Below are 55,629 nucleotides of genomic sequence, written 5' to 3' on the forward strand. Positions count from 1 at the left end.
AAAGGGCGGCCTCCCCGGTCGGGGGAGGCCGCCCTTTCGCACGCCTGGGGACTTACTTGCCCTTGGCGGCTTCCTTGAGCTTCGAGCCCGCGGAGACCTTGACGCTGTAGCCGGCCGGGATCTGGATCGGGTCCCCGGTCTGCGGGTTGCGCGCGGTACGAGCGGCACGGTGGCTGCGCTCGAAGGTCAGGAAGCCGGGAATGGTGACCTTCTCGTCGCCCTTGGCGACGATCTCGCCGACGACCTCGGCGAACGCGGCCAGAACGGCGTCGGCGTCCTTGCGGGTCACCTCGGCGCGCTCGGACAGCGCGGCCACCAGCTCACTGCGGTTCATCTAGTTCTCCTTGCATGGAATCCCCCAACGTCGACCGCCGGGGAAGGCGCATTGAAGTCGCTGTTAGCGCTTCTGCGGTGCGGCCCTCACCGCCCAGGTACGCATCCTGCCCCCATTTCTGGGGGAAACGCCAATCCGGCACCCGGGAGAGTCACACAAAAAGCGTCTCTCATACGGCCCGATGACGCTCCGTCGTCACGAGGTCGCGGTAAGGCCCTGTGCCTTGGCCGCCTCGCGGACGGCGCCCGCGACGGCACCCGCGACCTTGTCGTTGAAGACGCTGGGAATGATGTAGTTCGGGTTGAGTTCGTCCTCGGTGACCACGTCCGCGAGGGCCGTCGCCGCGGCGAGCATCATGTCGGTGTTCACCGTCCGGCTCTGCGCGTCCAGCAGGCCGCGGAAGACGCCGGGGAAGACCAGGACGTTGTTGATCTGATTGGGGAAGTCGCTGCGGCCCGTGGCGACCACCGCGGCGGTCTCCCGGGCCAGGCCCGGGTCGACCTCGGGGTCGGGGTTGGCCAGCGCGAAGACGATCGCGTCCTCGGCCATCGCCGCCACGTCCTCGCCGCCGAGGACGTTGGGGGCCGACACGCCGATGAAGACGTCGGCGCCGCGCACGGCCTCCTTCAGCGTGCCCGTGATCTCCTCGGGGTTGGTGTTGTCGGCGATCCAGCGCAGCGCGGACTCCTTGCCCGCGCCGACCAGGTCCTCACGGCCGCTGTGCACCACGCCGTGGATGTCGGCGACGACCGCGTGCTTCACCCCGGCGGCCAGCAGCAGCTTCAGGATGGCGGTGCCCGCGGCACCCGCGCCGGACATCACGACCCGCACGTCGCCGATCTGCTTGCCGACCACGCGCAGCGCGTTCGTCAGCGCGGCGAGCACCACGATGGCGGTGCCGTGCTGGTCGTCGTGGAAGACCGGGATGTCCAGGGCCTCGCGCAGCCGGGCCTCGATCTCGAAGCAGCGCGGCGCGGAGATGTCCTCCAGGTTGATGCCGGCGAAGCCGGGGGCGATCGCCTTGACGATCTCCACGATGGCGTCCGTGTCCTGGGTGTCCAGGCACAGCGGCCACGCGTCGATGCCGGCGAAGCGCTTGAAGAGGGCCGCCTTGCCCTCCATGACCGGCAGCGCGGCCTTGGGGCCGATGTTGCCCAGGCCCAGCACCGCGGAGCCGTCGGTGACCACGGCGACGCTGTTGCGCTTGATGGTCAGACGGCGGGCGTCCTCGGGGTTGGCCGCGATCGCCATGCAGACCCGGGCCACGCCGGGCGTGTAGATCATGGACAGGTCGTCGCGGTTGCGGATCGGGTGCTTGGACGCCATCTCGATCTTGCCGCCGAGGTGCATCAGGAACGTACGGTCGGACACCTTGCCGATCGCCACGCCCTCGATCTCGCGCAGTTTCGCCACGATCTCGTCCGCGTGCGCGGTCGACGTGGCGGCGATCGTCACGTCGATGCGCAGTTTCTCGTGGCCCGAGGCGGTGACGTCCAGGCCGTGGACAGCGCCGCCGGAGGCTTCGACGGCGGTGGTGAGCTGGCTGACCGCGGATCCGCTCGCGGGCACCTCCAGCCGCACCGTGATTGAGTACGAGACGCTCGGCGCCGTTGCCATGGCCGCTGTTCCTCCGCTGTCGCTTGCTGTGCGCCCTCGATGCTGCCACCTACCCGTGGGTATGGGTAAACCGGGGCCCTTGCAGCAGAACGCTGCGGCAACGGCGGCTTCCTTGGGAAGCTTGCGTGCTTAGTGTTCGCCGTCCTGCCGCGACGCCGTCACATCGGATGCCGCGTACGGAATGACAATCGCGGATCGTTTGTTAGATTGGACAAGGCACCGGCTCGATCCAAGCCCCCGGGCCCAACCTTAGGCGCTTCGAGCGCCCACTTGCCGCGAGGCGAGCATGGCGGGTCGGTGTCACAGAAGTACGGCGGGGCGCCCTTCCCACGGGAAGGGCGCCCCGCCGCTTTGCGTCCGGGTACGGGCAGGGCCGGTGAGTGCCCGTCAGTCCCGCAGCAGGTCCGGCACGCCGTTCGCGTCGGGCAGGTCCCGCCCGCCCGACAGCACCGTCAGGCGCTGCGTGGCGCGGGTCAGCGCCACGTACAGCACGCGCAGCCCGGCGGGCGACTCGTCCGCGATCTCCGCCGGCGACACGACCAGCGTCGCGTCGTACTCCAGCCCCTTGGCCTCCAGGCTGCCGAGCGCCACGACGCGCTCGCCGAGCCCCGCCAGCCAGCGCCGGGCCTCCTCGCGGCGGCCCATGGCCACGACCACACCGACCGTGCCCTCGACCTCGCCCAGCAGCCGCTCGGCCTCCGCGCGGACCGCCTCGCCCACCCCGCCGCCCGCCGCGACGGCGAACTGCGGCACCACACCCGTGGAGCGCACCGCGCGCGGCGACTCGCTGCCCGGCATGGCGAGCGCGAGCACCTTGGCCGCGAGGTCGGCGATCTCGGCGGGGTTGCGGTAGTTCACCGTCAGTGTGAAACGGCGCCGCGGGCGGGTGCCCAGGGCCTCGTCACGGGCGAGCGCCGCCTCGTCGGGGTCGGTCCACGAACTCTGCGCGGGGTCGCCCACCACCGTCCAGGTCGCGGCGCGGCCCCGGCGGCCCACCATGCGCCACTGCATCGGCGTCAGGTCCTGCGCCTCGTCCACGATGACGTGCGCGTACTCCGTGCGCTCCGCGTCCAGCCGCTCCTGGCGGGAGCGGCGGCCGCCGGCCATCCGGTCGGCGAAGGTGGTGACCTCCTCCAAGCCGGTGAGCTGGTCCAGCGGGTCCGCCTCGCGGGTGCGCACCTTGGGCGGCGGGCCGAGCAGCGACTCCAGCTCGTCCAGCAGCGCCACGTCGTGCACCGACAGCGCGCCGTTGCCCCCGCCGTCCAGCCGGCGCAGCGACCGGGCCACCCGGCGCACCTCCGGCGGGGTCAGCACCCGCCGCGCCCAGCGCCCGAGCCGTTTCTCGTCGGCGAGCGCGGCCAGCACCCCGCGCGGGGTCAGCACGGGCCACCAGGCCGCCAGGAAGTCCAGGAACTCCGGTTCGGTCGCCACGTCCTCGTCGAAGGCCTCACGGGCGTCCGCGGCCATCTCCGGGTCGTCGTAGCGGCGGTCGGCCTGCCGCCACAGCGCGTCCAGCAGCAGGCGGCGGGCCCGGGGCCGCAGCAGGTTGACCGGCGTCGTGCCGCCCAGCACCGCGTGCCGGATGCCCGACAGCTGCTCGGCGTCCAGCTCCAGACGGCGCCCGAACGCCACGACCCGCAGCCGGTCCGGGCACTGCCCGTCCTCCAGCGCGCCCCGGGCAGCCCTGCGCAGCACCCTCAGCATCCGCAGCGAGCCCTTGATCCGGGCGACCGCCGGATCGTCGTACGTCGTCGCCTCCGCGCCGTCCACGAGCGAGCCGACGGCCCGGATGGCGACCTGCCCCTCCTCGCCCAGCGAGGGCAGCACGCCCTCGGTGTACGCCACCAGCAGCGGCGTCGGGCTGACCACGAGGATGCCGCCCGCGTAGCGCCGCCGGTCCTGGTAGAGCAGGTACGCCGCGCGGTGCAGGGCGACCGCCGTCTTGCCCGTGCCGGGACCGCCGGTCACCTCGGTGACGGAGGCGGCGGGGGCCCGGATGACGACGTCCTGCTCGGCCTGGATGCTGGCGACGATGTCGCGCATCGTGTGGCTGCGGGCCTGGCCCAGCGCCGCCATCAGCGCACCGTCGCCGACGACCGGCAGTCCGGTGCCGAGCTCCGGGCGCAGCAGGTCGTCCTCGACGCCGAGCACCTTGCGGCCCTTCGAACGGATGACGCGGCGGCGCACCACCCGGCCGGGGGCGACCGGGGTCGCCCGGTAGAACGGCGCCGCGGCGGGCGCCCGCCAGTCGATGACCAGCGGGGCGTAGTCGGCGTCGAGCACGCCGAGCCGGCCGATGTGCAAGGTCTCGGCGATCTCGGCCGTGTTGTCCGGCCGCACGGCGTCGTCGGCCGGCTCGACGGAGGTGTAGGCGCCGTCGGGCCCCTTCTTGCCGTCCTTGCCGAGCAGCAGGTCGATCCTGCCGAAGAGGAAGTCCTCGAACTCCGCGTTCAGCCGGTTCAGGTGCAGACCCGCGCGGAAGACCTGCGCGTCGCGCTCCGCGAGCGCCCCCGGCGTACCGACCTGGCCGCGCTTCACCGCGTCGTCCATCAGGAACTCCGCCTCGTGGATCTTCTCCTCGAGGCGGTCGTACACCCGGTCCAGATGCGTCTGCTCGACCGCGATCTCCGTGTCCCGGACCGCTGCCACGCAGGACCCCCATTCTTCTCTTTCCGTACGTCATGCGCCGCCCCGCGAACGGAGCAGCCTGCCACCGTACGCCAACCAGGGGTTTTCCGCCCAGTCAGATGCGGGCCGCGGCGGCGCCGGCGCGCCTGCGGTGGCGGGCCACACGTTCGCGGTTGCCGCAGGTGTCGCTGCTGCACCAGCGGCGACGGCGGCCGCGCGAGGTGTCCAGATAGACAAGGGTGCACCCGTCGCCCTCGCAACGCCGCAGGCGGGCGGCCGCGTCGGGGTCGGTCAGCAGGTCCAGGGCGTCGCGCGCGACCGCGCCCAGCAGCCCCGCGCAGTCCGGCTTCGCCGCGAGCGCCCGGGTCAGCGTCCCGTCCGCGGCGCGCACCGCGCGCGGTGCGGGCGGCGGTGCCAGTGCGGCGTCGTTCAGCGCCGCCACGTCCCCGTCGTCCGCCGTCCGTCCGGCCAGCCGCGCCTCCACCAGGCGTGCCACCACGGCGCCCAGTTCCAGGAACCGGCGCGGCCACCCGCCGTCCGCCGGCACCTCGGTGCCCCGCGGCACCAGCCCGGCGCCCCGCAGCCACTCCACCAGCCGCTCCGGGGTCCCCGGATCGGGGCCGGGCACCGCGGCCGCCACGAGGTCCAGGCTCGTCCGTCCCGCATCGAAGCGCGGCTGCGTCCGCGCCGCGGTCGCTCCCATCCGCGTGCCACCTCCTTCGGTGGTCCTCCCCCGAGCCCCCGACGCGAAACGGAACCCGCCCGCACGGGCGTCACCCGGCACCGGCGGGCGGGGACATCAACCGCGCGTCGGGCACGGGCAGCCACGAGCCCGGAAGGCGGGCGAGCCACCCACCACCGACGGACAACCGCCGCGCGGCGCCGCGCAGCGCGTCCAGACCCGGGCCACCGAACCAGGGAAACAGGGGCCGACGCCCGCACGGGCGTCACCCGGCACCGGCGGGCGGAGCCATCAACCGCGCGTCGGACGCGGGCAGCCACGAGCCCGCAGGGCGGGAGAGCCAGCCGCCACCGACGGACAGCCGCCGCGCGGCGGCGTGCAGCGCGTCCAGGCCGGGGTGGCGAAGTCCGCGCCGCCAGACCAGGGAGACGGGGGCGAGCGGCACGGGGGCGGTGAGCGGCCGCAGGACGAAGCCGGGCAGGTCGATGAACTCGGTGCTGGCCAGCACCGGCCAGCGGTGCTTGGTGACCAGCCGCGCGAACTCGTCCTTGCCGTCGATCTCCGGGAACGGCGCCACGAGGCCGATGTCGCGCCCCTCGAAGAGCCGTTCGGCCAGATCGGTCCACTCGGCGGTGTGGGGGTTGCCCGCGGCGGCGTACAGCGCCTCGCCCGCGAGTGCGGCGAGCGGCACCTCGGGCAGGGCGGCGAGCCGGTGGTCGCCGGGGAGGAGCACGGCCATGCGCTCGTAGCGGACCGGGAGGTGGTCCAGGCCGGAGAGTACGGCCGGGGCCAGGCCCGCGACCCGGCCGAAGGAGACGTCCAGGCGTCCGGCGAGGATCTCCGCGGCGGCGCCGGTGAGGCCGCTGTGGAAGCGGGCGGTGAGCTCCAGCTCGGGGGCGGCGGCGCGGGCCCGGTCGAGGACGCGCAGCGCGGTGCCGACCGGGGCGCCGATGTCGACCAGCAGCGGCCGGCTGGCGGGAGCGAAGGCGGCGGCGAGTTGGTCCTGGGCGGCGAGCACGCGCCGGGCGTGCGGCAGCAGCCGTTCGCCGTCGGCGGTCAGCAGCACACTGCGGGTCGTGCGCGCGAACAGCTCCGTGCCGAGCGCCGCCTCCAGGCGCCGGATGTCCCGGCTGAGCGCCTGCTGGGCGACATGGAGGCGGGCGGCGGCCCGGGTGAAGTGCAGTTCGTCCGCGACGGCGGCGAAGGCCCGCAGCAGGCGGGGGTCGAGGTCGTGCGGCATCCGCTCATTCAACACGCGGTACCGGCCGCTCCGGCGGCACTGACAACAAAAGTGCGTGAAAGGGCGCTGATCAGGTGTTGGACCGCCGCGGGGGCGCCCGGCGAGGGTGGTGGGGTGATCAGCCGCCTCGCGCCCTACCGCCGGATCCTCGCGCCGCCCGGAGCCCTCGCCTTCACCGCGGGCAGCCTCGTGGCCCGCCTTCCCGCGGGCATGTCCGGGGTCGGCGCGGTCGTCATGATCTCGGCGGCCTACGGCTCCTACGCGCTGGCCGGGGCGGTCACCGCCACCGGCCTGGCCGCGACGGCGCTCGTGGGCCCCTGGACGGCCCGTATGACCGACCGGCACGGGCAGGGCCGCGTCGCCGTACCGGCGGCGGCGGTCGCCGCGCTGGGGTCGCTGGCCCTGGTGCTGTGCGTCCGCCTGCACGCGGCGCCCTGGACGCTCTTCGCCGCCTACGCGGCGACCGCGACGACCCCGAACACCGGCGGCATGTCGCGGGCCCGCTGGGCGCACCTGTTCCGGGACGACGAACGGGCCCGCCATGTCGCCCGGTCCTTCGAGCAGGCGGCGGACGAGGTCTGCTTCATGCTCGGCCCGGTGCTGGCGGCGTTCCTGTGCACCGCGCTGTTCCCGGAGGCGGGCACGCTGGCCGGAGCGGTGCTGCTGTTCTGCGGGATCGTGCTGTTCGCGGCGCAGCGCGGGACGGAGCCGCCCCCGGTGCCCCGTACGCCGGCAGGGGCCGCGGGGCGGGCGGCGGTGCCGCCGGTGCTGTGCACGTTCCTGGCGACGGGGGCCGTCTTCGGCGCGATGGAGGTCACCACCGTCGCCTTCGCCTCCGCGCAGGGGCATCGGGGGGCCGCCGGGGCCGTCCTGGGGCTGCAGGCGGCCGGCTCCTGCGCGGCGGGGCTGCTGTACGGGCTGCGGCCGCCGCGGGACCGTTTCCGGGCGAGCGTCGCCGCGATGGCCGCGCTGATGCTCCTCCCGCTGGTCGCGGCGCGGCTCGGCGGCCTGTGGCTGCTCGCCCCGGCGCTGCTGGTCGCGGGCATGGCGACCGCGCCCACCATGATCAACGGGATGGCGCACATCCAGCGGACGGTGCCGCCGGGGCGGCTGAACGAGGGGATGGCGCTCGCCGTCACGGCCCTGCTGGGCGGCATCGCGGCCGGCTCCTTCGCCGCGGGCGCGGTGACGGACAGCCGGGGCCCGGCTGCCGCTTACGCCGTGCCGGTGGTGGCCTCGGCGGCCGCCGCGCTGATCGCGGCGGTGACCCTGCGGGCGGCCCCCGCGCGGTGACCTGGTTCGGGAACGACGAAAGGCGCCGCCCGCCCGCGCAGTGCGCGGGCCGGCGACGCCTCCCGAGGGATGTGGAGATGGCGGGAATCGAACCCGCGTCCTGTGGTGCGGAACCAGGGCTTCTCCGAGCGCAGTCCGCTGTGCTTTTCTCGGCCCCGGCAGTCACGCGGACAAGCCGCCGACGGGCCCAGCCACTGTTTGATTTCCCACTGAGTCCCGTGGCCGGGCCCAGTGGTTTAGTTCCCTAGCTGATGCCAGGATCCGGGTCGGGAACAGCCCCGGGCTGACACTCCGCGGAGTCTTCGCTAGCTGCTAATTAGGCAGCGAGAGCGAAGGCGGAGGAATCGCGCTTAGAATTGGCGATTATTGTTTTCGGCATATGGTTTACGAGATCATTGCCGCTTTCTCGGCTCGCTTCCCCTGCTTCGACATCCCCAGTCGAAACCGATCATCCCCATGTTGATTTTTCAAGCTGCACACCGGACGTCACCGCCCGGTGGTGCTGCCGCCATCGTACGTGAACAACACGCACCGGGGCCAGCGCATTTCCGGCGGGCCGGACCGCGCGGCCGGACGGGCTGTCAGGCCGCCGCGCCGGCCCGGCCGGACGGCGGGGTCAGCCCTCGCGCTGGCGGCGGCGCGCCGAGGAGATCGCCCGGTCGGTCTCGCGGCGGTCCTGCTTCTCGCGCAGGGTCTGCCGCTTGTCGTACTCCTTCTTGCCGCGGGCGAGCGCGATCTCGACCTTGGCCCGGCCGTCCTTGAAGTACAAGGCGAGCGGCACGATGGTGTGCCCGGTCTCCTGGGACTTCTGGACGAGCTTGTCGATCTCCGCCCGGTGCAGCAGCATCTTGCGCTTGCGCCGCGCCGAGTGGTTCGTCCACGTCCCCTGCGTGTATTCGGGGATGTGCACGTTGTGCAGCCACGCCTCGCCGTCGTCGAGCTGGCCGAAGCCGTCGACCAGGGAGGCACGCCCCTGGCGCAGCGACTTCACCTCGGTGCCGGTCAGCACCAGGCCGGCCTCGTACGTGTCGAGGATGTGGTAGTCATGCCGCGCCTTCTTGTTCTGCGCGATCAGTTTGCGACCCGTTTCCTTTGCCATAGCGCCGCCATTCTCGCACTCCGGGGCCGTCCGGGGTACCGGATTCCGCGCCGGGCCGCCACGGTGTGCGAGGTCAGCGCGCCGAGGTGCCGAGGCCGTCCAGGATCTCCAGGGCCTTGGCACCGGCGTCGGTGCCTCCGGAGATCCTCAGGTCCGGCTCCACACCGCGCCCGTCGACGCTGCGGCCCGCGGGCAGCCGGTAGTGGCCGACGGTGAGCTCGGCGACGGAGCCGTCCGACAGGCGGCTGGGCATCTGGATGGAGCCCTTGCCGAAGGTGCGAGAGCCGATGACGACGGCCCGGCCCCGGTCCTGCAGCGCACCGGCCAGCAGTTCGGCGGCGCTCATGGTGCCGCCGTCGACGAGCACGACCAGCGGCGTGTCGGTGTCGCCGCCGTCGTCGGCGTAGAGCGCCTGCTGCCGCCCGTGGACGTCGTACGTGGCGACCAGTCCGCCGTCGAGGAAGGCCGAGGCGACACCGACGGCCTCGGTGACCAGGCCGCCGGAGTTGCCGCGCAGGTCCAGGAGTATGCCCTCGTTCGCAGTGCGGGCGGCCAGCGCCCGGCGGACCTGGGCTGCCGCGCCGCGGGTGAAGGCGTCGACCTTGACGGCGGTGATGCGGTGGGGCAGGTGCCGTACCCGTACGGACTCCGTCGGCAGCAGCGCCCGCCGGGGCGCGGCCTCCCAGGAGCGGGCGCCGCGTTGCAGCCCGAGGGCGACGGTGGTCCCGGCGTCACCCGCGCCGCGCAGCCGGGAGACGACCTCGGTGACGGGGCGGCCGGTGACATCGGTGCCGTCGATGGTGCGCAGCCGGTCGCCGGCGCGGATGCCGGCCCGGGCGGCGGGGCTGCCGGACTGGACGCGGTCGATCTCGATGCGGCCGCTCTCGATGCGGCGCACCCAGAGCCCGACCCCCACGTACCGGCCGTCGAGGGACTGCTGGAAGCCCTCGTACTCCTGCGCGGTGTAGAACGAGGACCAGCGGTCGCCGCTGCGGCTGACCAGTGCCTGCGCGGCCTGCGGGCCGACCTTGCCGTCGGCGATGGCCTCGGCGATCTCGTCGGTGTCGGCCACCGCGCCGGCCGGGACGGGGACGGCACCCCGCGCCTGCCGGTCGCCGGCGCGGACGTCACCGAAGGACCCGGTGGCCGCACCGGTGGCCAGGACCGCGCCGAACACCAAGGTCAGGGCAGCCGCGCTGCCGATGCGGCGCGGCTTCCCGGACAGACAGTGGCTCAGCACGTCGGGCAGTCTAGGCGAGAAGCGGGCGCTGTACGGAAAGTTGGCCGTACGGCGCCCTTTGCGCGAATCAGACCTTGAGGTACTTGCGCAGCGCGATCAGGGCGGCCACCGCGGGCATCAGCATGCCCACGACCAGCACCAGCGGCAGCACCTGCGCGACCTCGCCCCAGCCGAGGAAGTTGATCAGCGGGACCTTGGTCTGCAGCGACAGGCCGTGGTCGATCAGGAAGTAGCGGCCCACGAGCAGCATCAGGCACGCCAGACCGCCGCCGACGAGGCCGGCGAAGGCGGCCTCCATGATGAACGGCATCTGGATGTAGAAGCTGGACGCGCCGACCAGGCGCATGATCCCGGTCTCGCGGCGCCGGCTGAACGCCGACACGCGCACCGTGTTGACGATCAGCATCATCGCCACCGCGAGCATGAACGCGAGCACCACCAGGGCGGCGAGCGTCATGCCGTTGAGGAGCCCGAAGAGGTTGTCCAGCAGGGCCTTCTGGTCCTGCACCTCCTGGACGCCGGGGCGGCCCTGGAACGCGCTGGCGACCACCTGGAACTTGGTCGGGTCCTTGAGCTTGACCCGGAACGACTCCTGCATCTGATCAGGCGTCAGGGAGTCGGCCAGCGGCGAGTCGGAGAACTGCTCCTTGTAGTGCTTGTACGCGTCCTCCGCGCTCTCGTGGAAGTACTTCTCCACGAGCGGCAGCGCCTTGAGCTGCTTCTCGATGTCCTGCTTCTGCTCCTCGGTGACGGCGCCCTTGGTGCAGTTGGGGTCGGTCTTGGCGTCGTTCTTGTTGCAGAGGAAGATCGACACCTGGACCTTGTCGTACCAGTAGCCCTTCATCGAGTCGACCTGCTCGCGGGCGAGCCACGAGCCGCCGGCGAGCGCGAGGGAGAGGGCGACGGAGACGATGACCGCGAAGGTCATGGTCAGGTTCCGGCGGAGGCCGACGCCGATCTCCGAGAGCACGAACTGGGCGCGCATGATGTCCTTTCAGCGGGCTTGCGATGTCCAGGGCCGGAGTTAGTGCTGATAGCCGTAGACGCCGCGCGACTGGTCGCGCACCAGCCGCCCCTTCTCGAGCTCGATGACGCGCTTGCGCATCTGGTCGACGATGTTCTGGTCGTGGGTGGCCATGACCACCGTGGTCCCGGTGCGGTTGATGCGGTCCAGAAGACGCATGATGCCGACCGAGGTCTGCGGGTCGAGGTTTCCGGTCGGCTCGTCCGCGATGAGGAGCATCGGGCGGTTGACGAACGCGCGGGCGATCGCGACACGCTGCTGCTCACCACCGGACAGCTCGCCCGGCATGCGGTCCTCCTTGCCGCCGAGGCCGACCAGGTCGAGCACCTCGGGGACCGTCTTGCGGATGGTGCCGCGCGGCTTGCCGATCACCTCGAGAGCGAACGCCACGTTCTCCGCGACCGTCTTGTTCGGCAGCAGGCGGAAGTCCTGGAAGACCGTGCCGAGCTGGCGGCGCATGTGGGGCACCTTCCAGTTCGACAGCCGGGCCAGGTCCTTGCCGAGGACGTGCACCGTGCCGGTGTCCGTGCGCTCCTCGCGCAGGAGCAGGCGCAGGAAGGTGGACTTCCCGGAGCCCGAGGAGCCCACCAGGAAGACGAACTCGCCCTTCTCGATTTCCAGCGAAACGTCCCGAAGTGCAGGACGGTTCTGCTTGGGGTAGGTCTTGGAGACGTTGTCGAATCGGATCACGGTCGCACTCCGGATACAGGGGATCGGAGGCGACCTTACGCGAACGCCGAGGGGCCGCGCAGTTCGCGGTCCGGGTTGGTGCGTTTATTCACCAGCCAAAGCAGACAAAGCGGGCATTGGCCACGCGGGTCACTCTTCGGAGTCGCAGGAATTGCGCGGGACGCGCCTGACGCAGCGGAAACTGGCACAGTGGGGGAAGGACCGGGAACGGACCGTCCCCGACGCGCGTTGTTCATGGAGCGGCCGTGGGGCCGCAATGGGAGGAGGCGACCGCATGACAGTCGACCGACTGGTGTGCGCCAACTGCGCCGGCCCCGTCAGTGAAGGCCGCTGTGCGGTCTGCCGCGCCCACCGTGCACGCCTGCAGCAGGAGAACCCCTTCGCCGCGATCACGCCGGCGACCCTGATCGCCCTGCTGGTGGCGCTGCTCGCCGTGGCGTGGGTGGTCCACGAGGCCACCGCATAGCGGCACCGTTCACAGCGGGAGGGGCCCGGGACGTCGACGACGTCCCGGGCCCCTCGCCGTACGTGAGCACCTGACGACATACGGTTCTCTCCGGCGGGGGCGTCCCCATCCCGCTGCCGTCACCCTGGGTGACGATGGCGCGGGCCGCCGGCCGCACAGAACTGCCGCCCGAACGACGGCAGTTGTGCCGACCCGCGTCCGTCAGACGGTCGCGGGGCGCTCCTGCTGCTTGCGCCAGCGGATGCCCGCCTCCAGGAAGCCGTCGATGTCGCCGTCCAGGACGCCCTGGGGGTTGCCGACCTCGAAGTCCGTCCGCAGGTCCTTGACCATCTGGTACGGGTGCAGCACGTAGGAACGCATCTGGTTGCCCCACGAGTTGCCGCCGTCGCCCTTGAGGGCGTCCATCTTGGCCTGCTCCTCCTGGCGGCGCCGCTCCAGCAGCTTGGCCTGGAGCACGTTCATCGCGCTGGCCTTGTTCTGGATCTGGGAGCGCTCGTTCTGGCAGGAGACGACGATGCCGGTCGGGAGGTGGGTGATCCGCACCGCGGAGTCGGTCGTGTTGACGCCCTGGCCGCCGGGGCCGGAGGCGCGGTAGACGTCGATCCGCAGCTCGGTCTCGTCGATCTCGACGTGGTCGCTCTGCTCGACGACCGGCAGCACCTCGACGCCCGCGAAGGAGGTCTGGCGGCGGCCCTGGTTGTCGAAGGGCGAGATGCGCACCAGGCGGTGCGTGCCCTGCTCGACGGAGAGCGTGCCGTAGGCGTACGGCGCCTTCACCACGAAGGTCGTGGACTTGATGCCGGCCTCTTCCGCGAACGAGGTCTCGTAGATCTCGGTCGCGTAGCCGTGCCGCTCGGACCAGCGCAGATACATGCGCTGCAGCTGCTCCGCGAAGTCGGCGGCGTCGACACCGCCCGCCTCGGCGCGGATGTTGACCAGCGCCTCACGCGCGTCGTACTCGCCGGACAGGAGGGTGCGGACCTCCATCTCGTCCAGCGCCTTGCGGACCGACTCCAGTTCGCTCTCGGCCTCGGCGCGGGTGTCCGCGTCGTCCTCGGCCTCGGCGAGCTCGAAGAGCACCGCGAGGTCGTCGATACGGCCGCGCAGCGCCTCGACCTTGCGGACCTCGGCCTGCAGGTGCGACAGCTTGCTGGTGATCTTCTGGGCCGCCTCCGGGTCGTCCCACAGCGACGGCGCCGCCGCCTGCTCCTCGAGCACGGCGATGTCGGCCCTCAGTTTGTCGAGGTCCAGAACGGCCTCGATCGACCCCATGGTGGAGGAGAGGGACTTGAGCTCTTCGGATACATCCAGGACTGCCACGTCCCCCAGCGTACCGGGTGGGCGGCGGAGCATCGGCGGACCCGCGTCCGCACCCCCGTTCCCGCACACGGCGGGCACGGTGGGACGCGGACGCGGTGCCGGCCCTTCGGATCAGAGCAGCGGCGGCGCGGGATCCGCGGCGGCGGACTCCGCCGCCCGCTGCAGGGCGCTGGCCAGGAGGGCGAGGTCGGTGGGGCCGTTGCCGAGCTCGCGGACCGGGCGGCGGGTCGGCGGGTCGCCCATGCGGTCCCACTCCAGGGGGACGACGGTGGGGCGCAGGGTCGCCGTCCGCGGGATGCGTCCGCTGACCCGGCCGGCCTGGAAGGCGGTCACGGCCCCGTCGGGGCGGCGCAGATAGCCGCGCCCGGGCAGCGTGTCCTCCAGGGCGGCCGGTTCCTCGACGGCCACCAGCAGGGCCGCGGACTCCGGCTCCTCCGTGCGCAGCGCGATGCGCAGCCGGGCGGCGTCGTCCGCCTCGGTCCCGGCGGTGCGCTCCGGACGGCCGGTGGCGGCCACCAGGTGCACGCCGAGGCGCTCGCCGTCGCGGGCCACGCTCTCCAGGGCCCGGACGACGGAACCGGCGGCGGGCCGGCCGGGGCTGCCCAGGGCGGGCGCGACGAGGGCGTCGAAGTCGTCGACCACGACGACGAGGCGGGGCAGCGGCTCCGCCGTGCGCGTCTGGACCCGGACCGCGCCCTGGGGCTGCGTCTCCCCCGCGGCGCCGGGCGTACGGCCGGGCTCCGCCTGGCGCGGCACCACGGGCACGCGGTGGCGGTCGTGCCACTGCCGGAAGTCCAGCCCGTCCAGCAGCTCCTCGCGCCGCTTCAGCTCCGCGGAGAGGGCCTGTGCGAACTCGCGCATCCGCACCGGGTCGGACGCGCACAGGTAGGTGGACACGTGCGGCAGGTCGGTGCAGACGCGCAGGCCCTCGCCGCGCTCGGTGCCCGCGCCGTCGACCAGGACCAGGGCCAGCCGGTCCGGGCGCTCCGCGGCGGCCAGGGCGGCGGCGACGGAGCGCAGCAGCTCGGTCTTGCCCGAGCCGGGCGCGCCGCCGACCAGCAGGTGGGGGCCCTCGGCCACCAGGTCCACCAGGACGCGGCCGCCGGGGCCGGCGCCGAGGACGGCCGCGGCGGCGCCGCCGGACGGCGCGGGCGCGGCCCAGCGGGCGGCGATCTTGGCCGGGGTGGCGAGGGCGAGGTCCAGCTCGTCCAGGAGGCGGGCGGTGCGCGGCAGCGCGGAGCGAGTGACGCGGGGCGCCGCGGCGTCGCCCTCGCGCAGCGGCGCCAGGGCCCGGGCGAAGCGCTCGGCCCACGCGGTGGAGACGGCCTCGACCGTCATCCGCTCCGGTCCGTGCGGCTCGATGCGCAAGGTGGTGGCCACGTCGCCCTCCAGGACGGCGACGGCGCCGCACTGGGCGGCCAGCCGTTCCCGGCTCTCGGCCAGGCACAGCACATGGAGGCCGACGGACGGGCCGGTGGCGGCGATGCGGTCGACGGCCTCGCCCAGATAGGCCGAGCCGGGGTCGCCGTCCACCACGAGCAGGGTGTGCGGTCCCTCACGGTCGGCGGCGGCCTCGGCGACCGCCTCGGGCGTCGCCGTTGCCCAGCCCGTACCGAGCGGGCCCTCCTCGATGCGCCGGACCAGCTCGGCGACGCGGGCCTCGGCCTGCTCGCGGTCGGTCGCGGTGAGCAGGCGGCAGTCCTGGCCGTGGGCGGGCCGCAGATGCGGCAGCCAGTGCAGCCAGGCCCATTCCTCGGCGCGCTGTTCGGCGGGGCGGGAGCGGTCGGCGGCCAGGAGGGCGATTTCCAGCGCGCCGGGCGCGTGCAGGGCGCACAGCTGGGCGATCACGGCCCGGGCGAGCCCGGTGAGCCGGGGGCGCGGGCCGGCCAGGCCCAGCACCTGGGTGTGCGGGTCGCGCAGGTCGATGGTGAAGGGAACGGCGGGCAGCGTGCGGTAGCCGTCCTCGGCGGGCAGATCGGCGGTGCCGAGGCGGACCGTCAGCGTGTCCGGATGGCCGGGGGCGCGCTCCCACAGCCGCGGGCCCGGCCCGAGGGCGGTCAGCAGCACCGCCGCGGGGTCCGGCCAGCGCTCGCGCAGCCCGGCCGCGTCGGTGACGGCGTGGCCGGGGCCCGCGCTTCCGTCCGGTCCCGTGTCGTCAGGGAGGCCACGCCCTGTGGCCAGGCGCCGCGCCCAGCTCCCTATGGCATCGGCCATCCGGCTGCCGGCCTCGGCGGCACGCCCGGCGGACCGGCGGCCCTGTGCGGGCAGGACCGCCCGTGCCTGCTCGGACAGTCCGCGCTGCGGGGTGTCGCGGCGGCCTCCCGCTCCGGTGACGGGTGCCGGCGGCGCCTCGGGGGACGCCGTCCCCGCGGCGCCGGAAGCGTCTGCCGGCCCGTTGTCGGTTGCGGGGGTGGACGGGCCGGTGGCGCCGGGCCCGTCGGAGCGGTCCGCGGGACCCGCGGGCCGGGCGGGGCGCCAGGTGGCCACGGCGTCGCCGTCCGGCCAGGAGGCCGGCGGGAGGGTGACGTGCAGATGGCCCTCGGTGTCCGGGACGGCGGGGACGGACGCCGGAGGGGGCGGGACCGTGGACCCGGGCGGGGTGGGTTCCAGCTGGAGCAGGGACTCCCCGATGCGCAGCAGCGCCCCGGGGTCGAACGGGACGCCGCGGGGCCCGACGGGCCGGCCGTCCAGCGTGGTGCCGTTGGTGGAGCCGAGGTCGTGGACGGTGACCCGGCCCGCGGCGTCCACGGTGATGGCGCAGTGCAGCCGGGAGACGTCGGGGTCGTCCAGCGGGACGTCCGCGTCGGCGGACCGCCCGACCCGGATCTGGCCGCCCTGCAGCAGATGGACCCCGCCGGCGTCGGGACCGCCTATGACGTGCAGCCGGGCGGCGGCGGAGGGGCGTTCCTCGTGGTGGCCGTCGGCGGGCGCGTGCAGGGAGAGCACGGCGCCGTCGAGCAGGGGTGGCACGCCGAGCACGGCGGTGGCCGGGTCCAGCCGTTCGGCGCCCGCGTACAGCGGTGGCAGGGACCGCAGGGACCCCAGCGACGCAGTCGAGCGCGCGGGCTGCCCGGAGCTGCCCGTGCCGGAGGTCAGGGCACCCGCCACGGCTCCCAGGAGAGTGCCCGCGGGCGCGGTGACGAGCACGTCGGAGGAGCGCGCCCCTCGGCCGCCGCGCGGCCCGAGAACGGTCAGCCGGATCTGCATCTCCGTCCACGGTCCCTTCTGCCCGGTCCGCCGGCGCGACGGGGCCTTGCCCCGCCCGCCGTGCCCGGGCACATCGACACGTACAAGAGCGAACCGACCGGCTCCCGTTGCTCAGCGATCCGCGATCCGCGAGGGCATCCTCCCACTCGTCACTGACAGCCTGCCGCCGGTGCCCACCTTCACGATCTTGAATGATCAGCATTGGGCGGAAAAAGCAACCAAACGACCGTAGTCCGCGTCCTAATCCCACGCCCGCCGCGTGCGTGAACGAGCTCCGCTCCCATGTCGCGGCACTACAGTGGGCGCACACAGGCCACGGACCAGGCCAAGATCCAGGGAGTGCGAGACGTGCGGCCGGTAGGCAGCAAATACGAACTGGTGGAGCCGCTGGGACGCGGTGCCACGGGCACCGTGTGGCGCTCCCAGGTGCGGGACACCGGCGAGACCGTCGCGATCAAGGTGCTCAAGGAAGAGCTCGCGAGCGACCCCGACGTCGTCATGCGCTTCCTGCGGGAGCGCTCGGTGCTGCTGCGGCTGCGCCACCCGCACATCGTCCGGGTGCGCGACCTGGTCGTCGAGGGCGACCTGCTGGCCCTGGTGATGGACCTCATCGACGGCCCTGACCTGTACCGGCACCTGCGCGAGAACGGCCCGTTCTCCCCCGTGGGCGGCGCCCTGCTGACGGCCGCCGTCGCCGACGCGCTCGCCGCCAGCCACGCCGACGGCGTCGTGCACCGCGACCTGAAGCCCGCCAACGTGCTGCTCGCCACCGTCACCGGTCCCGACGGCAGTCCCCAGATGCACCCGATGCTGACCGACTTCGGCATCGCGCGGCTGGCCGATTCGCCCGGCCTCACCCGGACCCACGAATTCGTGGGGACCCCCGCCTACATAGCGCCGGAATCCGCCCAGGGCCGCCCGCAGACCTCCGCGGTGGACATCTACGGCGCCGGCATCCTGCTGTACGAGCTCGTCACCGGCCGCCCGCCGTTCCACGGCGAGAGCGCCCTCGAAGTGCTGCAGCGGCACCTGAGCGCGGAGCCGCGCCGCCCCACGACCGTCCCCGAGCCGCTGTGGACGGTCATCGAGCGCTGCCTGCGCAAGGAGCCCGCCGAGCGCCCCAGTGCCGAGAACCTGGCCCGCGCCCTGCGCGTGGTGGCCGCCGGCATCGGCGTCCACGCCTCCCCCGCGCAGGCCGAGGCCGCCATCGGCGTGGCCGCGCTGCTCGCGCCCGACCCGGCGCCCGCGACGGTCCCGGACACCCCGCTCGTGCCGCCGGGCACCGCCGACCCCACCCAGGTGCTGCCGAACCGCTCGCCGATGGGCGGGTACGACCCGACGGCCGCCACCAGTGTGCTGCCCTCCTCCGCGGGACCCGAGGGCGGCGCCGACCGGACCCAGGTCATCCCCGGCGGTTCCCACCCCGCGGCCGGCGGCGACGGCACGCGCGTGATGCCCCCGGTGCCGGGCGGCCCGCCGAACGAGCCGCCGCAGGGCCCGCACCCGTGGGAGTCGCAGCTCAACCGGGCCCGGGCGCGCGCCGAGCAGACCGAGATCCAGTACCTGGACCCGGAGCAGGACCCGCTGCGCCGCCGCCCGCGCCGCCAGCAGGGCCCGCAGCAGCCTCCGCAGTCCTACCAGCAGCAGCCCGGCGGCCAGGGGTACGCGCCCCAGCAGCACCAGCAGCCCCAGCACCAGCAGCCCCCGCGTCCGCCGCAGCACCGCCAGCCGCAGCCGCAGCAGTACGCCCCGCCGCAGCCCCAGCCGCAGCAGTACGCGCCCCGGCCGCAGCACCAGCAGCCGGTGCCGCCGCGCTACGAGCAGCCGCAGCCCCGGCGCTACGAGCCGCAGCGGGCGCCCGCGCCCGAGCCGCCCCCGGCCCGCGAGCCGCGCCGGGGCAGCGCCAACCCGATGCGCATCCCGGGCCTGGGCTGCCTCAAGGGCTGCTTCACGGTGATCGTCGTCCTGGTGGCCGTCTTCCTGCTGGCCTGGTACTTCGGGCCGTTGCAGGGCTGGTTCGACACCGGCAAGGGGCTGTGGGACACCGTCTCCACGTGGGTGAGCGACATCTGGAACGGGATCACGTCGCTGGGCGACTCCACCGGCGGCACACCCTCCGCCCCGTAGGGATCCGGGGGCGCGGCACCTCGTCGCGTCCCCGCCACCCCGAGCCCGCGCGTTCACAGGATGACGGCGGGACATTTCTGAGAGCGTTTTCAAGCGCCACGTCTTGACGCCTCGTCAGCCCGGGCGGACAGTGAACTGCCCGGGCAACCCCCCTTCACGCGCTCCCCCGCCTCTCCCCACAGGAGGACTTGTCATGCGCGCGTCCAAATTGCTCGTCCGGGCCAGCGCGGCCGCACTCCTCGCGCTCGCCGCGGCCCTCCCCGGCCCGGCCTCGGCCAGCGTCCCCCCGCCCGGCACCGGCTGGTCCCTGACCTGGAGCGACGACTTCACCGGCGGCGCCGGGTCGGCCCCCTCCAGCACGGACTGGATCACCGACACCGGCACCTCCTACCCCGGCGGCCCCGCCAACTGGGGCACCGGCGAGGTGCAGTCGTACACCGCGAGCGGCACCAACCTCCAGCAGGACGGCAACGGCAACCTGCGCATCACCCCGGTCCGTGACGGCTCCGGCCGCTGGACCTCCGCCCGGATCGAGACCCGCCGCACCGACTTCCAGGCGGCCGCCGGCGGCCGGGCCCGCATCGAGGCGCGCATCCAGATGCCGAACGTGACCGGTGCCGCGGCGGCCGGCTACTGGCCCGCGTTCTGGACGCTCGGCGCCGACTACCGCGGCAACTACCAGAACTGGCCCGGCATCGGCGAGTTCGACATCATGGAGAACGTCAACGGGATCAACCAGGTCTGGGGCACGCTGCACTGCGGCGGCAACCCCGGCGGTCCCTGCAACGAGACCAACGGCCTGGGCGCCACCCGCGTGTGCCCGGGCAGCGCCTGCCAGGGCGCGTTCCACACCTACACCTTCGAGTGGGACCGCAGCGTCAGCCCCGAGACGCTGCGCTGGTCCGTGGACGGCGTGCAGTACCACTCCGTCAACGCCTCGCAGATGGACGCGACGACCTGGGCCAACGCCACCCACCACGGCCACTTCCTGCTGCTGAACGTGGCGATGGGCGGCGCCTTCCCCAACGGCGTGGCGGGCAGCGGCACTCCGACCGGTGCGACCGCCTCGGGCGTGCCGATGCTGGTCGACTACGTGGCCGTCTGGAACTCCGCCGGCAGCGGCGGGGGTGGCGGCGGAGGCGGCGGCACGGGCGCCTACGGCACCATCCAGGCCGAGTCGTACGCCGCCCAGTCCGGCACCGCCACCGAGACCACGACCGACACCGGGGGCGGCCAGGACGTGGGCTGGATCGCGGGCGGCGACTGGCTGCGCTACAACGCGGTCGCCTTCGGCTCCACCGCCGCCCACCAGTTCAAGGCCCGGGTCGCCTCCGGGGCCGCGGCCGGGGTGAGCGGGCTGGTCGAGGTACGGCTGGACAGCCCCACCGCGACTCCCGTCGGCAGCTTCGCGGTCGGCGGCACCGGGGGCTGGCAGAACTGGACGACGGTCCCGGCCAACACCTCGGCGATCACCGGGACGCACGACGTCTATCTGACCTTCGCCAGCGGTCAGCCCGCCGACTTCGTCAACCTCAACTGGTTCACGTTCACCACCTGAGATTGCCCATGCTGGTGATTTGTCGACTTCTGGAGGGTGATTTCTTCCGCAGAAGCCGCACTCACCCCCGACTGGTTCCCCCAACCGGCTCGCATCCGCGTAGTTTTGTCGCCAACACGACGGCACGTCGGAGGAGTCGGAGCAGCCTTGGGACGCAAGATCGGCAGCCGGTACACCGCGCACCAGGTGCTGGGGCGCGGTTCCGCCGGCACGGTGTGGCTGGGCGAGGGCCCCGAGGGCCCGGTCGCCATCAAGCTGCTGCGCGAGGACCTCGCCTCCGACCAGGACCTCGTCGGCCGCTTCGTCCAGGAGCGCACCGCCCTGCTCGCACTGCACCACCCGCACATCGTCGGCATCCGTGACCTGGTGGTCGACGGCTCCGACCTGGCACTGGTCATGGACCTGGTGCGCGGCACCGACCTGCGCTCCCGCCTGGAGCGGGAGCGCAGGCTCTCCCCGGAGGCCGCCGTCTCCGTCACCGCCGACGTCGCCGACGGCCTGGCCGCCGCGCACGCGGCGGGCGTCGTCCACCGCGACGTGAAGCCGGAGAACGTCCTGCTGGACTCCGCCGCGCCGCCCGGACCGGGCGGGGCGCCCCCGGCCCTGCTCACCGACTTCGGCATCGCCCGGCTGGTGGACTCCCCGCGCCGCACCCGGGCCACCCGCATCATCGGTACCCCGGACTACCTGGCCCCGGAGATCATCGAGGGCCTGCCGCCGCGGGCCTCCGTGGACATCTACGCGCTCGCCACCGTCCTGTACGAACTGCTGGCCGGCTTCACGCCGTTCGGCGGCGGCCACCCCGGCGCGGTGCTCCGCCGCCATGTCACCGAGTCGGTGGCGCCGCTGCCCGATCTCCCGGACGAGCTGTGGCAGTTGCTCTCCCAGTGCCTGGCCAAGGCGCCCGCCTCACGCCTGACGGCCGCCGAAGTGGGCGCGCGGCTGCGGGAGTTGCTGCCGGACCTGGCCGGGCTGCCGCCGCTGGAGGTGGACGCGCCCGGTGACCACCACCACGAGGACGCCGGCGGCTTCGGCGCGGAACCGGCGGGCGCCGGCGAGCCGTACGACCCGCCTGCCGGCCGCCGGCGCGGCGCGGTCCCGCTGGTCCGGGGCGCCGCGCCGGACTCCACCCGGGACACCCACACCAGCCTCAAGCTGCCGACCGCGGAGGAGCTCGCCGCGGGCCGTGCCGCGGGCGACGACCCGCGCTCCCGGGCCCGCCACCGGCACCGCGCCGTCACGGAATCGCCGCAGCGCCGCCGGGCCAAGCTCGGGGCGGCCGCGGCGGCCGCCCTGGTGGCCGCCGGGCTCGGCGGATGGGCCATCGCCGCCTCCGGTTCCGACGACGGCGGCTCCACCAGCCGCGAGGACCGGGAGCCTGGCGACTCCACACCGGACGCGCCGACCCCCACCGCGCCCACCGGCGCCGCGGCCTCCCCGCAGGGCGCCGTCAGTTCCGCCGGCACCGCCGAGGACGCCGCCGACGCGACCGGGGAGGCGTCGCTGCACTGGACGGGGCTGACGGCGCTGCCGCCGCTCCCGGTGGCCGGCGTCGAGACCACCGGCCGGCCGCGCGCGGTCACGGGCGCCGGCGCGACGTACGTCTTCACCCGGGGCACCGACCGGAACCTGTGGTACCTGGTGGACGGCGGCTGGCACCGGCTCACCGGGATAAGCGTCGCCGACGACCCCTCCGCGGTCTCCTCGCGCGCCGGACAGCTCGACGTGTTCGCGCTCGGCACGGACCACAAGGTCTACCGGCGCACCCTGACCGACGGTGCGTGGGGCGGCTGGTACCAGGTCGACCAGCCCGCCACGTTCGACACCACCCCGGCCGCCGCGTCCTCCGCCCCCGGCCGGATCGACCTGGTCGCCCGTTCCAGCGGCGACCTGGTCACCTCCTCCTGGGTCGACGGCCGCTGGAACGCCTGGGCGCTGGTGCCCACCGCCGGCCGTATCACCTCCGCGCCGGGCCTGGTCTCGCGCGGCCCCGGCACCCTGGACGCCTTTGTGGTGCGCAAAGCGGACGGGGCGGTGCTGCGCCTGCCGTACGTCAACGGCGCCTGGCGCCCGTCGGAAGCCGTCACGGGCCTGGAGGCGACCGGCCGTCCGGAGGCCGCCGTGTCCGGGGGCCGGCTGTACGTCGTGGCACCGTCCGGCGACGGCCGGCTGGCCGCCGCCGTGGGCGCCGGCGCCGGCTGGGCGCCCGTCCCGGTGAGCGCCACCAGCCGCACCGGCGCCGCGCTCACCGGATCCGCGAAAACCCTCACCCTGTACGTCCGCCGCGCCGACGGCTCCCTCGCCCGTACGACCGGCTCGCCGGTCACATGACGGTCACGATCCAACCGCCGCGTGCATGGGCGGGCTTGCGGCGGTCATCCGAGCGGGCGTAACACTGAACGCGGAACAGCGGATGACGCGGGACGGTACGCCCGGCGCAGCTGCCCAGGCCATCCGGCGGCTGCCACCGCGGCGCGGGTCCGCGCTGACGGGATGGGCAGGCAGATGCGGACATCCAGCAGGCGCACGCGAGGTACGCGCAGGGCCGTCGTCGCCGCGGTGGCGGCGGCCGCCCTGGCACTGACGGCGGCCGGTTGCGGCGGCGGCGACAACGACGGAAAGAGCGACGAGGGCGGCAACGGCGGTGCCTCGCCGAGCGGTTCGGGCGGCGGTAGCGGCGGAGTGGCACTACCGGACCTCAAGGGGCAGAGCCTCGAGGTCGCGGCGGTGTGGACCGGCCCCGAGCAGAAGAACTTCCAGAAGGTCCTCGACGAGTTCGGCAAGCGCACCGGCGCCGAAGTGACGTTCGTGCCGACCGGTGACAACGTCTCCACGTTCCTCGGCACCAAGATCGAGGGCGGGCAGCCGCCGGACGTGGCGTTCCTGCCGCAGGTCGGCGTGTTGCGGCAGTTCGCGCAGAAGGGCTGGCTGAAGCCGCTCGGCCCGGAAGCGCAGGCCCAGTTGGACAAGAACTTCACGCAGGGCTGGAAGGACCTCGGCGCGTACGAGGGCACGCAGTACGGCGTCTACGCCAAGGCCGCCAACAAGTCGCTGGTCTGGTACAACACCACGGCCTTCGAGAACGCCGGCATCTCGCAACCCCCCACCACCTGGGACGACTTCCTCAAGACCGCGGAGACGGTCTTCGAGTCGGGCACGCCGCCGGTGTCGGTGGGCGGCGGCGACGGCTGGACCCTCACCGACTGGTTCGAGAACATCTACCTCTCCCAGGCCGGGCCGGAGAAGTACGACCAGCTCGCCGCCCACAAGATCAAGTGGACCGATCCCTCGGTCAAGGAGGCCCTCACCACCCTCGGCGGCCTCTTCGGCAAGCAGGACCTGATCGCCGGCGGCCAGAGCGGCGCCCTGCACACCGACTTCCCCACGTCGGTGACGCAGACCTTCACCGGCAACCCGCCGAAGGCCGCGATGGTCTACGAGGGCGACTTCGTCGGCGCGTTCATCGGCGACAACACCAAGGCGAAGGTCGGCGAGGACGCCAAGGTCTTCCCCTTCCCGGCGGTCGGCTCCGGCAAGGCGCCCGTGGTCAGCGGCGGTGACGTCGGCGTCGTGCTGAAGGACTCCAAGGCGGCGCAGGCGCTGGTGACCTTCCTCGCCTCCACGGACGCGGCCGGGGTGTGGGCGTCCTCCGGCGGCTTCGTGTCGCCGAACAAGTCGCTGGACCTGTCGGTCTACCCGGACGAGGTCTCGCGTTCCATCGCGCAGGGCCTGGTCGCGGCGGGCGACGACTTCCGCTTCGACATGTCCGACCAGGCCCCGGCGGCCTTCGGCGGCACCGCGGGCAAGGGCGAGTGGAAGGACCTCCAGGACTTCCTGAAGAACCCCTCCGACGTGGCGGGGGCGCAGGCGAAGCTGGAAGCGGACGCCGCCAAGGCGTACGCCGGCTGAGGCGGCCGCGATGGCGACGGCGGCAACCGCGCGGGGCCCGGCCGCCCCGGGCGGCGTTCCCCCGGTGCGGCGCAAGGGCGTGGCGGGCACACGGCGCTGGGTGGCGGCGGTCTTCCTGCTGCCCGCGCTGGTGCTGCTGGGCGCGCTGGTGGTCTACCCGATCGGGTACACCGTCCGGCGCAGCCTCTTCGACAAGGCGGGTTCGGGCTTCGTCGGGCTGGCGAACTACGGCTCGGTCTTCAGTGACGACAGCACCCTGACCGCGCTGCGCAACACCGCGGTCTGGGTGGTCGTGGCGCCGGTCCTCGCCACGGCGCTCGGCCTGGTCTTCGCGGTGCTGACCGAACGGGTCAGCTGGGGCACCGCGTTCAAGCTGGTCGTCTTCATGCCGATGGCGATCTCGATGCTGGCGGCGGGGATCATCTTCCGGCTGGTGTTCGAGCAGGACCCGGCGCGCGGCGCGGCGAACGCGGTCGTCGTCGGCGTCCACGACACCTTCGCCGGCTCCTCCGCCTACCCCGGCGCCCGGCCCCGGCCCGGCGGGGACCTCGCGGCCTCGGGCGGCGGCTCGTACACCACGCGGCAGGCGGCGCGGGACGGCACGGCCGTCGCGCTGCCGCTGATCGGCATCCCGGCGGCGAAGCTCCCGGCGGGCACCGGCGACGCCCGGCAGGCGGCCCCCGGCCCGGGGGTGACCGGAACGGTGTGGCTGGACTTCACGCCGGGCGGCGGAGGCAACGCGGGAGCCGTCGACAGCGGGGAGAAGGCGCTGGAGGGAGTCAGGGTGGAGGCCGTCAAGGACGGCAGGGTGGTGGCCTCCGCGACCTCCGGCGCGGACGGCACCTTCGCGCTCCCGGCCTCGGCGGACGGTGCCCGACTGCGGCTGCCCGCCTCGAACTTCGCGCAGCCGTACAACGGGATCGACTGGCTGGGGCCTGCGTTGGTGACGCCCGCCATCATCGGCGCCTACCTGTGGATGTGGGCGGGCTTCGCGATGGTGCTGATCGCCGCGGGGCTCGCCGGGGTGCCGCGGGAGCTGATGGAGGCGGCGCGGATCGACGGCGCCAACGAGTGGCAGGTGTTCCGCCGGATCACCGTGCCACTGCTGGCGCCGGTGCTGGTCGTGGTGGTCGTCACGCTGATGATCAACGTGATGAAGATCTTCGACCTGGTCTACATCATCGCGCCCAGCACCTCGCAGGACGACGCCAACGTGCTGGCGCTGCAACTGTTCCTGTCGTCCTTCGGGGGCGGCAACAACCAGGGCGTGGGCAGCGCGATCGGCGTCGTCCTGCTGCTCCTGGTCGTCCCGGTCATGGTGTTCAACATCCGCCGTCTGCGCAGGGAGGCCCGCCGATGACCACCGTCGCAGGCACAGCGGAGCCGGCGGAGCCGGCAGGATCCGCGGGACCGGCGCGACCCTCCCGCCCGGGAAACGCCGCCACGGCCGCGAGGCGGCCGCTCGCCGCGCGCCTGGCGGAACGGGCCGGCGGCGGCGCGCTGCGCGTGTTCCTCGTGCTGGTCGCGCTGTTCTGGCTGATGCCGACCGCGGGGCTGCTGATCTCCTCGTTCCGCGGACCGGTGGACATCGCCGCCTCGGGCTGGTGGAAGGTGTTCACCGCGCCCTCGCAGCTGACCGCCGCCAACTACCGCGCGCTGCTGGGCAACGACGCCGTCACCTCCTCGCTGCTGAACACCGCGCTGATCACGGTGCCGGCCACGCTGCTGGTGGTGGTCATCGGGTCGCTGGCGGGCTACGCCTTCGCCTGGATGGAGTTCCCGGGCAGGGACCGGCTGTTCCTGCTCGTCGTGGGGCTGCTGGTGGTGCCGGTGCAGATCGCGCTGGTCCCGGTGGCGCAGCTGTTCGGGGACATCGGGATCTTCGGCGACATCATCGGCGTCGTCCTGTTCCACACCGGCTTCGGCCTGCCGTTCGCGATCTTCCTGCTGCGCAACTTCTTCGCGGAGATCCCGCGGGAGCTGCTGGAGGCCGCGCGGCTGGACGGGGCGGGCGAGCTGCGGCTGTTCGCGCGGGTGATCATGCCGCTGGGCGGTCCCGCGATCGCCTCGCTCGGCATCTTCCAGTTCCTGTGGGTGTGGAACGACATGCTGGTGGCGCTGATCTTCTCCAACGCCGACTCCCAGCCCATCACCGTCGCACTGCAGCAGCAGGTCAGGCAGTTCGGCAACAACATCGACATCCTGGCGCCGGGCGCCTTCGTGTCGATGGTGGTCCCGCTGGTCGTCTTCTTCGCCTTCCAGCGGCAGTTCGTCTCCGGCGTCATGGCGGGCGCCGTGAAATAGGCGCGCGGGACCGGGGCCCGGCAACACTCCGTGGCCGGAACGGTCGCCGGACGCGGCACACCCGAAGGGATATAACGGGCACAAGCCGCGTACGTCGATCCTACGGATGTGCTGCCTTGCCCCGGTTCAGCGTCATCGTGCCCGTCCACCAGGTGCAGGCCTATCTGCACGAGTGCCTGGAGTCCGTGCTCGGCCAGAGCTTCACCGACGTCGAACTGATCGCCGTCGACGACCGCTCCCCCGACGGCTGCGGCGCGATCATCGACTCCTACGCGGCCCGCGACCGCCGGGTCGTCGCCGTGCACCTGGCCGAGAACACCGGCGTCGGGCGCGCCCGCAACGCCGGCATCGCCCACGCCACCGGCGACTACCTGCTCTTCCTCGACGGCGACGACACCCTCACCCCCGGTGCGCTGCGGGCCGTCGCCGACCGGCTGGCCGAGACGGCGGGACCCGACCTGCTGGTCTTCGACCACGCCCGCACCTACTGGGACGGCCGCGTCGCCCGCGACCGCCGCTCCCACCTGCTCTCCCACGGCGGACCGCCGCCCGGCCCCCTCACCGACCGCCCCGAACTGCTGCGACTGCCGCCGGTGGCCTGGAACAAGGCCTACCGGCGGGAGTTCGTCGAACGGCACGGCCTGTCCTTCCCGCCCGGCTGGTACGAGGACGTGCCCTGGACGTACCCGGCACTGCTCGGCGCCGGCAGCGTCGCGGTGCTCGACCGGGTCTGCGTGCACCACCGGCAGCGCCGCCGCGGCAGCATCCGGCGCACCACGAGCAGCCACCACTTCGACGTCTTCGACCAGTACGACCGACTCTTCGACCACCTCGACCGCCATCCCGTGCACGACCGGTGGCGCCCCGCGCTGCACCGGCGGATGGCCGACCACCTGCTGCTGATCTACAACAGCCCCGGCCGGCTGCCCCGTTCGTCGCGCGCCGCGTACTTCGGGCGCTGCGGGCAGACCCTGCGCCGGCTGCGCCCGCAGGACCCCGGCCGCGCCGGCGGCCCGCGGCGGCTGCTGGTGCGGCTCGGCGCCCGCCATGTCTTCGACGCCGTACGGGCCGCCGGGACCCTGCGCCGGCGGCTGCGCGCACTGGCGCGGACCGCCCGCCTCGCGGGGCGCGCGGCCGCCCTGCGAACGCACTACCGCCTCCAGCGGCACCGCCCCCTGGACCCGCGGCTCGCCGTCTTCACCGCCGACCGGTACGGCGGCTACGCCTGCAACCCCGCCGCCGTGGAGACCGCCGTCCGCGGCCTCGCCCCGCACCTGCGCACCGCCTGGATCACCACACCGGAGCACGCCGGCACACTGCCGCCCGGGGTGCGCCGCCTCCAGCCGGACTCCCCCGCGTACTGGACGGCGCTGGCCCGCGCCACGTACCTGATCAACAACGTCAACTTCCCCCACGCGTACGCCAAACGCCCGGGCCAGGTGAACCTGCACACCCACCAGGGCACCCCGCTCGGCCACATGGGCCTGGACGTGCAGGACGACCCCGCCGCCTCGGCCGGCCGGGACTTCGCCCGCATGCTCGCCCACACCGACCGCTGGGACTACTGCCTGTCGGCCAACCCGCACTCCTCGGTGGTCTGGGAACGCGCCTACCCGGCCGGCTACGCCACCCTGGAGTACGGCCAGCCCCGCAACGACGTGCTGCTCCAGGCGTCCGCGGACGACGTGCTGCGCCTGCGCGCCGCCCTCGGCCTGCCCGAGGGCGTCACCGCCCTGCTGTACGCCCCGGCCCACCGCGACCACCGGCACGGCTTCCGCCCGGCCGCCGACCCGGCCCGCCTCGGCCGGGAACTCGGCCCCGGATTCGCCGTCCTGTACCGCGGGTGGGCGGCCGGCCTCCCCGAGGACCTGCCGGGCAACGTGCTCGACGTCTCCGCGCACCGCAGCGTGCAGGAACTGTGCCTGGCCTCCGACGGGCTGATCACCGACTACGCGTCCCTGATGTTCGACTACGCCGTCCTGGACCGGCCGGTCGTCGTGCACGCCGAGGACTGGACGGCCTGCCGGATCGCGCGCGGCGCCTACCTCGACATCACCGCCGAGCCGCCGGGGCCGGTCGCCGGGTCCGCGGACGAACTCCTCACCGTCCTCCGCACCGGCGCCTGGCGCGGCCCGGAATCCACCCGGCTGCGGGCGGCCTTCCGGGCGCGCTACTGCCCGTGGGACGACGGGCACGCCGCCGAACGCGTCGTGCGCCGGGTGTTCCTCGGCGAGCCCGGCGGACAGCCCCCGGTCGTGCCGCCGGAGGCCCGCCGACCGGCCCCCGCCCCGGACCTCGCCCGGGCACAGGCCCACGAGCACCGCCGCACCCAGGACTTCGGCGACGTGTACGACCAGACCCGCGACCCGGCACCCGACGCCTGAGGCGCCCCTCCGGGCAGCCGGCCCGACGGAGGCGACCGGACGCCGAAGACCCGGCCCAGGCACAGGCCCTCGAGCACCGCCCCGCCCAGGACTTCGGCGACGTGCACAACCAGACCTGCCACCCAACACCCGGCAGCTGACGGACCCCATCCGGGCAACCGGACGCCGGAGGCGACCCACCCGGCCGAGCACGTCGTGCCGCCGGAGGCCCCCCACCCGGACCCGGCCCAGGCACAGGCCCACGAGCACCGCCCCGCCCACGAGTTCGACGGCGTGCACGACCAAACCCGCGACCCGGCACCCGACGCCTGAGGACCCCATCCGAGCAACCGCCCCAGCGGAGACGACTGACCCGGCCGAGCACGTCGTGCCGCCGGAGGCCCCCCACCCCGGACCTCGCCCGGACACAGGCCCACGAGCACCGCCCCGCCCAGGAGTTCGGCGCCCGAGGCGCCCACCCGGGCACTCCGCGGTTCACCCGTTCGGCCCAGGGGAGGTGACCGACGCGGCCGGGGCGAGTTGAACCCCTCGTTCCCGCACGCCGCCCGTACCCGGAAAGGGTCACGTCAGCCGATGGCCTCGCGCACGCCCCGCCTCACCGTCGTCGTCCCGGTCCACAACGTCGAGGCGCACGTGGCGGAGTGCCTGCGCTCGGTGGCCGCGCAGACCCTCGACGCGCTCGACGTCGTGGTCGTGGACGACGGCTCCACCGACGCCGGCGCCGGCGTCGCGCGCTCCTTCGCCGACCGCGACCCCCGCTTCCGGCTGGTCCGCCAGGACGCCGCGGGACCCGGGCACGCCCGCAACACCGGTGTCCGGCACGCCGATCCGGGCAGCACCTACCTCGCGTTCCTCGACGGTGACGACGTCCTGCCGCCGCGCGCGTACGAGACGCTGGTACGGATGCTGGACGCCTCCGGCTCGGACTTCGCCACCGGCAACGCCTGGCGGCTCACCGAGGACGGCCGCAGCGAGGCCTGGCCGCGGCGCGACCTGACGCGGAACGTGCCGCGCACCCACGTCACCCGGGACCCCGGCCTGCTCTCCGACCGGGCCGCCTGGAACAAGGTCTTCCGCCGCGACTTCTGGGACCGGCACCGCCTCGCCTTCCCCGAGGGCGTGCTGTACCCGGACGCCCCCCTCACCCTTCCCGCGCACTTCCTCGCCGAGGCCGTGGACGTCCTGCACGACCATGTCTGCTACCGGCGGGCGGACGCCGGTGCGCTCACCCGGCGCCTCACCGATGTGCGGTCCGTGCGCGGCGCGGCCGACCGCGTCGCCGCCGCCGACGCGGTCAGCCGCTTCCTCGCCGACCCCGCGCACCCCGCCCGCGGCGCGCACAAGCGCGCCTGGGACCGCTCGGTGCTCACCGACGACCTGAAGGACCTCGTCGAGGCGCTGCCGACGGCGGGCCCGGAGTACCGGCGGGTGTTCATGGAGCGCACCCGGGACTTCCTCGGCCGCGTCGACCGCGGTGTCTTCCCCGAACTGCCCGTCGCGCAGCGGATCGTGTGGCACCTGGTCGCCAAGGACCGGATCGACGACCTCGTCGCGTTCCTGGACCACCAGCGCGCCAACCCGGCCGGCTTCTCCGTCGCCGGGCCGCCGCTGCGCAAGCGCGCGGTGGTCCCCGGCGCGGACGGCGCCCCGATGGCGCTGCCCCCGTCCGTGGCACGGCTGCGCCGCACGGACCTGCCCGTGCACGCCGAGGTCGCCGAAGTGGCCCGGGAGAACGGCCGGCTGGTGCTGCGCGGCCACGCCTACCTGCACAACATCGACGCCGGGCAGCCCGGCGACGCCCACATCACCGCCGTCGCCCTGAACGGCCGGCGCCGCCGGGTCAAGGCGCTGCTGCTGCCGGTGCGCATCCACCAGGACCCGGCCGCGACGACCGGCTCGCGCCAGGAGGAACACTGCTACGACTGGTCGGGCTTCGAGATCACCGTCGACCCGGCGCGGCTGCGGCCCGGCCGGTGGCGGATCGCGGTGGTCGTCGCGGCGAGAGGCGTCATCCGCACGGCCGGGCTGCGCGCAGCGGCATCCGGCTCCGGTGCCTCCCCGCAGTCGTACCCGGCGGGCGACGGGACCCGCGTGGTCCCGTACCACCGGGCCGGGCGGCTGCACCTGTCGGTGGAGCCGGTGACCGGGACGGTGACGGACCACCGGGCGGGCCCCGACGGGACGGTGGAGCTGGACGTCACCGGCGCTCCGGACGCCACCGCGCTGCGCCTGACGCTCGGCTCGACGCGGGCGCTGCGCACGTATCCGCTTCAGGACCCGGGCCACGGCGTCCGCCGGGTCCGCGTGCCCCTCGCCGACCTCGCGGACGCCCGGCCCGCGCTGGAGCCCGGCCCCCGGCAGATCGCCCCGGAGACCACCGAGACCTGGGAGGCCGCGCTGATGCGGCCGGGGGGCACCGGCCCGGTCCATCTCGACGGGGACCTGCCGGCCGGCCACTACCCGCTCGGCACGGACGCCCGGTTCGGCGGTCTCCGCCGCGAACTGCTGGTCGAGGCCGACACCGCGGGGCGGCTGGTGCTGCGCGACCGCACACCCCAGCCGGTCGTGGACGCCGTCGGCTGGACCGCCGAGGGCGCCCTCGTCCTCACCGGGCGGCTCTCCCCGGACACCGCCCCCGGCCGGGCCGAACTGGTGCTGCGGCATGGCACGTTCAGCGTCGAGCACGCTGTCCCGGTACGCCTGGACGGCACCGCCGCGCCCCTGGACCCGGCGGACCGGCCCCCGCACCGCGAGGGGCGCCGCTTCACCGCGACCGCGCGCCCCGGCCGGATCGAGACCCTCGCCGGGACCGTGCCGCTGGCCGAGGGCCGCTGGGACCTGTGGCTGCGCGCCGGCGGGCACGACGCGCCCGTGCGGGTGGCCCCCGGGGTGTTCGACGCGCTGCCGATGGCGGCGGGCTCCGGCGGCAAGGCGTTCACCGTGGACCGGCGCCTGCACGACCGGCTGTTCGTGGCGGCCGGCCCGACCGTGCCGGAGCCGCAGCGCGGCCCGTACCGGCAACGCGTCCTGCGCGAGACGCACTACCCGCGCACCCGGGGCCTGCCGCGCCGCGAGACCGTGCTGTACAGCTCCTTCGGCGGCCGCTCCTGCGGCGACTCCCCACGCGCCGTCCACGAGGAACTGCTGCGCCGCCCCGAGGCCGACGGCCTGGAGCACCTGTGGGTGGTGCGGGATGGCCAGGCGGTGCCGCCCGGGACCGCGCGGCCGGTGGTCCTGCACAGCGCGGCCTGGTACGAGGCGCTGGCGCGCAGCCGCTACGTGGTGACCAACACGCACCTGCCGCAGTGGTTCGTCCGCCGCCCCGACCAGCGGGTGCTGCAGACCTGGCACGGCACACCGGTCAAGCGCACCGGCCGCGACCTGGCCGGCACCCTGTGCGCGGACCTGCCCCACCTGCCGCGCCCGCCCCGCGACACGGGCCGCCAGTGGAGCGTGCTGCTCTCGCCGAACGCGGCCGGCACAGGCGCGCTGCGCACGGCGCTCGCCTTCGACGGCGAGGTCGCCGAAACCGGACTGCCGCGCACCGACGTGCTGTTCGCCGACGACCGCGACAAGATCGCCGCCGCACTGCGGGACCGGCTGGGCATCCCGCGGGGCCGCACCGTCGTGCTGTACGCCCCGACCCGGCGCGACGACCTCGCGTACGACGCCGACCACTACCGCCGCTCCCCGCACCTGGACCTGGCGGAGGCGCAGGCCGCGCTCGGCCGGGACCACGTGCTGCTGTACCGCTCGCACCCGCTGGTCGCCGACCGGCTGCGGCCCGGCCGCTCCGGCTTCGCCCGCGACGTGTCCGCGCACCCCGACGCGGCCGAACTGCTGCTGCTCGCGGACGTGCTGGTCACCGACTACGCCTCGCTCGCCGCGGACTTCGCCAACACCGGCCGCCCGATGCTCTTCCTCGTCCCCGACCTGGAGCACGTCCGCGACACCCTGCGCGGCTTCTACCCCGACTTCGAGGCCCAGGCGCCCGGTCCGCTGCTGCAGTCGACCGCCGAGGTCGCCGGCGCGCTGCGCGACCTGGACACCGTGGCACGGCACAGCGCCGACGCGTACGCCCACTTCCGCGCGACCTTCTGCCACCTCGACGACGGCCGGGCCGCCGCCCGCGCCACCGACCGCCTCCTCGGCCTGCCGGACGCCGCACACGACTGAGCCAGGCAGGCCCGTCCCGGCACCGCCAGTCGGCCGTAACCTCCTCCTGCGAACGGGTGGCCGGATACGGACACGTCCCCGTACGGACCCGCAGGGGATGCAGCAGCGCGTGCCACGCTCGAACATCGTGGAGACGAGCTGACGACGGCCGGGAGGGCTGCGTGACCGGCGTTCTGACGACCCAGCGGGACTGGCGGATCCAGACCTACGAGCTGCGCCGGGTGCGGCGCCCCTCGCCCTACCTGATCCTGGGCACCCTGTTCTGGCTGGTGGTTGCCCTGCGCACCTGGGACGCCGTGCCCTCCGCCGACTTCGGGCAGCACGCCGCCGCGATCGAGCGGATCGCGGCGGACTGGCGGCACCCGTCCAACCCGCTCCTCGACATGCCCGGCGCCGGCAGCCCCTACTTCACCCCCTTCACGGTGCTGCTGGGGCTGCTGAGCAGGCTCACCGGGGTGCCGGGCTGGCAGCTGCTGAAGGGCTGCGGCCCGCTCAACCTCGCCCTGGTCGTCACCGGCATCGGCGCCTTCACCCGCACCCTCAGCACGCGCCGCTGGGCGCCGGTGCTGGCCCTGGCGGCGTTCGTGCTGCTGTGGGGACCGGAGCACAAGCAGTGGAGCGGTTTCCTCGGACTCCAGTCGTTGACCCGCGGGCTGACCTACCCGAGCGCGTTCGCGATCGGCCTGACGTTCTGGGCGTGGGCGATCACCGCGCGCACCACGCGGCGCGGCGTCGGCGGGCCCTGGCTGCACGCGGGGCTCGGCCTGCTGCTCGGCGTCATCCTGCTCGTCCACCCGTTCACGGCGATGGGCGCCGTCATCGGCGTGGCCGCCCTCGTGCTCGGCCTCCAGCAGACCCCGATCGTCGCCGGGATCCTGGGCCGCTGGGCGCTGACCGCCGCCGTCGCCTTCGCGGTCGCCGGGTGGTGGCCGTACTTCAGCCTCTCCGCACTGCTGGGCGACCCGACGGTCGACGGGATCCACCGGCAGCTCTACGGCGACCTGTGGCAGTGGTACGGGCTCGCCCTGGCCGGCCTGCCCGCGCTGCTGTACCGGCTGCGGTTCAACCCGCTGGACCCGCTGGTGCTGATGTTCGCCGGGGACTGCGCGGTCGCCGCGTACGGCTGGTTCAGCGGGGAGTACTCCTACGGGCGGATCTTCGGCCTGCTGCTGGTGCCGCTGCAGTTCGCGCTGGCGGTCGAACTCGCCGAGGCCCCGCCGTGGACGCTGCTGCGCGCGGTGCTGGCGCCCGTGGCCGCCGTGGCGGCGTGCGTGGGCCTGGTGGCGCAGGCGGGCGCGATCGTCCCGACGCGCTTCGTGCCGCCGGCGGTCCATCTGCAGCGGCTGAACCACTGGCCGAGCTACGAGTGGGCGCAGCGGCACGTGGCGGTCGGCGACGTCCTCCTGACCAACGCCTACGGGCCCGCCCATGTGATGCCCGCCTACGGCGCGTTCCTGGTCGCCCCCACCTGGCCCGACCCGTCGACCACGGCGGCCGAACGGGACCGCCGCGCCGCCGACGTCCGGACCTTCCTGGCCCCGACGACCGCACCGGACCAGCGGCAGGCCATCGCCCGCCGCTACCACGTCCGCTGGATCATGACGGCGCCCGGGGCGCCCGTCCCCGCGGACGCCACGCTGGTCGCCACCGGCCCGAAGACGCGCGAACGCCTCTACCGGATCGGGTGACGGGAACCCGCCGCCGGCTCACCGGACGACGGCGAAGGGGCCGGGGGAGAACCCCCGGCCCCTTCGCCGTGCCACGGACCCGCGCGGGGACCGTCAGCGGTGCGTGCGCAGCAGCGTGCGGAAGGTCCGCATCGCCACCGACAGGTTCGCCAGGTCGAACGCCTCCGACCCCTGGATCTCGTCCAGGGTGGTGCGGGCCCGGGCGACCAGGGCGCCCCTGGCCTCCTCCCACTTCTTGAAGCGCTGCTCCGGCGTGGAGGAGCCGTTGCCCACCGACAGCACGTCCGCCGTCAGCGCGGCGTGCGCGGCGAACAGGTCCTCGCGGATGGAGGCGCGGGCCATCGACTGCCACCGGTCGGCGCGCGGCAGTTCGATGATCCGGTCCAGCAGCTGCGTGATCTGCAGGCGGTCGGCCAGGTCGTAGTAGACCTCGGCCACCGCCAGCGCGTCCTTGCCGCTGCGGTCGGCGACGTCCACGATGTCCAGCGCCGGGAAGGCGGAGGAGAATCCGGCGACCTTGGTGGCCAGTTCCTCCGGCACGCCCGCGCCGGTCAGCTCGTCGTGGATCGACTGGTACCACTCCAGGTCCGCGCCGCGCAGCAGCTTGGGCAGCTCGGCCCAGACCCGGGTGACCCCGTCCTGGAAGAACTCGATGGTCTCCGCGATCTGCAGCGGCTGCGGCCGGTTGTTGAGCAGCCAGCGCGAGGCCCGCTCCACCAGCCGCCGCGAGTGCAGCCGGACACGGGTCTGGACGTCGGCCGGCACGACGTTGTCGAGCGCCTCGACGTCGTCCCAGATCCGGCTCAGCCCGAAGATCGCGCGGGCGGCGGTGTGCGCCCGGACGATCTCCTCGCTGGTGGCCCCGGTCTCCTCCTTGAAGCGGTGGATGAAGGTGCTGCCACCGGTGTTGACGGTGTCGTTGACCAGCACCGTCGTGATGATCTCGCGGCGCAGCGCGTGACCGTCGATCTGCGCGGAGAAGCGCTCGCCGAGCGCCTTCGGGAAGTACGCGTCCAGCAGCCGCCGCAGGTACGGGTCGTCCGGCAGGCCGGTGGCGAGCAGCTCCTCCGCCGCGGTGATCTTGGTGTAGGCCAGCAGGACGGCAAGCTCCGGCTGCGTCAGGCCCTGGCCGGCGGCCAGCCGCTCGCGGATCTGCCGGTCGGTGGGCAGGAACTCCAGCGCCCGGTCGAGCTTGCCGTCGCGCACCAGCCTGCGGATGAACCGCTGCTGGGCGTGGAGCAGACTGGCCGACTGGGCCATGCTGTTGGCCAGCGCCACGTTCTGCGCGTAGTTGTTGCGCAGCACCAGGGAGCCGACCTCGTCGGTCATCTCGGCCAGCAGGGTGTTGCGCTGCTTGACCGTCATGTCGCCCTCGGCGACGACCGCGTTGAGCAGGATCTTGATGTTGACCTCGTGGTCGGAGGCGTCCACACCCGCGCTGTTGTCGATGGCGTCGGTGTTGATCCGGCCCCCGGCCAGGGCGAACTCGATGCGGCCGAGCTGGGTCAGACCCAGGTTGCCGCCCTCGCCGATGACCTTGGCACGGACCTCGGCACCGTCCACGCGGATGGCGTCGTTGGCCTTGTCGCCGACGTCCAGGTGCGTCTCGGTGGACGACTTGACGTACGTGCCGATGCCGCCGTTCCACAGCAGGTCCACCGGGGCCTTGAGGATCGCCTTCATCAGGTCGGCCGGCGTCATCTTCGCCGCCGGCTGCTCGATGCCGAGCGCCTTGCGGATCTGCGGGGTGAGCGCGATCGCCTTCGCGCTGCGCGGGAAGACCCCCCCGCCCGCCGAGATCAGCTTGGTCTCGTAGTCCGCCCACGAGGACCGCGGCAGCTCGAACATCCGGCGCCGCTCGGCGAAGGAGACCGCCGCGTCCGGCGTCGGGTCGAGGAAGATGTGCCGGTGGTCGAAGGCCGCGACCAGCCGGATGTGCTCGCTGAGCAGCATGCCGTTGCCGAACACGTCACCGGACATGTCGCCGACGCCGACGACGGTGAAGTCCTCGTTCTGGGTGTCGTGCCCCATCTCGCGGAAGTGCCGCTCGACGGACTCCCACGCGCCGCGGGCCGTGATGCCCATCTTCTTGTGGTCGTAGCCGACCGAGCCGCCGGAGGCGAACGCGTCGCCGAGCCAGAAGCCGTAGGAGTTCGCGACCTCGTTGGCGATGTCGGAGAACGACGCGGTGCCCTTGTCGGCCGCGACCACCAGGTAGGTGTCGTCGCCGTCGTGGCGGACCACGTCGGCCGGCGGCACGACCTGGCCGCCCACCAGGTTGTCGGTGATGTCCAGGAGACCGGAGATGAAGGTCTTGTACGAGGCGATGCCCTCGGCCAGCCACGCGTCGCGGTCGGCCGCCGGGTCGGGCAGCCGCTTGCCGACGAAGCCGCCCTTCGCGCCGACCGGCACGATGACGGTGTTCTTCACCATCTGCGCCTTGACCAGGCCCAGCACCTCGGTACGGAAGTCCTCGCGCCGGTCGGACCAGCGCAGGCCGCCGCGGGCGACCTTGCCGAAGCGCAGGTGCACGCCCTCCACCCGCGGGGAGTACACCCAGATCTCGTACTCCGGGCGCGGCGCGGGCAGGTCCGGGATCGCCTGCGGGTCGAACTTCATCGACAGGTAGGCGTGCGGCTTGCCGCCCTCGGCGCGCTGGAAGTAGTTGGTGCGCAGCGTCGCCTTGATCAGCGTGAGGAAGGAGCGCAGGATGCGGTCCTCGTCCAGGCTCGCGACCTGGTCGAGGGCGGCGTCCACCTCCTCCAGCAGGGCGTCGGTCAGCTCGCTGCCGGCCCGCTGGTGGTCCGGGGACAGGCGCGCCTGGAAGAGGTTGACCAGCAGCCGGGTGGTGTGGACGTTGTTGCGGAGGGTGTCCTCCATGTAGTCCTGCGAGAAGGCCGTACCGGCCTGCCGCAGGTACTTGGCGTAGGCGCGCAGCACCATCGCCTGACGCCAGGTCAGACCGGCGCTCAGCACCAGCGAGTTGAAGCCGTCGTTCTCGGCCCGACCGGTCCAGGTCGCGGTGAAGGCGTCCTGGAAGCGCTCGCGGGCGTCGTCCCCGAGGTCGCCGAGCGAGGGGTCGATGCGCAGCCCGAAGTCGTAGATCCAGGCACGGCCCGCGCTCTCCTCGCCGTCCTGCGACGAGGAGGGCGTACGGCGCAGCTCGTAGGGGCGCTCGTCGGTGACCTCGACGCCCAGGCGCTGGAGCGCCGGCAGCACCGCGGACAGCGACACCGGCGCACCGGTGCGGTAGATCTTGAACCGGCGCTCGCCGGGGGCGGCACCGACCGGCTCGTACAGGCTGAGGCAGAAGTCCTCGCCGTTGAGCCGCTCCAGGTGCTGCAGGTCGGCGACGGCGGCACGCGGGCTGAAGTCGGCGCGGTAGCCGTCGGGGAAGGCCTGCGCGTACCGGCGGTTCATCTCGGCGGCGCGCTCCTCGCCGCACTCGGCGTTCAGCGCCTCGGCGAAGCCGTCGGACCAGGAGCGCACGGCCTCGGTCAGCCGGCCCTCGATACGGTCGACATCGCCCTCGCTGAGCTGCGGCAGCCGCGTGCCGGGGGCGACCCGGACCACGAAGTGCAGCCGGGAGAGCACCGACTCGGTGCTCCAGGCGGTGAAGTCGACGGTGACGCCGTTGAGTTCCTCCTTGAGGATGTCCGTCAGCCGCAACCGGGACGCCGTGGTGAAGCGGTCGCGGGGCATGTAGACCAGCGCGGACAGGTAGCGCCCGTACTCGTCCTGCCGCAGGAACAGCCGCAGCCGGCGGCGCTCCTGGAGGTACAGCACGCTGGTGACGGTCTGCCGCAGCTCGTCCGGCGAGGTCTGGAACAGCTCGTCGCGCGGGTAGGTCTCCAGGATCTGCAGCAGATCGCGGCCGTCGTGGCTGTCCGGCGAGACCCCGGCGCCCTCCAGCACCTCGGCGACCTTGCGGCGGATGACCGGCACCCGGCGCACCGACTCGGTGTACGCGGCCGAGGAGAACAGCCCGAGGAAGCGGCGCTCTCCGATGACGTTGCCGTCGGCGTCGAACTTCTTGACGCCGATGTAGTCCAGGTACGACGGCCGGTGCACGGTGGCCCGGCTGTTCGCCTTGGTGATGATCAGCAGCCGCTGCTCGCGGGCCTTCTTGCGGGCGTCGACGGGCAGCCGGTTGAACGACGGCGACACCGGGTGCGCGTTGTGGCGGCCCTCGTCGTCGTGGTGGTGCGGGTCGGAGCGCAGGATGCCGAGCCCGGTGCCGGGCACCGCGGTGAGCACGTCCTCCTGGCCCTCGGGGGTGTCCTCCGTGGTGAGCGCGTACTCCCGGTAGCCGATGAAGGTGAAGTGGTCGTCGGACAGCCAGCGCAGCAGCTCCCAGGCCTCGCCGACCTCCTGCTCGGGCAGCGACGGCGGGGTCGCGGCGAGCTCGTCGGCGATGCGCAGCGCGCCGTCGCGCATCTTCTGCCAGTCCTCGACGGCCTCGCGGACGTCGGACAGCACCCGGCGCAGGTCGGCGCCGATCTGCTTGAGGTCCTCGCGGTCGGTCTCGCGGTCGATCTCGACGTGGATCCAGGACTCGGTCAGCACGTCGTGCGGCAGCTGCGTGCCGTCGCCGGGAACGGCCTCCAGCACCTCCAGCAGGTTGCCGGTCAGGTCGCGGCGCACGAGCATCTGCGGATGGACGACCACGTGGATCGCGCGGTCCTGCCGGGACAGCTCATTGGTGACGGAGTCGACGAGGAACGGCATGTCGTCGGTGACCACCTCCACGACCGTGTGGCTGCACGTCCACCCGTTCTCCTCGACCGAGGGCGTGTGCACGCGCACGTTCGCGGTGCCCTGCGGGCGTACCTCGGCGAGGCGGTAGTGGGACAGGGCGGCGCCGTAGACGTCCACCGGGTCGCGGTGGACCAGGTCCTCGGGCGCGCTGTGCAGGTAGTAGCGCTGGAGGAAGGAGTCCAGCGCCTCCTTCACCGGGCCCGCACTGCCGTCCGCCCCTGCTTGGCCGGGAGCCGGCGTTCCCCCCGCCGAAGGTCCGGGGCCCACGCGGGCCGCCCGTTCCAGCAGCTCGGCCTTGGCTTCGTCCAGCTTGGTCTGCATGTCCTCATGCTCCCTGTCGCGCGCCGTTGCGTGACGTAGGTCGTGGTGATCGATGGATCAGCGCTGATCACGCTGTAAGGCTATCGCTACGGCCGGGGGGGCTGTCAGGGCCTCTTTGTGTACAAAAGCACGAACCAATCTTTGACGAACTGGACAGTCCGGCCGCGCGGGTGCAGGTTGAGGAGGTGACCGTACGGAGGTCGTAACGAGACGTTCACTCACGCCACGGGAAGGGACGGGAAACCCGGTCATGGCCACCAAGATCCTGATCGTCACCGGCGACGCGGCCGAGTCGCTCGAAGTCATGTACCCGTACCAGCGGCTCCTCGAAGAGGGATACGAGGTGCACATCGCGGCGCCCAGCCGCAAGAAGCTCCGGTTCGTCGTGCACGACTTCGAGGAGGGCTTCGACACCTACACCGAGAAGCCGGGCTACACCTGGCAGGCGGACCTGTCCTTCGCGGACGTCGACCCCGGCGCGTACGCGGCCGTCGTCGTCCCCGGCGGGCGCGCCCCCGAGTACCTGCGCAACGACCCCGAACTGCGCAAGGTGCTCAAGGCCTTCTTCGACGCCGACAAGCCCGTCGCCCAGATCTGCCACGGGCCGCTGCTGACCGCCGCGGTGGGCGCCCTCAGCGGGCGCCGCGTCACCGCCTACCCGGCACTGGAAATGGACATGGAGGCGGCGGGCGCCGGCTTCCAGGACACCGCCGTCGTCGTGGACGGCATGGTGGTCTCCTCCCGCGCCTGGCCGGACCACCCCTCGTGGATGCGGGAGTTCCTGACCGTGCTGCGGGCCAAGGCGCCGGTGACCTGAGCCCTGCGCCGCTCCGGGCGGCCGGGGCCCGGCGCCTGCCTCAGGCGACCAGGGCCTCGGCCGTCTCCACGGCCTCCAGCAGGGTGTCCACGACCGGGACGCCCGCCTTCTCCAGGCTGGCCCGGCTGTGCGAACCGCCCGTGTACAGCACCGCGAGGGCGCCCACGTGCCGGGCCGCCACCGCGTCGTCGACCGCGTCGCCGATGACCACGACCCGGCCCGCCGCTATGCCGTCCATCGCCGCCAGGTGCCGCGCCATCTGCTCGGACTTGCCCGTGTGACTGCCCTCGGTGCGGCCGTCCACGCGCACGAAGTGGTTCTCGATGCCGTGCGTGCGCAGGATCGGTATCAGCTGCTCGTGCGGGGCCAGCGAGCACAGCGACTGGGTCAGCCCCTCGTACCGCCGGCGGGCCAGGATCTCCGCGGCGCCCTCCGCGAGGCAGCAGGTGCCGGCGAGGGCCCAGTAGTGGCGATGGAAGATCTCGTCCATCACCTCCCACTCGTCCTCGGTGGGCAGACGTCCCATGAGCCGCTCGTAGAACTTCGGCACGGGCACGCAGTACAGCTCGCGGTAGCGCTCCAGCGTGATCCGCGGGAGGCCGATCTCGGCGAAGGAGGCGTTCGTCGCCTCGATCACCGCGTCGATGTCGTGGAGCAGCGTGCCGTTCCAGTCCCACACCAGATGCGCGTTCACATCCGGAACCGTACCCAGACCCTCCCGGCCCAAGGCAAGTGCCGAGGTCACATACGAAGCAGCATCGTAGACACCGGCGCCCGCCGGGGCCGCGTCCGGGCGGCCAGCGACACGGGTCACGCGATCAGCGTGGGGATCTCCTGCGTGGCGTACCAGAGCAGCTCGTGGTCCTCCGCGCCGTCGACCGTGAAGCGCGCGTCGTCGTCCCCGGCATCGGCCGCGCCCAGGGCCCCCGCGGCCGCGGCGATGTCCGCCTCGGCCTCGTCGGCGTCCGCGTGCACCGCCGCGGCCCGCGCCATCGGCACGGGCGCCGACAGCCGGACCGCGCCGAGGGCGGAGGGGTCCAGGGCGCGGTCGGGGTCGAAGGAGACGGCGGCGTCGGCGACGTCCACGGCGAGCACGACACGGCGGCGCGGCGCGTCCGGGGTCAGCGCCAGCTGCCGCAGCGAGCTCTGGGCGGCCCGGGTCAGGGCCGCGTACTCCAGTTCCTCGATGTCGTCGGAGACGTACCACTCGCGCAGGCTCGGGGTGACCGCGAAGGCGTCCAGCGGGGCGGGGCCCAGTTCGCCGGCCTTGTGCGCCTCGGCCAGGCCGGGAAGGGTCGTGGGGATGTAGACGCGCATGGCGTCAGCATACGTGCGCGGCACTCCGGATAGGTGAATCCCGGGCCACCCCCCGCGTCACCCCCGCCCGGCTTCCGCACCCCGCGGCACCCCGCGTACAACCCGGTTACCAATCGGTAGACCACGGGGGTCCCACATGCCTGTCAGCACACCGTCACCCAATGCGACCGTCCGCGCGCACACCGTCACCGCCCTGCCGCCCCATGTCTGGTTCGCCGGGCGGCTGCTGGACGTCCTCACCGGACGCCGGCCCGTCGCCGCCCTCGCCGGACGCGTGCGCCCCGAGGCCTACGACTGCCTGTGGGACCTGGTGAACGCCCGCGCCGACTGGGGCTACGTCGCCCGCGGGCACACCCCCCGGCTGCTCGGCAGGCCACGGGTGTCGCCCTCCTCCGACGGCACGGCCATCGAGGTCGCCGCCACCGTCGCCCTCGCCCCCGGCATCGTGCGGGCGCTCGCCTTCCGCCTGGAGCGCGACACCGCCCCACCGGGCGGCGGCCCCGGCTGCTGGCGCTGCACCGCCGTGGAGGCCCGCTGAGACGCCGCCGGGGCCGGCCCCCGAAGGAGTCCGGCCCCGGCCGCCCGCGTCACCGCGGAAGTGCCCTGTGACGCCGCCGCTACTTCTTGCGGCGCCGGCCGCCCTTGGCGGCGCGACGGCGCTCCGCCCGGGTCAGGCCGTCCGACTCGGGGAGGTCGCCGTCGGCGTCGCCGTTGTCGAACTCGCCCTGCACGACACCGCCCTCGCCGTCCACCGTCGGGGCGGAGAAGTGCAGCCGGTCCGCCCGCTTCGGGGCCTCCAGGCCCTTGGCGCGGATCTCCGGACGGGCGTCCTGCTTGATCAGGGTCGGCACCGCGTCCTCGGCACCGGCGTCCACCGGCACCTCCTCGACCTGCTGCTCGACCTGGACCTCCAGGTTGAACAGGTAGCCGACGGACTCCTCCTTGATGCCGTCCATCATGGCCTTGAACATGTCGTAGCCCTCGCGCTGGTACTCCACCAGCGGGTCGCGCTGCGCCATCGCCCGCAGGCCGATGCCCTCCTGCAGGTAGTCCATCTCGTACAGGTGCTCACGCCACTTGCGGTCCAGCACCGACAGCACCACGCGCCGCTCCAGCTCGCGCATGATCTCCTCGCCGAGCTGCTTCTCCCGCGCGTCGTACTGCTCGTGGATGTCGTCCTTGGCCATCTCGCCGATGAACTCGGCGGTGATGCCCGCCCGGTCGCCGGCGGCCTCCTCCAGGTCGTCCACCGTCACCGTGATCGGGTAGAGCTGCTTGAAGGCGCTCCACAGCCGGTCCAGGTCCCAGTCCTCGGCGAAGCCCTCGGCCGTCTCGATCGCGATGTAGTCGTCGATCGTGTCGTCCATGAAGTGACGCACCTGCTCGTGCAGGTCCTCGCCCTCCAGGACGCGGCGGCGCTCGCCGTAGATGACCTCGCGCTGCCGGTTGAGCACCTCGTCGTACTTCAGGACGTTCTTGCGGATCTCGAAGTTCTGCTGCTCGACCTGCGACTGGGCGGAGGCGATGGCGCGGGTGACCATCTTGTTCTCGATCGGCACGTCGTCCGGCACGTTCGCCATCGCCATGACGCGCTCCACCATCTGCGCCTTGAACAGGCGCATCAGGTCGTCACCGAGCGACAGGTAGAAGCGGGACTCGCCCGGGTCGCCCTGACGGCCGGAGCGGCCGCGCAGCTGGTTGTCGATACGGCGCGACTCGTGGCGCTCGGTGCCCAGCACGTACAGCCCGCCGAGCTCCTTGACCTCCTCGAACTCGGCCTTGACCGCCGCCTCGGCGCGCTCCAGCGCCTCCGGCAGGGCCTGCGCCCACTCCTCGACGTGCTCCACCGGGTCCAGGCCGCGCTGGCGCAGCTCCGCCTCGGCGAGGTCGTCCGGGTTGCCGCCGAGCTTGATGTCGGTACCGCGGCCGGCCATGTTGGTGGCCACCGTGACGGCGCCCTTGCGGCCCGCCTGCGCGACGATCGACGCCTCACGCTCGTGCTGCTTGGCGTTGAGCACCTCGTGCGGCACACCGCGCTTGTTCAGCTGCTGCGACAGGTACTCGGACTTCTCCACCGAGGTCGTGCCGACCAGGACCGGCTGGCCCTTCTCGTGCTTCTCGACGATGTCCTCGACGACCGCCGCGAACTTCGCCTCCTCCGTGCGGTAGATCAGGTCCGCGCGGTCCTGACGGCTCACCGGGCGGTTCGTCGGGATCGGGACCACACCGAGCTTGTAGATCTGGTGGAACTCGGCGGCCTCGGTCATCGCCGTACCGGTCATGCCGGAGAGCTTGTCGTAGAGGCGGAAGAAGTTCTGGAGGGTGATCGTGGCGAGCGTCTGGTTCTCGTCCTTGATCTCCACCCCCTCCTTCGCCTCGATCGCCTGGTGCATGCCCTCGTTGTAGCGGCGGCCGGCGAGGATACGGCCGGTGTGCTCGTCGACGATCATGACTTCGCCGTCCATGACGACGTAGTCCTTGTCCTTCTTGTAGAGCTCCTTGGCCTTGATGGCGTTGTTCAGGTAGCCCACCAGCGGGGTGTTCACCGACTCGTAGAGGTTGTCGATGCCCAGCCAGTCCTCGACCTTCGAGACGCCGACCTCGTGGATCGCGACGGTGCGCTTCTTCTCGTCGAAGTCGTAGTCGCCGGTCTCCGGCTTGCCCATGCCGCCGGCCTCGCCCGGCTTCAGGCGGGTCACCAGGCGCGCGAAGTCCGAGTACCACTTGGTGGCCTGGTCCGCCGGACCCGAGATGATCAGCGGGGTACGGGCCTCGTCGATGAGGATCGAGTCCACCTCGTCCACCACCGCGAAGTTGTGACCGCGTTGCACCAGTTCTTCCTTCGACCACGCCATGTTGTCGCGCAGGTAGTCGAAGCCGAACTCGTTGTTGGTGCCGTACGTGATGTCGCAGGCGTACTGCTCCCGGCGCTCCCCCGGGTTCATGTTCGCCAGGATGCAGCCGACCTTCAGGCCCAGGAAGCGGTGCACCCGGCCCATCCACTCCGAGTCGCGCTCGGCGAGGTAGTCGTTGGTGGTGATCAGGTGCACGCCCTTGCCGGACAGCGCGTTCAGATACGTCGGCAGCGTGCCGACCAGGGTCTTTCCTTCGCCGGTGCGCATCTCGGCGACGTAACCGAGGTGCAGGGCGGCACCACCCATCAGCTGGACGTCGTAGTGGCGCTGCCCCAGGACGCGCTTGGCGGCCTCGCGGACGGTGGCGAACGCCTCGGGAAGCAGGTCGTCCAGGCTCTCGCCATCGGCGTAACGCTGCTTGTACTCGTCCGTGAGGGCCCGCAGCTCGGCGTCCGTCAGGTTGACGAAGTCCTCTTCAATGGAATTGACCTGGTCCGCGATGCGGTGCAGCTTGCGCAGGATCTTGCCTTCGCCTGCACGCAGGATCTTGTTGAGGACGGACACGTAGGCTGGCTCCTTGCCGGTCGGGCCTGGCACGGGTTCTCGCGCTGGGCACAGCGGGTCACACCCCGCTGCAACGGCCATCGTAAGCGAGGACCCCAGCAGGCCGGGAGGTCCGTCGCCAAGCCGGGCGGTTCTCACCCGCGAACCGCCACCCCAAGGTGGCGACATCCGGTCGTGGCGGGGCACCCGTTCCTGGATACTCCCGCACATGGAGGCCGCATGGAACCGATAACCCTCACCACCGCGCACCTGCTGCTCCGCCCCTTCGGCCCGTCCGACGCCGACGCCGTCCGCACCGCCTGCCAGGACCCCGAGATCCCGCGCTGGACCTCGGTACCGTCCCCCTACACCCGCGAGCACGCCGAGGACTTCGTCGGCCGCATCTGCCCCGAGGGCTGGCGCGACGACCTGATCTACAACTTCGCGGTGGTCACCCGGGACGAGGGACATCTCGTGGGAGCCATGGGACTGGTGAGACTGGAGCGCCTGCACACCGCGGAACGGCAGGCCGAGCTCGGCTACTGGACCGCCAAGGAGCACCGCGGCCGCGGCCTGACCGCCGAGGCCGCCGGGGCCGTCGTGCGCTGGGCGCTCCGCGACCTCGGCGTGGAACGACTGGAGTGGTACGCCGAGGCCGGCAACCACGGCTCCCGCGCGGTCGCCCTCAAGGCGGGCTTCCGGATGGAGGGCACCCTGCGCGCCCGGATCGTGCACCAGGGAACCCGGCGGGACGCCTGGAGCGGCTCGCTGCTGCCCTCCGACATCGGCATGGACGGCGGAGCGGCGTACCTGCCGTACCCGGGCAAGTGACCCGGCGGGCCCGGGGCCGGTTGCCGACCGGACCCGGCCCGCCCGTACCGGCGCCGACCCGCACCCGCACCCGCCCGCCCGCCCGGGACCGTCCGGGACCGTCCGGACCGGCTGTCGGACCCTGCTTCTACGCTGGGGCGCATGACCAAGCCCGCTCCGCTCTCCGCCGACGAAGCCCGCCGCACGGCACTGCGCGCCCAGGGGTTCCTCGGCGCCCCCGACCGCCGCGGCGGCGTGCGCGGCACACTGCGGCGGCTCGGCGCGGTGCAGCTCGACACGATCTCCGTCCTCGCCCGCTCGCACGAACTCATCCCGTACGCACGGCTCGGCGCGGTCGGCAGAACCGCGGTCGAGACGGCGTACTGGACCGAGAACCACGCCTTCGAGTACTGGTCGCACGCCGCGTGCATCCTGCCCGTCGAGGAATGGCCGCACTTCGCCTTCCGCCGCAGGGCCCGCCGCGCCCGCGGCCACCGCTGGCACGTGCTCCAGGACGCCGAACGCTCCATCGCCGCGGTGCTGGACCGTCTCAAAACCGACGGGCCGCTCACCTCCACCGAACTCGGCGGCGCCAAGAACGGCGGCCCCTGGTGGGACTGGTCCGAGACGAAGATCGCGGTGGAGTGGCTTCTCGACACCGGTGACGTGGTCTGCACCCAGCGCCGCGGCTGGAAGCGGGTCTACGACCTCGCCGAACGCGCCGTCCCCGACGCCCTGTTCCACGACGACATCGACGACGCCGAATGCCTGCGCCGCCTGGTCGCCCAGGCCGGCACGGCCCTGGGCGTCGCCACCCGCGCCGACCTCGCCGACTACCACCGCGTCAAGGGCGAGCAGGTGGACGCCGTCATCGACGACACCGGCCTGGTCCCCGTCGAGGTCGAGGGCTGGGGCAAGCCCGCATGGGCCGACCCCGCCGCCCTCGCCGCACTCTCACGCGGCGGACGGCACCGGACCACCCTGCTGTCCCCCTTCGACTCCCTCATCTGGGACCGGCCGCGCACCGAGCGCATCTTCGGCTTCACGCACCGTCTTGAGGCGTACGTCCCCAAACCCCGGCGCATCCACGGCTACTTCGCGATGCCACTGCTGACCGGCGGCCGGCTCGTCGGACGTGCCGACCCGGCCCGCGAGGGCAGCACCCTGATCGCCCGTCAGGTCACCCTCGACTCCGCGCGCGCCGTGGAACCCATGGCCGAAGCGCTGCGCGAGGCCGCGGAATGGGTCGGCTGCGACAGCGTGCGCGTCGAGCGGCTGGACGACCCCGCGCTGGCGGCGGCGCTCCGGGCCGCGGTGGCGTGACGCCGGAGGCCCGGCCGGTCCCGGCAGGCCGGCCGACCGGGCCCCGCTAGCGGATCTCCAGGATCTTCTCCCGCATCGCGTACACCACGGCCTCCATGCGCGAGTGCAGTTGGAGCTTCTCCAGGATGTTGCGCACATGGTTCTTCACGGTGTTCTCGCTGATGAAGAGCTCCTTCGCGATGTCCCGGTTGTTCATACCGGTCGCGACGAGCTTCAGCACCTCCAGCTCACGGTCGGTCAGCCGGGGTGCCGGGACGAGCCGTCGCTCGTCCGTGCGCTGGATCATCGACTTGAACTCGGTGAGCAGCTTGGACGCCATCGACGGGCTGATCTGCGACTGCCCGTCCGCGACCGCGCGGATCGCGGTGGCGACCTCGTCCGTCGAGATCTCCTTGAGGAGATAGCCGGTGGCGCCGGCCTTGATCGCCTCGTAGAGGTCGGCCTCCTCGTCGCTCATCGTCAGCATGATGATCTTCGCGCTCGGCGCCACCTCCTTGATGGAGGTACAGGCCTCGATCCCGCCCCGCCTCGGCATCCGCACATCCATCAGCACGATGTCCGGGAGCAGGTCGGCGGCCTTCTCCGTCGCCTCCGCACCGTCCCCGGCCTCACCGATGACCTGGATGTCCTCCTCCTGCGCGAGCACGATCTCCAGGCCCCGCCGGAACAGCGCGTGATCGTCCACCACGAGGACCCTGATGGGCTCCTTGCGCGGCGCACCGGCCATGCCGTGCGCGCCGTTCGCTCCCGCGTCCTGCGCGACCCCGTCACCGGGTTCCGCCGCACCGGACGGCGCGGACTCGAAGCTGTCGGCCATCGGTTCCTCCCCCTCGGGCCGGCCGCCCGTGGTCGTTGCACGCTTCTGCGCACCTTCGTGCCAGGCCGATCGGGCGGTGCGGCCCGACAGCCGGCTGCCCGGCCATGATTCCATGCCGGGACACGGCAACGCCCCCGGACGGAGGTCGTTTCCCGCCCAGGGGCGCCGCCCGTTACCGTCACATCACCGGCGCAGCGCTCCTCCCGCACCGGACGGCGCCACCATGACGGAGGGGTCCGCCTTCAGGTGGATGACGCCGTAGTCGTAGCCGTGCCGCCGGTAGACGACACTCGGTTGTTCCGTGTCGGAGTCGATGAACAGATAGAAGTCGTGCCCGATCAGTTCCATCTCGTAGAGCGCCTGATCGAGCGTCATCGGTGCTGCCGCGTGCGTCTTCTCACGCACCACCAGCGGACCTTCGCCCTGGACCTCCAGGGAACCCATCTTGGTGGTGGGCACGCCGACGGCGGAGTCGTCCGCGGGCCGGGTGCCGTTGGACTCCTCGGCGGCCAGGACGGCCGTCGCCTCCGCCACGCTGAGGGGCGCACGGCTCCCGCCGCGGTGGTGCACCCTGCGTTTGTCGGCGGCCTTGCGCAGTCGCGCCTCGAGCTTGCTCACCGCGAGGTCGAGCGCCGCGTACGGATCCGTAGCGGCGGCCTCGGCCCGGATCACCGGTCCACGCGAGAGCAAGGTGATCTCCACCCGGTCGGAGCGGTCCGCCTGCCGGGGGTTGGGCTCCTTCGACACCTCGACTTCGAGGCTGATCACCTTGCCGTCGAGCTTCTGGATCTTGTCCAGCTTCTCGGTCACGTGCTTCCGGAACCGCTCGGGCACCTCGGTCTTGCGGCCCTTGACGACGATGTCCACGCAGAACTCCGTTCCCGGATCGCCCCGTTCGCACAGGACGAATCCCTTGCGCTGAGGCCGGCGGGTACCAGGTCCCGCCCGGCGTCGACGTTCGTAGCCACTCCGCACACCTCCGGAGGCCTCCGGGGCGGCGAAGCCGCAACTCTCACCTCCTCCTCCCCCGGGAGAAAGATCAACATCCACTGAACGGTGGGTGAACCACAACCCGCGGTCCGCGGAACGGCGGGCCACCTCCGGCGGCCGCGTCCCTCACAACCGAACATAGACCCGGAGTACCACGGTCGGCACCCCCAGCGGGGCGATACCTCCGTTCGGGTGAAACGACGGTTGCACCACCTGCAACATCGCCGGTGCCCGCGGGGTTCCGCTTACCGGCGCGCTGAGGCGACCACCCGCGCACGGCGGAGTGCGGGCCCGCCTCCGGACAACGGCGCGCGCTGTCCCCGGCACCCTGGGCCGCGCCGCGTTCCGTGACGCGCCGCGCCTCACGGACGGGCGGCCCCGCTACTCCGTTCGGCGGCGCAGCGGGGCCGGACCGCCGATCACTGCGGCGGCCAGGACCCGGCCACCGGCCGCCTCGACGGCCCGGGCCGCGGCCACCAGGGAGGCACCCGTGGTCATCAGGTCGTCCACGAGGACCGCCCCGGTGCGCCTGAGCAGTCCGGCGGCGCCCGGTACGGCCTCCAGGGCCCCGGAGAGGTTGGCGAGCCGGTCCGGTGCGGCGAGGCCCGCCTGGTCGGCGACGGGGCGGCGCTGCCGCAGGACCCGGGCGGCTTGCACGGGGAGCCCGTCGCGGCGCAGCTCCGCGGCGGCGGCGCGGGCCATGCGGCGGGTGGCGTCGTGGCCGCGGGCGGCGACGGCGCGGCGGGAGGAGGGGACGGGGACGAGGAGCAGCGGCCCGATCTCGGGGGCCCCACCCCCACCCCCTCCCCTCACCGCCGCGTAGACGGCGCCCGCCAGCGCCGCGCCCAGCGGGCGCGCCAGCCCGAGGGCGCCGCGCTCCTTGTGCGCGAGCAGCACGGCGCGCGGCTGGTCGGCGTAGACGGCCGCCGCCCACACCTCCGGGAGCCCGGCGGGAGGCGGGTCGGGCCATACGCGCCGCGCCCCCGGCTCGTACAGCGTCGCCCCGCACTCCTCGCACAGTCCGGTGCGCGGCGCGCCGCACCCCGCGCACTCCCCCGGCAGTACCAGGCCCGCGATTTCGCGCCACCATTCCCGTAGGCCTCGCATGACTCAAGGATGCCGGGTGGGGGTGATGTCCACCAGGGTCGTCCACAGGGCTGTGGATAACTCCTGTGGGTAAAGCTTGACGGGAGGCCGAGCGCGGCAGAAAAGACCTGCTTTGTCACGTTTCTACGTCGCTGTGCTTGTGCATATTCGCGCAACCGACGCCCGGCCGCCGCTCAGCCCGGATAGACCGGCGCGGTGCCCTTGGGGGTGACTTCCTTCCAGTTCGCGTCCGGGGGCAGCCGGAAGATGCCGCCGTCCAGTTCCGCGAGCAGCGGCTTGTCCTGGTTCTCGGACGCGGCCACGGACTTGACGCCGCTGATGCCCGGCAGGCTCGGGGTGAAGGAGGCCGAGCCGTCCGCGTCGACGTACTGGATCTGGGGGACGCCCCCGGTCTCCTGGCCCACCACCACGAGACGGCTCACCCCGGCCCAGGAGGCGGCTTTGACGTCCTCCAGCTGCGGAGTCACCGGGCGCAGCTTGGCGACCGTGATCTGCGGGTCGTCGGAGGGCCCGGTGCGCTCGATGCGGCCCAGCCGCAATGTGGTGTGGCTGCCTTCGCGTACCAGCAGAGCGATACGGACACCGTCGGCGGCCACCCGCAGCGCCTCGATGCGTCCGTTGTCGAGATCGGGCACCGCGACGTCCACGGGTGTGCCGGTGCCGTTGCGGAACATGAGCAGCCGGGGCCGGGCGGGGTCGCGGTCGGCGACCCACAGGCCGCCGTAGCCGTCCCAGCTGGGCGCGCTGAGCCGGTTCTTCTTGTCGACTGCCCGGCTGCGCGCGACGGGGGCCCCCACTTCCCCTTCGGCGCCCAGCGAGGCCACGTAGAGGCTGGCGCCGTCCTCGGTGACGCCGGCCGCGGACTGCTCGTCCCGGCGCACCGCGACCGTGCCCAGCTTGAGCGGCCCCGACCCGAAGGCTCCGGGCACCGCGATGGGCTGGGCGTCCTCGCCGCTGAGGCTGACGAGGTGGTGTTCGGCGTCGATGAAGTACTGCTCGTTGCCCTGACCGGCCAGCCCCTCCGGGGCGTAGTCACTGGCTGCCTGCTCACGCTGCAGGGAGCAGGCGGCGCGACCGCCCGGGCCCTGTACTTCCACGGACGGCAGGGGGCTGGAGGACATGCCCTGCACGGTCTGGATGAGCTGGGCGGCCATCCGCCGGCAGCGGAGGCTGTCGCTGGGCGCGCGATTGAGCCGGACGGTGAGGCGCTGGGTGTCGTCCAGGGAGACCTTGGTGGCGTGGATGCCGCTGGAGAACGCCGATTCGACGACGGGTCGCAGCCAGTCGGTAGGTCCGCTCAGCAGCGCGTCGACGGTCGCGCCCAGCGGGTTGATGCGCTTGCGCAGATACAGGGGGTCGGCGACCAGGGCATCGCGAGGCGGGTGCCCGGTGAGGGCGTCAGGGCCCAGGGAGGCGAAATAGTAGGTGTCCACGGAGCGGTAGAAGCGGGTGAAGTCGGCCTCGCTCAGCACGAGCCCGTCGGCGACTCCGGCGATGCGCCACTCGCCGTTCTCCTTGGTCAGCCGGATGCCGGTGGTGAAGGTGCCGTCGTCCGCACCATAGGCGTGCCGGGCGTCGACAGCGGCGACCTTCTTGCCGGTGAGGCTGATCTGGGTGCCGTCGTCGCCCTTGCCGTCACCCGGGGGGCTCAGCTCCTGCAGCTGCGTGGAGTCGTCGGTGAGGATGGTGATGCCGGAGTCCGGCTTCCATCGCTGCGCCTGCTCCTTGGTCATGTAGAGCTTGGCGGTGTCGTAGTTCGCCTCGTCGCTGGTGGTCGCCTCCAGGAATCCGCTGACGATCTCCAGTGGCGTCTCGCCCTTCTGCGGTTTCACCCCGTAGACGCGTACCTGGGGGTCGGTGTCCGCGTGCTGCTCGCCGCCGACGCGGTGCACCTCGCCGCTGTCGGGCATGGAGGCGCAGCCCGTGAGCAGGACGAGGAGACAGCCCAGGAGCATGCCCGCCTTGACCGGCCGGGGTCGGCCGCCCCCCATCGCGCGCATCAGCTCTCGTCCTCCCGCGCCTGGTCCATGGTGGTGTGGGTCGCCGCGCCGCTGCCCGCGTGGTGGCCGACGACGCGGGCCCCGTTGCCGGGCAGTGCGGCGGGGTCGGCGGCGGGGGGACGGGGCGCGCTGAGCGGCATGTTGGGGATGGCGGGCGCGGCGAACCGCGACACCGGCACGCCGTGCAGTGCCGGCGCGTGCGACGGGACCGCCGCCCCTTCGAGGGCCGCGCCGAGCGCGGTGGCGCCTGCGGGCATGGTGCGGGGACCGGCGTTCAGCTCGCGGTTGCGGCGCGAGTCCTCGGGTTCCAGGGCGATCGGGGAGCCGCGCAGGCTGTCGGCGCCGGTACGGGGCAGGGTCAGCCGGAACTGCGAGCCGCCCCCCGGTTCCCCCCATGCCTGCAGCCAGCCGCCGTGCAGCCGGGCGTCCTCGAGTGCGATGGACAGGCCGAGGCCGGTGCCGCCGGTGGTGCGGGCGCGCGCGGGGTCGGCGCGCCAGAAGCGGTTGAAGACGCGGGTGGCCTCGCCGGGCTTGAGGCCGACGCCGTGGTCGCGGACGGCCACGGCGACGGCGCCGCCGGCGGATGCCATGCGGACGTGGACGTCGCGGCCCTCGCCGTGCTCGACGGCGTTGACGACGAGGTTGCGCAGGACGCGTTCGACGCGCCGTGCGTCGGCCTCCACGGTCACGGGCTGCTCGTCGCCGTGGACGAGGATGCGGCTGCCCTTGCGCTCCGCCAGCGGCTCGGCCCCCTCGACCACGCGGCGCACGACGTCGCGCAGGTCTATCGGCTCGGACTCCAGGGCCGCGGCACCGGCGTCGAATCGGCTGATCTCCAGCAGGTCGGAAAGCATCGACTCGAAACGGTCCAGCTGGTTCTGGAGCAGTTCGGCGGAGCGGGCGGTCGCCGGGTCGAAGTCCTCGCGGGCCTCGTGGATGACGTCGGCGGCCATGCGGACCGTGGTCAGCGGAGTGCGCAGTTCGTGGGAGACGTCGGAGACGAACCGGCGCTGCATCCGGGACAGGTCCTCCAGTTGCTGGATCTTGACCTGGAGGGTCTGGGCCATCTTGTTGAACGACTCGCCGAGGCGGGCGATGTCGTCCTCGCCGGTGACCTTCATACGTTCCTGGAGGTGCCCGGCGGCCAGCCGTTCGGAGATCTGGGCGGCCATGCGGACGGGGGTGACGACCTGCCGCACGACGAGCCAGGCGATGGCGCCGAGCAGCACGACGACGAAGATGCCGGCGGTGGCGAGCGTGCCCTTGACCAGGCCGAGGGTCTTCTCCTCCTGGTCGAAGGGGAAGAGGTAGTACAGCTGGTAGGGCTTGCCGTTGGGGTCGTTGAGGCGCTGTCCGACGATGAGCGCGGGTTGCCCCTGGGGGACGCTGTCGCTCTTCATCGAGGTGTAGCGCTCATAGACCTCGAGTGTTTTGTCGACGTCGGACCGCAGGTCGCCCGGCACGCTCTCCTCGGGCCACACGCCGCCGGAGCCGCGGGGTCCGTGGGTGCCGGGGCTGTCGGCGTGGGTGCTGATGTTGGAGCTGAGGGCGACGACGGAGTAGACGCCCTGACCGCCGCTGGCGAGCTGTTCGACGAGGTTGTTGAGCCACGTCGCGGTGTCGGTCTGGCTGCGTCCGTCGGTGCCGGTGTCGCCGCTGTCGGTGACGTTGCGGGCCTTCTCCTTGGCCACGGCGAAGCCGCCGACGGCCTGGCTCTGCGCGGTCTGCCGTTTGGCGTCGAGCAGTCCGTTCTTGACCTGGCCGATCACGACCACGCCGAGGAGCAGCACGACGCCCAGCGACATCAGCAGTGTGGTGGCGACGACGCGGAGCTGGATGTTGCGCCGCCACAGCCGGGTGGCGGGCTGGAGGGGCCGCCTGGCCCAGCGCACGCACGAGCGGAGCACCGGCAGCAGGCCCGTGAGGGGGTCCGCGTGCCGGCTCTCCTGCCGCTCACGCTCGTGCGAGGTCGCCATGTCAGCCCGGTCCGGCCTTGTAGCCGACGCCGCGGACGGTCACCACGATCTCGGGGCGCTCGGGGTCGCGTTCGACCTTGGAGCGCAGCCGCTGGACGTGCACGTTGACCAGGCGGGTGTCGGCGGCGTGCCGGTAGCCCCAGACCTGCTCGAGGAGCACCTCGCGGGTGAAGACCTGCCAGGGCTTGCGGGCGAGCGCGACCAGCAGGTCGAACTCGAGCGGGGTCAGCGCGATGGGCTGCCCGTCCCGCTTGACCGAGTGGCCGGCGACGTCGATGACGAGGTCGCCGATGGTGAGCTGCTCGGGTGTCGGCTCCTCGGCCCTGCGCAGCCGGGCCCGCACGCGGGCCACCAGCTCCTTGGGCTTGAAGGGCTTGATCACGTAGTCGTCGGCGCCGGACTCCAGGCCCACCACCACGTCGACGGTGTCGCTCTTCGCGGTGAGCATGACGATGGGCACCCCGGACTCGGCCCGGATCTGGCGGCACACGTCGATGCCGTCCCGTCCGGGGAGCATGAGGTCGAGGAGGACCAGATCCGGTTTGGTCTCACGGAATGCGGCGAGGGCCTTGTCACCGTCGGCCACGAACGACGGCTCAAAACCTTCGCCGCGCAGCACGATGCCAAGCATCTCCGCCAGTGCGGTGTCGTCGTCGACGACCAGGACGCGTCCCTTCATAGCGACCATCATCCCATTTTCGCATCGATAGCTTTGACCATGGTGTTCGTCGTCACCCCGCCGTGCTCTCCGTCCACTGACATCTGCCGTTGACCTGCGGTGTTCGGAGCCGTGACGTCACTCACGCATACGGTCTCCGGACACCTGGTTCCGGACAGTGAACACCCTGCCAGGTTCATGGCGAGCTGCGCGACGGGTCGTAGGGCCTTGTTCTCCGGCGAAGGTCACTTCGCCGTCTTGCCCTCGGTCTGCCGCTCGACGTCCGACTTGGCCTGGGCCTGCCTGCGGTACTCGGCGACGGCCTCGGCCGGGGTGGCCGCGCCGCCGGTC

Annotated in this window: 34 protein-coding genes, 1 other RNA gene and 2 pseudogenes; 15 read left to right on the forward strand and 22 right to left on the reverse strand. The window is 73.1% G+C overall.

Annotated elements, in window-relative coordinates; all coding sequences use genetic code 11:
• Positions 1-52: 52 nt before the first annotated feature.
• The 5 genes from ABZ883_RS38515 to ABZ883_RS38535 form a co-directional block, all read right to left on the reverse strand.
• Positions 53-334, reverse strand: coding sequence for an HU family DNA-binding protein (locus ABZ883_RS38515; RefSeq protein WP_018564081.1), 282 nt, complete (start codon positions 332-334; stop codon positions 53-55).
• Positions 335-529: 195 nt separating this feature from the next.
• Positions 530-1,951 (reverse strand): NAD-dependent malic enzyme, encoded by a 1,422-nt coding sequence (locus tag ABZ883_RS38520; protein ID WP_360915302.1) that lies wholly within the window; start codon positions 1,949-1,951, stop codon positions 530-532.
• A gap of 387 nt (positions 1,952-2,338) precedes the next feature.
• Entirely contained in the window at positions 2,339-4,600 is a 2,262-nt protein-coding gene (locus ABZ883_RS38525) for a UvrD-helicase domain-containing protein (RefSeq protein WP_360915305.1), read from the reverse strand.
• A 94-nt stretch (positions 4,601-4,694) separates the two neighbouring features.
• Positions 4,695-5,282, reverse strand: a complete 588-nt coding sequence (locus ABZ883_RS38530) for an ABATE domain-containing protein (RefSeq protein WP_360915308.1) — start codon at positions 5,280-5,282, stop codon at positions 4,695-4,697.
• Between the two features lie 244 nt (positions 5,283-5,526).
• Positions 5,527-6,501, reverse strand: a complete 975-nt coding sequence (locus ABZ883_RS38535; RefSeq protein WP_360915311.1) for a LysR family transcriptional regulator — start codon at positions 6,499-6,501, stop codon at positions 5,527-5,529.
• Between the two features lie 114 nt (positions 6,502-6,615).
• On the opposite strand from ABZ883_RS38535, the gene ABZ883_RS38540 reads away from it, so the two are divergent.
• Entirely contained in the window at positions 6,616-7,794 is a 1,179-nt protein-coding gene (locus tag ABZ883_RS38540) for an MFS transporter (RefSeq protein ID WP_360915314.1), read from the forward strand.
• A gap of 69 nt (positions 7,795-7,863) precedes the next feature.
• Here the strand turns inward: ABZ883_RS38540 and ssrA are convergent.
• The 5 genes from ssrA to ftsE all read right to left on the reverse strand — a co-directional run bounded on the left by ssrA (position 7,864) and on the right by ftsE (position 11,847).
• Positions 7,864-8,250: a transfer-messenger RNA gene (gene ssrA / locus ABZ883_RS38545) on the reverse strand.
• A 160-nt stretch (positions 8,251-8,410) separates the two neighbouring features.
• Positions 8,411-8,893: an SsrA-binding protein SmpB gene (gene smpB, locus ABZ883_RS38550; RefSeq protein ID WP_360915317.1), complete on the reverse strand. Its 483-nt coding sequence runs from the start codon at positions 8,891-8,893 to the stop codon at positions 8,411-8,413.
• A gap of 73 nt (positions 8,894-8,966) precedes the next feature.
• Positions 8,967-10,133, reverse strand: coding sequence for a S41 family peptidase (locus ABZ883_RS38555; protein ID WP_360915320.1), 1,167 nt, complete (start codon positions 10,131-10,133; stop codon positions 8,967-8,969).
• Positions 10,134-10,200: 67 nt separating this feature from the next.
• Positions 10,201-11,118 carry a permease-like cell division protein FtsX gene (gene ftsX, locus ABZ883_RS38560; RefSeq protein ID WP_360915323.1) on the reverse strand — a complete coding sequence of 306 codons (918 nt, stop codon included), beginning with the start codon at positions 11,116-11,118 and terminating at the stop codon, positions 10,201-10,203.
• 39 nt (positions 11,119-11,157) lie between these two features.
• On the reverse strand, positions 11,158-11,847 hold the full coding sequence (gene ftsE, locus ABZ883_RS38565; RefSeq protein ID WP_319664533.1) for a cell division ATP-binding protein FtsE: 690 nt from the start codon (positions 11,845-11,847) through the stop codon (positions 11,158-11,160).
• Positions 11,848-12,121: 274 nt separating this feature from the next.
• Here ftsE and ABZ883_RS38570 point away from each other — a divergent pair, with 274 nt between their 5' ends.
• Positions 12,122-12,313, forward strand: a complete 192-nt coding sequence (locus tag ABZ883_RS38570) for a hypothetical protein (RefSeq protein ID WP_360915328.1) — start codon at positions 12,122-12,124, stop codon at positions 12,311-12,313.
• 201 nt (positions 12,314-12,514) lie between these two features.
• On the opposite strand, the gene prfB is transcribed toward ABZ883_RS38570, so the two are convergent.
• Both prfB and ABZ883_RS38580 read right to left on the reverse strand, forming a co-directional pair.
• Complete coding sequence (prfB, locus tag ABZ883_RS38575; protein ID WP_360915331.1) at positions 12,515-13,633, reverse strand: peptide chain release factor 2; 1,119 nt, start codon at positions 13,631-13,633, stop codon at positions 12,515-12,517.
• A gap of 111 nt (positions 13,634-13,744) precedes the next feature.
• A complete protein-coding gene (locus tag ABZ883_RS38580; protein WP_360915334.1) occupies positions 13,745-16,840 on the reverse strand; it encodes an FtsK/SpoIIIE domain-containing protein in 3,096 nt (1,031 codons plus the stop codon).
• A 348-nt stretch (positions 16,841-17,188) separates the two neighbouring features.
• Here ABZ883_RS38580 and ABZ883_RS38585 point away from each other — a divergent pair, with 348 nt between their 5' ends.
• The 9 genes and pseudogenes from ABZ883_RS38585 (at position 17,189) to ABZ883_RS38625 (ending at position 34,986) form a co-directional block, all read left to right on the forward strand.
• The gene (locus tag ABZ883_RS38585; RefSeq protein ID WP_360915337.1) at positions 17,189-18,967 is read left to right on the forward strand and encodes a serine/threonine-protein kinase; all 1,779 of its coding nucleotides are present in this window, start codon (positions 17,189-17,191) and stop codon (positions 18,965-18,967) included.
• Positions 18,968-19,160: 193 nt separating this feature from the next.
• Entirely contained in the window at positions 19,161-20,525 is a 1,365-nt protein-coding gene (locus tag ABZ883_RS38590) for a glycoside hydrolase family 16 protein (RefSeq protein WP_360915340.1), read from the forward strand.
• A gap of 147 nt (positions 20,526-20,672) precedes the next feature.
• Positions 20,673-21,929, forward strand: a pseudogene (locus ABZ883_RS38595) (serine/threonine-protein kinase); the annotation flags it as partial.
• Between the two features lie 1,101 nt (positions 21,930-23,030).
• Positions 23,031-24,434: an ABC transporter substrate-binding protein gene (locus ABZ883_RS38600; RefSeq protein ID WP_360915343.1), complete on the forward strand. Its 1,404-nt coding sequence runs from the start codon at positions 23,031-23,033 to the stop codon at positions 24,432-24,434.
• Positions 24,435-24,444: 10 nt separating this feature from the next.
• Positions 24,445-25,794: a sugar ABC transporter permease gene (locus tag ABZ883_RS38605; protein ID WP_360915346.1), complete on the forward strand. Its 1,350-nt coding sequence runs from the start codon at positions 24,445-24,447 to the stop codon at positions 25,792-25,794.
• Positions 25,791-26,738 carry a carbohydrate ABC transporter permease gene (locus ABZ883_RS38610; RefSeq protein ID WP_360915349.1) on the forward strand — a complete coding sequence of 316 codons (948 nt, stop codon included), beginning with the start codon at positions 25,791-25,793 and terminating at the stop codon, positions 26,736-26,738. The genes ABZ883_RS38605 and ABZ883_RS38610 overlap by 4 nt, the downstream gene beginning before the upstream one ends.
• 116 nt (positions 26,739-26,854) lie before the next feature.
• Positions 26,855-29,122, forward strand: coding sequence for a bifunctional glycosyltransferase family 2 protein/CDP-glycerol:glycerophosphate glycerophosphotransferase (locus tag ABZ883_RS38615; protein ID WP_360915352.1), 2,268 nt, complete (start codon positions 26,855-26,857; stop codon positions 29,120-29,122).
• Between the two features lie 573 nt (positions 29,123-29,695).
• Entirely contained in the window at positions 29,696-33,298 is a 3,603-nt protein-coding gene (locus tag ABZ883_RS38620) for a CDP-glycerol glycerophosphotransferase family protein (RefSeq protein ID WP_360915355.1), read from the forward strand.
• Between the two features lie 161 nt (positions 33,299-33,459).
• Complete coding sequence (locus ABZ883_RS38625; RefSeq protein WP_360915358.1) at positions 33,460-34,986, forward strand: hypothetical protein; 1,527 nt, start codon at positions 33,460-33,462, stop codon at positions 34,984-34,986.
• A 93-nt stretch (positions 34,987-35,079) separates the two neighbouring features.
• On the opposite strand, the gene ABZ883_RS38630 is transcribed toward ABZ883_RS38625, so the two are convergent.
• Positions 35,080-40,065, reverse strand: coding sequence for an NAD-glutamate dehydrogenase (locus ABZ883_RS38630; RefSeq protein WP_360915361.1), 4,986 nt, complete (start codon positions 40,063-40,065; stop codon positions 35,080-35,082).
• Positions 40,066-40,315: 250 nt separating this feature from the next.
• Here ABZ883_RS38630 and ABZ883_RS38635 point away from each other — a divergent pair, with 250 nt between their 5' ends.
• Positions 40,316-40,882, forward strand: a complete 567-nt coding sequence (locus ABZ883_RS38635) for a DJ-1/PfpI family protein (protein WP_360915364.1) — start codon at positions 40,316-40,318, stop codon at positions 40,880-40,882.
• 40 nt (positions 40,883-40,922) lie between these two features.
• Here ABZ883_RS38635 and ABZ883_RS38640 read toward each other — a convergent pair whose 3' ends face one another.
• Positions 40,923-41,576 (reverse strand): HAD family hydrolase, encoded by a 654-nt coding sequence (locus ABZ883_RS38640; protein ID WP_360915367.1) that lies wholly within the window; start codon positions 41,574-41,576, stop codon positions 40,923-40,925.
• A 116-nt stretch (positions 41,577-41,692) separates the two neighbouring features.
• Positions 41,693-42,199, reverse strand: coding sequence for a hypothetical protein (locus tag ABZ883_RS38645; protein ID WP_360915370.1), 507 nt, complete (start codon positions 42,197-42,199; stop codon positions 41,693-41,695).
• A gap of 136 nt (positions 42,200-42,335) precedes the next feature.
• Here ABZ883_RS38645 and ABZ883_RS38650 point away from each other — a divergent pair, with 136 nt between their 5' ends.
• Positions 42,336-42,737 (forward strand): Rv3235 family protein, encoded by a 402-nt coding sequence (locus ABZ883_RS38650; protein WP_360915373.1) that lies wholly within the window; start codon positions 42,336-42,338, stop codon positions 42,735-42,737.
• A gap of 79 nt (positions 42,738-42,816) precedes the next feature.
• Here the strand turns inward: ABZ883_RS38650 and secA are convergent, their stop codons facing one another.
• The gene (gene secA / locus ABZ883_RS38655; protein ID WP_360915376.1) at positions 42,817-45,618 is read right to left on the reverse strand and encodes a preprotein translocase subunit SecA; all 2,802 of its coding nucleotides are present in this window, start codon (positions 45,616-45,618) and stop codon (positions 42,817-42,819) included.
• A 219-nt stretch (positions 45,619-45,837) separates the two neighbouring features.
• Here secA and ABZ883_RS38660 point away from each other — a divergent pair, with 219 nt between their 5' ends.
• Positions 45,838-46,428, forward strand: coding sequence for a GNAT family N-acetyltransferase (locus ABZ883_RS38660; protein WP_360915379.1), 591 nt, complete (start codon positions 45,838-45,840; stop codon positions 46,426-46,428).
• A gap of 141 nt (positions 46,429-46,569) precedes the next feature.
• Complete coding sequence (locus tag ABZ883_RS38665) at positions 46,570-47,730, forward strand: crosslink repair DNA glycosylase YcaQ family protein (RefSeq protein WP_360915382.1); 1,161 nt, start codon at positions 46,570-46,572, stop codon at positions 47,728-47,730.
• A 46-nt stretch (positions 47,731-47,776) separates the two neighbouring features.
• On the opposite strand, the pseudogene ABZ883_RS38670 reads toward ABZ883_RS38665, so the two are convergent.
• The 6 genes and pseudogenes from ABZ883_RS38670 to mtrA all read right to left on the reverse strand — a co-directional run.
• Positions 47,777-48,442, reverse strand: a pseudogene (locus tag ABZ883_RS38670) (response regulator transcription factor); the annotation flags it as partial.
• A gap of 288 nt (positions 48,443-48,730) precedes the next feature.
• Positions 48,731-49,414, reverse strand: a complete 684-nt coding sequence (gene raiA / locus ABZ883_RS38675) for a ribosome-associated translation inhibitor RaiA (RefSeq protein ID WP_360915384.1) — start codon at positions 49,412-49,414, stop codon at positions 48,731-48,733.
• A gap of 504 nt (positions 49,415-49,918) precedes the next feature.
• Positions 49,919-50,644 carry a ComF family protein gene (locus ABZ883_RS38680; RefSeq protein ID WP_360915387.1) on the reverse strand — a complete coding sequence of 242 codons (726 nt, stop codon included), beginning with the start codon at positions 50,642-50,644 and terminating at the stop codon, positions 49,919-49,921.
• 173 nt (positions 50,645-50,817) lie between these two features.
• Positions 50,818-52,644 carry an LpqB family beta-propeller domain-containing protein gene (locus ABZ883_RS38685; protein ID WP_360915390.1) on the reverse strand — a complete coding sequence of 609 codons (1,827 nt, stop codon included), beginning with the start codon at positions 52,642-52,644 and terminating at the stop codon, positions 50,818-50,820.
• Positions 52,644-54,620, reverse strand: coding sequence for an MtrAB system histidine kinase MtrB (gene mtrB / locus ABZ883_RS38690; RefSeq protein ID WP_360915394.1), 1,977 nt, complete (start codon positions 54,618-54,620; stop codon positions 52,644-52,646). The genes ABZ883_RS38685 and mtrB overlap by 1 nt, the downstream gene beginning before the upstream one ends.
• Position 54,621: 1 nt before the next feature.
• The gene (gene mtrA / locus ABZ883_RS38695; RefSeq protein ID WP_078620260.1) at positions 54,622-55,311 is read right to left on the reverse strand and encodes a two-component system response regulator MtrA; all 690 of its coding nucleotides are present in this window, start codon (positions 55,309-55,311) and stop codon (positions 54,622-54,624) included.
• Positions 55,312-55,629 lie beyond the last annotated feature (318 nt).

The organism is Streptomyces sp. NPDC046977 (assembly GCF_040644455.1).
GTDB lineage: Bacteria > Actinomycetota > Actinomycetes > Streptomycetales > Streptomycetaceae > Actinacidiphila.

Coding starts and splice junctions, on each gene's coding strand:
- ABZ883_RS38515 (WP_018564081.1), bottom strand. CDS start 334: ATGAACCGCAGTGAGCTGGTGGCCGCGCTGTCCGAGCGCGCCGAGGTG.
- ABZ883_RS38520 (WP_360915302.1), bottom strand. CDS start 1,951: ATGGCAACGGCGCCGAGCGTCTCGTACTCAATCACGGTGCGGCTGGAG.
- ABZ883_RS38530 (WP_360915308.1), bottom strand. CDS start 5,282: ATGGGAGCGACCGCGGCGCGGACGCAGCCGCGCTTCGATGCGGGACGG.
- ABZ883_RS38535 (WP_360915311.1), bottom strand. CDS start 6,501: ATGCCGCACGACCTCGACCCCCGCCTGCTGCGGGCCTTCGCCGCCGTC.
- smpB (WP_360915317.1), bottom strand. CDS start 8,893: ATGGCAAAGGAAACGGGTCGCAAACTGATCGCGCAGAACAAGAAGGCG.
- ftsX (WP_360915323.1), bottom strand. CDS start 11,118: ATGCGCGCCCAGTTCGTGCTCTCGGAGATCGGCGTCGGCCTCCGCCGG.
- ABZ883_RS38570 (WP_360915328.1), top strand. CDS start 12,122: ATGACAGTCGACCGACTGGTGTGCGCCAACTGCGCCGGCCCCGTCAGT.
- ABZ883_RS38580 (WP_360915334.1), bottom strand. CDS start 16,840: ATGCAGATCCGGCTGACCGTTCTCGGGCCGCGCGGCGGCCGAGGGGCG.
- ABZ883_RS38590 (WP_360915340.1), top strand. CDS start 19,161: ATGCGCGCGTCCAAATTGCTCGTCCGGGCCAGCGCGGCCGCACTCCTC.
- ABZ883_RS38600 (WP_360915343.1), top strand. CDS start 23,031: ATGCGGACATCCAGCAGGCGCACGCGAGGTACGCGCAGGGCCGTCGTC.
- ABZ883_RS38605 (WP_360915346.1), top strand. CDS start 24,445: ATGGCGACGGCGGCAACCGCGCGGGGCCCGGCCGCCCCGGGCGGCGTT.
- ABZ883_RS38610 (WP_360915349.1), top strand. CDS start 25,791: ATGACCACCGTCGCAGGCACAGCGGAGCCGGCGGAGCCGGCAGGATCC.
- ABZ883_RS38620 (WP_360915355.1), top strand. CDS start 29,696: ATGGCCTCGCGCACGCCCCGCCTCACCGTCGTCGTCCCGGTCCACAAC.
- ABZ883_RS38630 (WP_360915361.1), bottom strand. CDS start 40,065: ATGCAGACCAAGCTGGACGAAGCCAAGGCCGAGCTGCTGGAACGGGCG.
- ABZ883_RS38635 (WP_360915364.1), top strand. CDS start 40,316: ATGGCCACCAAGATCCTGATCGTCACCGGCGACGCGGCCGAGTCGCTC.
- ABZ883_RS38645 (WP_360915370.1), bottom strand. CDS start 42,199: ATGCGCGTCTACATCCCCACGACCCTTCCCGGCCTGGCCGAGGCGCAC.
- ABZ883_RS38650 (WP_360915373.1), top strand. CDS start 42,336: ATGCCTGTCAGCACACCGTCACCCAATGCGACCGTCCGCGCGCACACC.
- ABZ883_RS38660 (WP_360915379.1), top strand. CDS start 45,838: ATGGAACCGATAACCCTCACCACCGCGCACCTGCTGCTCCGCCCCTTC.
- ABZ883_RS38665 (WP_360915382.1), top strand. CDS start 46,570: ATGACCAAGCCCGCTCCGCTCTCCGCCGACGAAGCCCGCCGCACGGCA.
- ABZ883_RS38680 (WP_360915387.1), bottom strand. CDS start 50,644: ATGCGAGGCCTACGGGAATGGTGGCGCGAAATCGCGGGCCTGGTACTG.
- ABZ883_RS38685 (WP_360915390.1), bottom strand. CDS start 52,644: ATGCGCGCGATGGGGGGCGGCCGACCCCGGCCGGTCAAGGCGGGCATG.
- mtrB (WP_360915394.1), bottom strand. CDS start 54,620: ATGGCGACCTCGCACGAGCGTGAGCGGCAGGAGAGCCGGCACGCGGAC.
- mtrA (WP_078620260.1), bottom strand. CDS start 55,311: ATGATGGTCGCTATGAAGGGACGCGTCCTGGTCGTCGACGACGACACC.